Source organism: bacterium, from assembly GCA_008933615.1.
Classification (GTDB): Bacteria; CLD3; CLD3; order SB21; family SB21; genus SB21.
This window is the reverse complement of the sequence record WBUR01000005.1, coordinates 57672-115342: the sequence shown is the minus strand read 5'-3', so window position 1 is coordinate 115342 and position 57671 is coordinate 57672. Positions and strand designations below refer to the sequence as shown.

The 57671-nt window shown below is 43.2% G+C and carries 52 protein-coding genes (2 of these 52 cut by a window edge); 42 read left to right on the top strand and 10 right to left on the bottom strand.

The window, feature by feature from the left end; all coding sequences use genetic code 11:
* On the bottom strand, nucleotides 1-731 hold the 5' end (the start) of the coding sequence (locus F9K33_03290) for a hypothetical protein (GenBank protein KAB2880999.1). It extends 2740 nt beyond the left edge of the window; the window shows 731 of its 3471 coding nt (coding positions 1-731); its start codon is at nucleotides 729-731; its stop codon lies off the left edge, out of view.
* A gap of 140 nt (nucleotides 732-871) precedes the next feature.
* Between F9K33_03290 and F9K33_03285 the strand changes: the two genes are divergently transcribed.
* Complete coding sequence (locus F9K33_03285) at nucleotides 872-3985, top strand: CHAT domain-containing protein (GenBank protein KAB2880998.1); 3114 nt, start codon at nucleotides 872-874, stop codon at nucleotides 3983-3985.
* 132 nt (nucleotides 3986-4117) lie between these two features.
* Here F9K33_03285 and F9K33_03280 read toward each other — a convergent pair whose 3' ends face one another.
* The 8 genes from F9K33_03280 to F9K33_03245 all read right to left on the bottom strand — a co-directional run bounded on the left by F9K33_03280 (nucleotide 4118) and on the right by F9K33_03245 (nucleotide 11888).
* Complete coding sequence (locus F9K33_03280) at nucleotides 4118-4672, bottom strand: hypothetical protein (GenBank protein ID KAB2880997.1); 555 nt, start codon at nucleotides 4670-4672, stop codon at nucleotides 4118-4120.
* Between the two features lie 140 nt (nucleotides 4673-4812).
* Complete coding sequence (locus tag F9K33_03275) at nucleotides 4813-5820, bottom strand: hypothetical protein (protein KAB2880996.1); 1008 nt, start codon at nucleotides 5818-5820, stop codon at nucleotides 4813-4815.
* 190 nt (nucleotides 5821-6010) lie between these two features.
* Nucleotides 6011-7087 carry a hypothetical protein gene (locus F9K33_03270; protein ID KAB2880995.1) on the bottom strand — a complete coding sequence of 359 codons (1077 nt, stop codon included), beginning with the start codon at nucleotides 7085-7087 and terminating at the stop codon, nucleotides 6011-6013.
* A gap of 63 nt (nucleotides 7088-7150) precedes the next feature.
* Nucleotides 7151-7801 carry a hypothetical protein gene (locus F9K33_03265; protein ID KAB2880994.1) on the bottom strand — a complete coding sequence of 217 codons (651 nt, stop codon included), beginning with the start codon at nucleotides 7799-7801 and terminating at the stop codon, nucleotides 7151-7153.
* A gap of 17 nt (nucleotides 7802-7818) precedes the next feature.
* Entirely contained in the window at nucleotides 7819-8649 is an 831-nt protein-coding gene (locus F9K33_03260) for a hypothetical protein (protein ID KAB2880993.1), read from the bottom strand.
* Nucleotides 8630-9223, bottom strand: coding sequence for an NUDIX hydrolase (locus F9K33_03255; protein KAB2880992.1), 594 nt, complete (start codon nucleotides 9221-9223; stop codon nucleotides 8630-8632). Before F9K33_03255 ends, F9K33_03260 begins: the two co-directional genes overlap by 20 nt.
* Nucleotides 9224-9430: 207 nt before the next feature.
* Nucleotides 9431-10444, bottom strand: a complete 1014-nt coding sequence (gene aroF / locus F9K33_03250; protein ID KAB2881004.1) for a 3-deoxy-7-phosphoheptulonate synthase — start codon at nucleotides 10442-10444, stop codon at nucleotides 9431-9433.
* 223 nt (nucleotides 10445-10667) lie between these two features.
* On the bottom strand, nucleotides 10668-11888 hold the full coding sequence (locus F9K33_03245; GenBank protein KAB2880991.1) for an amidohydrolase family protein: 1221 nt from the start codon (nucleotides 11886-11888) through the stop codon (nucleotides 10668-10670).
* Nucleotides 11889-12089: 201 nt separating this feature from the next.
* Between F9K33_03245 and F9K33_03240 the strand changes: the two genes are divergently transcribed.
* A complete protein-coding gene (locus F9K33_03240; GenBank protein ID KAB2880990.1) occupies nucleotides 12090-12266 on the top strand; it encodes a nucleotidyltransferase family protein in 177 nt (58 codons plus the stop codon).
* 254 nt (nucleotides 12267-12520) lie between these two features.
* On the opposite strand, the gene guaB is transcribed toward F9K33_03240, so the two are convergent.
* Nucleotides 12521-14008 carry an IMP dehydrogenase gene (guaB, locus tag F9K33_03235; protein ID KAB2880989.1) on the bottom strand — a complete coding sequence of 496 codons (1488 nt, stop codon included), beginning with the start codon at nucleotides 14006-14008 and terminating at the stop codon, nucleotides 12521-12523.
* A 177-nt stretch (nucleotides 14009-14185) separates the two neighbouring features.
* Here guaB and F9K33_03230 point away from each other — a divergent pair, with 177 nt between their 5' ends.
* The 40 genes from F9K33_03230 to rocF all read left to right on the top strand — a co-directional run.
* On the top strand, nucleotides 14186-14692 hold the full coding sequence (locus F9K33_03230; protein KAB2880988.1) for a DUF177 domain-containing protein: 507 nt from the start codon (nucleotides 14186-14188) through the stop codon (nucleotides 14690-14692).
* 23 nt (nucleotides 14693-14715) lie between these two features.
* Nucleotides 14716-14898, top strand: a complete 183-nt coding sequence (locus F9K33_03225; GenBank protein ID KAB2880987.1) for a 50S ribosomal protein L32 — start codon at nucleotides 14716-14718, stop codon at nucleotides 14896-14898.
* A gap of 165 nt (nucleotides 14899-15063) precedes the next feature.
* The gene (plsX, locus tag F9K33_03220; GenBank protein KAB2880986.1) at nucleotides 15064-16080 is read left to right on the top strand and encodes a phosphate acyltransferase PlsX; all 1017 of its coding nucleotides are present in this window, start codon (nucleotides 15064-15066) and stop codon (nucleotides 16078-16080) included.
* Between the two features lie 55 nt (nucleotides 16081-16135).
* Entirely contained in the window at nucleotides 16136-17140 is a 1005-nt protein-coding gene (locus tag F9K33_03215) for a ketoacyl-ACP synthase III (protein ID KAB2880985.1), read from the top strand.
* Between the two features lie 12 nt (nucleotides 17141-17152).
* Entirely contained in the window at nucleotides 17153-18088 is a 936-nt protein-coding gene (fabD, locus tag F9K33_03210; protein ID KAB2880984.1) for an ACP S-malonyltransferase, read from the top strand.
* Between the two features lie 31 nt (nucleotides 18089-18119).
* The gene (locus F9K33_03205; GenBank protein KAB2880983.1) at nucleotides 18120-18872 is read left to right on the top strand and encodes a 3-oxoacyl-ACP reductase FabG; all 753 of its coding nucleotides are present in this window, start codon (nucleotides 18120-18122) and stop codon (nucleotides 18870-18872) included.
* Nucleotides 18873-18939: 67 nt separating this feature from the next.
* The gene (gene acpP, locus F9K33_03200; GenBank protein KAB2880982.1) at nucleotides 18940-19191 is read left to right on the top strand and encodes an acyl carrier protein; all 252 of its coding nucleotides are present in this window, start codon (nucleotides 18940-18942) and stop codon (nucleotides 19189-19191) included.
* A 130-nt stretch (nucleotides 19192-19321) separates the two neighbouring features.
* A complete protein-coding gene (fabF, locus tag F9K33_03195) occupies nucleotides 19322-20566 on the top strand; it encodes a beta-ketoacyl-ACP synthase II (GenBank protein ID KAB2880981.1) in 1245 nt (414 codons plus the stop codon).
* 18 nt (nucleotides 20567-20584) lie between these two features.
* On the top strand, nucleotides 20585-21385 hold the full coding sequence (rnc, locus tag F9K33_03190) for a ribonuclease III (protein KAB2880980.1): 801 nt from the start codon (nucleotides 20585-20587) through the stop codon (nucleotides 21383-21385).
* Between the two features lie 25 nt (nucleotides 21386-21410).
* Entirely contained in the window at nucleotides 21411-22721 is a 1311-nt protein-coding gene (locus F9K33_03185) for a UDP-glucose/GDP-mannose dehydrogenase family protein (protein KAB2880979.1), read from the top strand.
* A 37-nt stretch (nucleotides 22722-22758) separates the two neighbouring features.
* The gene (locus F9K33_03180) at nucleotides 22759-24084 is read left to right on the top strand and encodes a nucleotide sugar dehydrogenase (GenBank protein KAB2880978.1); all 1326 of its coding nucleotides are present in this window, start codon (nucleotides 22759-22761) and stop codon (nucleotides 24082-24084) included.
* 27 nt (nucleotides 24085-24111) lie between these two features.
* Complete coding sequence (locus F9K33_03175) at nucleotides 24112-25203, top strand: UDP-N-acetylglucosamine 2-epimerase (non-hydrolyzing) (GenBank protein KAB2880977.1); 1092 nt, start codon at nucleotides 24112-24114, stop codon at nucleotides 25201-25203.
* 5 nt (nucleotides 25204-25208) lie between these two features.
* Nucleotides 25209-26828, top strand: coding sequence for a hypothetical protein (locus tag F9K33_03170; GenBank protein KAB2880976.1), 1620 nt, complete (start codon nucleotides 25209-25211; stop codon nucleotides 26826-26828).
* 90 nt (nucleotides 26829-26918) lie between these two features.
* On the top strand, nucleotides 26919-27599 hold the full coding sequence (locus F9K33_03165) for an SDR family oxidoreductase (protein ID KAB2880975.1): 681 nt from the start codon (nucleotides 26919-26921) through the stop codon (nucleotides 27597-27599).
* A gap of 50 nt (nucleotides 27600-27649) precedes the next feature.
* Entirely contained in the window at nucleotides 27650-28645 is a 996-nt protein-coding gene (locus F9K33_03160; GenBank protein KAB2880974.1) for a kinase, read from the top strand.
* A 3-nt stretch (nucleotides 28646-28648) separates the two neighbouring features.
* Complete coding sequence (locus F9K33_03155; protein ID KAB2880973.1) at nucleotides 28649-29359, top strand: NTP transferase domain-containing protein; 711 nt, start codon at nucleotides 28649-28651, stop codon at nucleotides 29357-29359.
* Entirely contained in the window at nucleotides 29359-30300 is a 942-nt protein-coding gene (locus tag F9K33_03150) for an NAD-dependent epimerase/dehydratase family protein (GenBank protein ID KAB2880972.1), read from the top strand. Before F9K33_03155 ends, F9K33_03150 begins: the two co-directional genes overlap by 1 nt.
* A gap of 45 nt (nucleotides 30301-30345) precedes the next feature.
* Entirely contained in the window at nucleotides 30346-31302 is a 957-nt protein-coding gene (locus F9K33_03145) for an FkbM family methyltransferase (GenBank protein KAB2880971.1), read from the top strand.
* 81 nt (nucleotides 31303-31383) lie between these two features.
* Complete coding sequence (locus tag F9K33_03140; GenBank protein ID KAB2880970.1) at nucleotides 31384-32814, top strand: oligosaccharide flippase family protein; 1431 nt, start codon at nucleotides 31384-31386, stop codon at nucleotides 32812-32814.
* Nucleotides 32760-33641 carry a class I SAM-dependent methyltransferase gene (locus F9K33_03135; GenBank protein KAB2880969.1) on the top strand — a complete coding sequence of 294 codons (882 nt, stop codon included), beginning with the start codon at nucleotides 32760-32762 and terminating at the stop codon, nucleotides 33639-33641. Before F9K33_03140 ends, F9K33_03135 begins: the two co-directional genes overlap by 55 nt.
* A gap of 51 nt (nucleotides 33642-33692) precedes the next feature.
* The gene (locus F9K33_03130) at nucleotides 33693-34895 is read left to right on the top strand and encodes a class I SAM-dependent methyltransferase (GenBank protein KAB2880968.1); all 1203 of its coding nucleotides are present in this window, start codon (nucleotides 33693-33695) and stop codon (nucleotides 34893-34895) included.
* A 3-nt stretch (nucleotides 34896-34898) separates the two neighbouring features.
* The gene (locus tag F9K33_03125; protein KAB2880967.1) at nucleotides 34899-35825 is read left to right on the top strand and encodes an NAD-dependent epimerase/dehydratase family protein; all 927 of its coding nucleotides are present in this window, start codon (nucleotides 34899-34901) and stop codon (nucleotides 35823-35825) included.
* A gap of 69 nt (nucleotides 35826-35894) precedes the next feature.
* Nucleotides 35895-37181 carry a glycosyltransferase gene (locus F9K33_03120; protein KAB2880966.1) on the top strand — a complete coding sequence of 429 codons (1287 nt, stop codon included), beginning with the start codon at nucleotides 35895-35897 and terminating at the stop codon, nucleotides 37179-37181.
* Nucleotides 37178-38308 carry a UDP-N-acetylglucosamine 2-epimerase (non-hydrolyzing) gene (locus F9K33_03115; GenBank protein ID KAB2880965.1) on the top strand — a complete coding sequence of 377 codons (1131 nt, stop codon included), beginning with the start codon at nucleotides 37178-37180 and terminating at the stop codon, nucleotides 38306-38308. Before F9K33_03120 ends, F9K33_03115 begins: the two co-directional genes overlap by 4 nt.
* Nucleotides 38309-38358: 50 nt before the next feature.
* Entirely contained in the window at nucleotides 38359-39606 is a 1248-nt protein-coding gene (locus F9K33_03110; protein ID KAB2880964.1) for a hypothetical protein, read from the top strand.
* 51 nt (nucleotides 39607-39657) lie between these two features.
* The gene (locus tag F9K33_03105; protein KAB2880963.1) at nucleotides 39658-41196 is read left to right on the top strand and encodes a lipopolysaccharide biosynthesis protein; all 1539 of its coding nucleotides are present in this window, start codon (nucleotides 39658-39660) and stop codon (nucleotides 41194-41196) included.
* On the top strand, nucleotides 41196-42266 hold the full coding sequence (locus F9K33_03100; protein ID KAB2880962.1) for a glycosyltransferase: 1071 nt from the start codon (nucleotides 41196-41198) through the stop codon (nucleotides 42264-42266). The genes F9K33_03105 and F9K33_03100 overlap by 1 nt, the downstream gene beginning before the upstream one ends.
* 11 nt (nucleotides 42267-42277) lie before the next feature.
* Nucleotides 42278-43033 carry an FkbM family methyltransferase gene (locus F9K33_03095; GenBank protein KAB2880961.1) on the top strand — a complete coding sequence of 252 codons (756 nt, stop codon included), beginning with the start codon at nucleotides 42278-42280 and terminating at the stop codon, nucleotides 43031-43033.
* A 4-nt stretch (nucleotides 43034-43037) separates the two neighbouring features.
* Entirely contained in the window at nucleotides 43038-44342 is a 1305-nt protein-coding gene (locus tag F9K33_03090; protein KAB2880960.1) for an O-antigen ligase family protein, read from the top strand.
* Between the two features lies 1 nt (nucleotide 44343).
* A complete protein-coding gene (locus F9K33_03085; protein ID KAB2880959.1) occupies nucleotides 44344-45198 on the top strand; it encodes a glycosyltransferase family 2 protein in 855 nt (284 codons plus the stop codon).
* Nucleotides 45199-45213: 15 nt separating this feature from the next.
* Nucleotides 45214-45897 (top strand): class I SAM-dependent methyltransferase, encoded by a 684-nt coding sequence (locus F9K33_03080; protein ID KAB2880958.1) that lies wholly within the window; start codon nucleotides 45214-45216, stop codon nucleotides 45895-45897.
* Between the two features lie 2 nt (nucleotides 45898-45899).
* Nucleotides 45900-47036: a glycosyltransferase family 4 protein gene (locus F9K33_03075; GenBank protein KAB2880957.1), complete on the top strand. Its 1137-nt coding sequence runs from the start codon at nucleotides 45900-45902 to the stop codon at nucleotides 47034-47036.
* 16 nt (nucleotides 47037-47052) lie between these two features.
* Entirely contained in the window at nucleotides 47053-47970 is a 918-nt protein-coding gene (locus tag F9K33_03070; protein KAB2880956.1) for a glycosyltransferase, read from the top strand.
* Nucleotides 47930-50302 carry a T9SS type A sorting domain-containing protein gene (locus F9K33_03065; protein ID KAB2880955.1) on the top strand — a complete coding sequence of 791 codons (2373 nt, stop codon included), beginning with the start codon at nucleotides 47930-47932 and terminating at the stop codon, nucleotides 50300-50302. The genes F9K33_03070 and F9K33_03065 overlap by 41 nt, the downstream gene beginning before the upstream one ends.
* 231 nt (nucleotides 50303-50533) lie before the next feature.
* On the top strand, nucleotides 50534-51313 hold the full coding sequence (locus F9K33_03060; GenBank protein ID KAB2880954.1) for a WecB/TagA/CpsF family glycosyltransferase: 780 nt from the start codon (nucleotides 50534-50536) through the stop codon (nucleotides 51311-51313).
* Entirely contained in the window at nucleotides 51306-52313 is a 1008-nt protein-coding gene (gmd, locus tag F9K33_03055; GenBank protein ID KAB2880953.1) for a GDP-mannose 4,6-dehydratase, read from the top strand. Before F9K33_03060 ends, gmd begins: the two co-directional genes overlap by 8 nt.
* Nucleotide 52314: 1 nt before the next feature.
* Nucleotides 52315-53244, top strand: a complete 930-nt coding sequence (locus tag F9K33_03050) for a GDP-L-fucose synthase (protein KAB2880952.1) — start codon at nucleotides 52315-52317, stop codon at nucleotides 53242-53244.
* Between the two features lie 137 nt (nucleotides 53245-53381).
* Complete coding sequence (locus F9K33_03045; GenBank protein KAB2880951.1) at nucleotides 53382-54782, top strand: undecaprenyl-phosphate glucose phosphotransferase; 1401 nt, start codon at nucleotides 53382-53384, stop codon at nucleotides 54780-54782.
* Nucleotides 54783-54982: 200 nt separating this feature from the next.
* Complete coding sequence (locus tag F9K33_03040; GenBank protein KAB2880950.1) at nucleotides 54983-56680, top strand: capsule assembly Wzi family protein; 1698 nt, start codon at nucleotides 54983-54985, stop codon at nucleotides 56678-56680.
* Between the two features lie 415 nt (nucleotides 56681-57095).
* Nucleotides 57096-57671, top strand: partial view of an arginase gene (gene rocF, locus F9K33_03035; protein ID KAB2881003.1) — the 5' portion only. The gene runs 333 nt beyond the window's last position; 576 of the gene's 909 nt are visible here — the first part of the coding sequence; its start codon is at nucleotides 57096-57098; its stop codon lies off the right edge, out of view.

The following is a 57671-nucleotide window of genomic DNA, read 5'->3' as shown; positions in this document are numbered from 1 at the left end:
GCATCCATCCAGCTGGCGAAATACGACTGTGTGTAATCTGCAGTCGTCTTGTTGGCAAGAGTATATCGCAAGAACACCACATCGCCGATCTTCGGCGCGTTGAATGCATACGATTCCAAAACAACTTCTATACCTAATCCCGGATTGGGGCTTTCCTGCAGAGATTCTTGATTGAGTGAGGTATCAAGATCATTAAACACTGCCCAGGTCTGCGCATCGGCAATGAGAGCAGGGCTACCAAATTGATCGCGCAGGGCTTCTTCCGGCCAATCTTTAGTGTCATTACGATCGATGAGGTGAACTTTTAATGACGGAAGCAGAGGGTCTTCGGCTTTGAGTGATTCGAAGGAAACACCGTTATTGACGATCCTCCCGGGCTGAAATTCAGTGGAAAATTCCGTTTCGCTCACTACGGGGATACCGTCTTTGAGCGCACCGATATAGACTCCACCTGCATAGACAATAGTTACACCGGAGCTACGGGGGAATATCCCTCCGGCATTATTGCTGTTGTGATCGGCGTCGGGTGCGTCATACATGTAACTCCCGTTATTCCGCATGACATACGACCAGTTGTTGTAGTTGACAAAAACAAGATCGACGATGTCGGGCTTGCGTAAACGGAGCTTTCCGGACTTGTTTTTGTCTATGCCGGAAGATGAGATGCTGACAAAAAAAGCAATGCTGAGTAACAGCGTCGCAAGTGTTACTTGTAAGTATTTGTTTTTCATAGAACAGTTTCCTTAGAAGGATTGGGATTTGGCCTATAGAACAGATAGTGTATTTGAGTTGAAAAAAATTACAATTTTTATTCAAAAATTGTCAAAAATGGCTATATTCCAAAAGTTAATCTACACCGGCTTTTAAAACAATGAGGACGGTCATGTATTTGAAAATTTGTTATGGAATTGTCTTTTCCGGTTTTTTCCTGATTTACTCACTTCCGTGCGTTACTGCCCAGAAAAAAAATGCACAGGATTTGAAAAAAGACATCACACGGGATACGACGCTGGCGAATACGTATTTTGCCGCCGGTGATAAATTTTACAATGAATCTCAGTATGACAGTTCCATCGTCCGGTACCGGATGGCCGGTTCGTTATACCAAACGCACAAAGCCTGGAGACGCTACGTTGAATGTCTCGACCTTACCAACGTCTCCTACCGCATGATCGCCAAATACGATCTGGCGCTGTTGTATTGCGACAGTTTTGCCCGCGCCGCTACAGCTCTATGGGGGCAGGATGACCCGGAAGTTGCCAACGCATACTCATCCACGGCTGTGGTGTACCAGGTTATGGGGGAATACGATAAGTCACTGGAATTCCATTTAAAAGCGCTGAGGATCCGGTCTGAAAAATTCGGCGACAACGGAACGGCGACCGGCGCCACGTATACGAATCTTGGTATCGTGTATTACTATAAAGGGGATTACGAAAAGTCGATTAACTATCATAAAAAAGGGCTGGCAATTCGCATCGCCGCGCTGGGGGCGCGGAACAAGGGCATCGCTTCGAATTATATTAATCTCGGCGTGGTGTACCGTATTATGGCGGACTATGATAACGCGGAAGCAATGTACGCCAAAGCGCTGGATATTATCAAACAAACGCTCGGAGAAAACCATCCGCGCGTTGCCACGATCTACAGCAACCTCGGCATCGTCTACGACCTCAAAGGCGATGTAGAAAAATCGCTGACCTATTATAAAAAGGCGTTGTCCATTCGAATGGAGACCTTAGGCCCGGAACATCCCGACGTCGCCAATACGTACAACGATATGGGAATACTTTTCTCCAATCAGGAGGACTACGATCAGGCACTATATTATTATGACCGATCGTTTGTCATTCGGAAAAAAATATTTAAGGGAGACAATCCGTTTCTCGCGATGAGCTATAACAATCTTGGCCAGGTTTACAAAGAAAAAAAATCATTCGAACTTGCGCTCAGCCAATATGAGCAGGCACTAGCTATGAACCGCGCGATCTACGGTGAGCGCCATGTAGAAGTTGCAACAGGTTATTTGTCGATCGGCGACGTTTATTTTGAACAAGAAAAGTACGACAGCGCGGGCGTATCATTCCGGCGCGCATGGGAACTTTTTCAGGAAATTCACGGCGAAAACCATCCGTTGGTTGCGCAGTCCTATCGCAGATTGGCCAGGATCGAAGAGCGGCAAGGGCGCGTAGACGAAGCGCTTCGTTTGGCGCAGCATTCTCTGCGGTCGGTTGTTGGAATGAGTAAAAACAGTTCCGGTACATTCAACCCGGTTCTGTCCGATACGCTTTCCGAGACGGATGTTTTTGACGCGCTGAGCCTGAAGGCGGAATTATTTGAAAAACAATTTCTGCAATTGCAGAGCAGAGAATCGCTGGAGCAATCGCTGGAAACATTTGAACTCATATCCGAACTCATCGACCGCATGAGATACAGTTACCGCGCGGAGGGATCGAAACTTTTTCTCGGGAAAAAAGCGAAGAACGAGTACGAGAACGCAATACGCGTCTGCCACCGGCTGTATCAGCTGACGGGCGAACTGATCTACGCTGAAAAAGCGTTCGAATTCTCCGAAAAAAGCAAAGCGGGCGTGCTTCTCGAAGCGATGTTCGACGCAGATGCGCGTAAATTTGCCGGCATCCCGGACAGCCTGCTGGCAAAAGAAAAGGATCTCCGTCTGAAATTGTCGCTCTACGATACGCAGATCGAAAAGGAGGCAGGGAACAAAAGCAAAGACACCATAAAGATCAAGGAGTATGAGAACCGTGTGTTTGCATTACGGTCCGAGTACGATCGATTGATTCGTTCACTGGAATACGATTATCCCAATTACTTCCGCCTGAAGTATCGTCCGCATCCGGTAACTATGGCCGCGGTGCGCGAACGATTAGGCGATGCGACGCTGGTGGAATATTTTACCGGCGACAGCGCGCTGTTTATATTTACGCTCAATGCGTCGCAGTTCGCATTCCGATCCTTTCCGAAAGATACGGCCTTCGAATCCGTAGTGTCCGAAGTGCGCCGCTCCGTCACGGACCTTGATTTTAAACGATATCCTCCGGCGGCGTACCGCGCTTACCGCTGGCTGATCGCCCCGGTGACGCAGGAACTCAAGTCCGGCGGCAGGATCATCGTCATTCCCGACGGCATTTTGAATTACCTGCCCTTTGACATGCTGCTGACCAAAGAGGTGAATTTTCTCAAAGGCATTGATTTCACTCAATTGCCTTATCTTATCAGAAACTTTACGATCAGTTATTACTATTCCGCCGGCCTGATCGTTTCGCAGAATAAAAAAGAAGGCGGCGGATTTTTAGGATTTGCGCCGGTTTTTTCCGACAGCCTGACCGAAGGATACATTAAGAGTTCGGCGGCGGACACGACGACCCGTGACGTGACCATGTTGGGCACGCGCTTCGCGGAACTGCCGTACACGGAAAAAGAAGTGAACGAGATCCTGCAGTCATTTGAAAAAAACGGACGCAGGGGACAAATTTATGTCAAAGACCGGGCCGGGGAGGGGAGCTTCAAATCGGCCGCCGAAAATTTCCGTTTCATTCACGTGGCAAGTCATGGGTTCATCAACGAATCCAATCCGAAATTATCCGGGATCATTTTTTCGCAGAAAGATTCGGTATCACCGGATGACGGGATATTGTATGCGGGCGAGATCTACGGACTGAAACTGGATGCGGAACTGGTCGCGCTCAGCGCATGCAAGAGCGGCATAGGCAAGGTGGTCAAAGGCGAAGGTATCATGGGGCTCACGCGCGGATTCATTTACTCCGGCACAAAGAACGTGCTGGTTTCGCTGTGGCAGTTGGGGGACGAGTCGGCGTCTGAACTGATGATAAAATTTTATGAATACGTTCTCTCTGGTAACGATCTGTCAATGTCTTTACGCAAAGCCAAACTCGATTTCATCCGGCAAAAAAAATACGCGTATCCCGCGGACTGGAGCGCGTTTGTGCTGATAGGGAGGTGAGTTGTGTATTTTTTTTAAGCAACTCTGTATTTTCAGTATCGCGGATTTCAAATCCGCGATATAAAACTCCTGCTTAATAACCTCTTCTCGTTCCGTAATCTTTGAATGTCGTTTGCCGGTTCTCCTTATTAATTATCTGCTGTCAGAAAATCCTTCTAATTTTGAAATATTGGTGTCTATAGGCAGAACCTGAAATGAGTTCCATGTGACAGATAACGCGTACCTGTCGATGTAGGCCCCTTTGACAATAACGATCTTTGACGTCTGCGCTGAAACAGGATATTGCTTGAATAGTGTTGCTCGCCCAAAAGCTAGCGGGCACATAACTCCCGGCAAAGTACCATAGTCTTGAACGCCGCTCACTCTGAAATACAGGTTCTTTCCAATGGAATCACAAGCCGCCAGTTGATAACACAAATCCGGATAATACTTATACGTACGTAGCCATAATTGTAAACAGACTCCGTTGTAATAATCGCCGTCATTATCAGTTAAGATCAAATAGAGCAGCATTTTGTCTTCAATTGGCAGTAGAGACAGGGTATCGTGTTCGTAGCAATTCACGACATAGATCGAGGTATCAATTTCCACTGAATCGGCGAGTCCGAAATGAAAGTCTTCAGAACCTTTGGGGCCGTCATTCTTACTGCAGGAAAACATTAGAGCAACATTGAATAGGGCAATCAAATATCTTAAGATTATCCTACTATTTAGAACGATAGTAGACACAGTTAACGGTTTCCTAGAAAAACAACACAAGTTTCCATCTACCTCACATAAAACTTCCTTACACTCAAAATACCTCCTTTTTTTAAGAAACGCATCGATTAGAATTCCTCTCCTTCGCTGTCCGTTCTGATTAGAAAGCATTGGAGATCTGAGCCAAGACGTGTTCCTCCAATTAAAAATCCGTCGCCAAACGGTTTCAATCTTGATGCCCTCATATTATAACCCGCCGAATCAGTGAAGACACGTGACCAGATTAATTCACCGGATGAAGATAACTTAATAAAATAGCTTCGTTCATTACCATCTACCCAATTCGATCCCACAATAAATATATCATTTTCGCTATTCACGACAACAGCCCCACCAATACCTTGATTTGAGATGTCAAGTATTTGCTTTGACCATACCGTGTCGCCGTCAAAGGTTGTTTTGACCACATAAGGGTAGTCATCCTTGCTTCCAAATAATACACTACCGTCGCTGATGGCAAGATCATAAGAGTGTGTGCTGTGGCCTGATTCACCGTAGGTTCTGAATTCGAGCTGATTGCCGGCTCCATCGATTTTAAGGACATATATCTGGTTATATCCATTTCTGTTCGTCGTGCCGGTTATAGCGAAATGATTATCGGGAATTGTTCGCATCGAAAAAACGGTGTATTCGTTCGAAGATGCAAGTATTTTAGTCCAAAGAGTATCGCCCATTGAATTGGCTTTCGCTAAGTAAATACCCTTGGTTACTACTCTTCCCGCGATAAGAAATCCGCCATCTTGAGTGGGTACAACTGCCTGAACGCGCTCGTCCGCGGGTGTATAACAGGTTTTAGACCACAAGGTTTTTCCTTTTTTGTCGGTTTTGATAAGCATCATATTTGTCTCATCACTCGTGTCATCCGAAGAATAGGCTAGAACCACATACCCGTCTGATGTCTCAAGCAAGCTTTGGCCATATCCATAATAACCGATCGTCTCGTATTTGTTGCACCACACAAGTTCGCCGTCATCGGTAAGTTTTGTCAAAACGATATCATCGTCTACCAGTGAATCTCCAAGAGGTCTATTTTTGCTTCCGGTAATAAGAATTTCTCCATCCGTAGTTATTATCATATCATTTAAAGACTTTACATCACTAATAGCTCTGTCAAATGTTGCTTTGGCATTATTGTGTGAATCGCATCCAAATAATATTATGCATAGTATGGACAAAAGCGCAGTTGAAAGATTTGATGACTTTTTAAACATAACGCACCGTTCTTTCTTGAGAGTTTGACATCATTATTCGTACTGGAAGGCGCACCTACCTCACAAAAAACTTCCTTACGCTCAGAATATCCCCGTCCGTTTTAAGCATCCAGTAGTACAGGCCGGCGCCGAATTTCTGCCCGCAGGTCAGTTCGTATGACTCCGTCGAACCGCGCCACATTTCTTCGTTCTTATTATCCACGACCACCACGATAAAAGAATGGATCCCTTCCATTTCTTTCCACTCAAAACGGATCGGAGAGAACAGGGTATCGGCGTTATTGGGCGCAATGACTTCCGCCGCGCCGGCGCGGTACTTCCGGTGAACGAAGGTTTCCAGCACGTCATTCGGTTTATAATTATCTGCTAAAACCGGAGTGAGAACGATTTCAGGAATTTTCTTCAGTTCAGGCTCTTTTTTGTTTTCCGGAATATCCGTTTTCTTCTTATGATCGAGAGAATCAATCGTTGTTTCAGTTTTTGTTTCAACGGTCGTTAATTTCTCCCCACGCTGATTCATATTTTCGTATAGTACGGCTCCGGCTACGACGATAAGAACGGCTGCAGCTAAATACCGTGTGTAACGGATGAATAAAGGCCGCAGTTCTTTTTGAATTTCGCTCACCTTTTGCGGCACAACCGTGATCGCAAAAGAATGAAATTGCCCATTGGGTAATGAATTTTCCGCAAGCGGGATCGGTTTATTTTTTTCAACCGAAACAAGTCGAAGGAAAGTATTATTAATTACGATCCGCATCTTCTGCCGCTCGAATTCTTTTGGCAATGTAGTAAAGGACATGGAAAATGATCCCGCTTCTTTGCGAACCATCAGCGTAAATCCCTTCTCTGGATCGTTCAAGACGACTGCGCCGGGAGTTCCGTCAGGGGCTGCCGTTTCCAGCACGACATTAACATGGCCGATGTCGAGATCAATCTCGTCGTCAAAGACCTGTTCGTATAAACGGCTGCACTCCCGGCATTGCTGCAGATGATTTTCAACAAATGTTTTTTCCCGGCTGCTTAATCCGCTATAAAAATTGATATACAGCGAAAGGACCGGCTCATTGAGATGTCCTTTGCCCGATTTCAGCGCTTCTGAAAATCGTTGAATTATGTCGTTGGTAGTTTCCAAAGTTCCTCTTTTAAGTTTAGGTTCTTCCGGTCATGGTTAAGAGTGTTACCGGATTAAAAAAACTTACAAAATATTTTTATTTTTTTTTAAATAGCGTAGGGTCGTTCTATCCTGATATCCTAACTTTTTTAAAAACAGCGCGAGTTTTCCCCGCAAACGTTTTATTTTTACGCATAGCGCATTATACTCGAGTTGCAGCTCATTCGCGAGGGAGCCTAGTTCTTTCTGATCGATAAGCCCGTTAAGGATACGGATGTCGTCGTTTTTAAGTCTCGTCTTGAATGTTGTAATGAGTTCAAAAAGGTCTGCTGCTTCCGTAGATTCCAGCGGATCTGCTGTGTCTGATTTTTGAAGTGTGATGGGGGATTCACCCGGACTGTCTTCAGAAAAAACGGTACCTGCGCTTTCCAGTACCATTATCTTTCGTTCTCGCTTCAGGCGATAGATTATATTCCAGCATTGGTAATACATTGCCTTGATCACGTAGTGTTCTTGCGGCCCTTCAATATGGGCGAACACGATCTTGGTGAGATTGACAAAAATCTGATTTAGAAAAGCATCAAAATCTTCAAATTCCGTCCGGGATAATTCACGGATATATTTGGAATGAAAATTTCTGATGAATTGATAGCCGCGCGAATCCGGTACAAAGTATTCTTCATACAGCTTATGTGCAGGATTGCCTGGCGTGGGGTTCCGAAATTCTTGATGCATGATGAAAAACGTTTGGCTTACGAGGAGGTCTCGTCAAAAAATTGGTTTCTCAGATCTACAATTCGAATCGCAATTGCGCTGCGTGCCTCCGTCGCGATCTCCTGATAATAAAAGTATTTATCCTGATCCATCCAGTTTAGATGCTGGATCTCCGACAAGAGGTCGATCGCCCGGCTCATGCCTTTCAGCGCGCGTTTGCATTGGGCGATATTGCCGCCGATGGTATGCGGCTGATAACCCATGACGTGCGCGCCGGCCAGCTTCGTGCACGCCGCAGACGTCGTGTTCTGAAGTTCTTCCAGCAATTTGTGCGTTCGGATCTCCGGCAGAAGGGAGTGCACCCAGGCGCGGATCTGATTATAAAATTCACGCGAGAGGCGGTACGCCGAAATGCGGTAGAGCGAATTTTCTTTGGCGTCGAGAAATCCCTGAAAGCCTTCATCAAAGACGCCCATGTCGAGGAGTTCGCGCTCGATATAATATTTAAAATAATATTCTTTGGCATTTGCCGGTTTTTTTTGTTTGAAGGCTTCCCGTACGTAAAACATCGCCATCGCTTCTTCGACCATGCGGTCCCGGTCGGAATGGCTCCAGTATTTTTCGTAAAAAGCAATGACGCGCAGGCCTTCTTTGTCAAGGGATTGTATGAATTTCTCCCATGCGTTTTCATCCCAGGCATAGCGCAAGGAATCGGCAAAGGATTGGTCCGACGCGATCATGGAATCGGAAAGGGCTTCCTTTTCAATATTGGTTTTCCACTCCTCGTGCGCTTTTTTCCAGGGTTCTTCTTCGTCGCCTTCTTTTTCGTTTTCCCAATCACGGTCGTTATCATGAAAGGACCTTGCCATCACCGCCTCCTTTCTTCCGTTGTTGTAAAAAAGAATCAGCCAACAGTATAGCCGCAATTGTTTTCATATCGTCGATCTCGCCGCGCCGAACCATCGCTACCGCTTCGATAAAGGGAACGCGCATGAGTTCAAGAAATTCGTCATGATCCGTGATCGCGTCCGCTTCTTTCAGGCCTTCGGCGAGATACAGCCACATTTTTTCATTGCTGTAGCCGATGCACGGATAGAATTCCGCGATCAGCGTGAGTTTATCGCTTGTGAATCCGGCTTCTTCGGCAAGTTCTCTCTGCGCGGCCTCTTCCATCGGTTCTTTTCCGTCCAGTTTCCCCGCGGGCAATTCGATAAAAACTTTTCCCACCGGGTAACGGAATTGTTTGACGAGAATCGTGTCGCCGTTGGCAAAGAGCGGGATCATAATTGCCGCGCCGGGATGGCGAATGTATTCGCGCACGGCCGTTTTACCGTTGGGCAGGCGAACTTCATCACGCCAGGCTTTCATCAGGTGGCCATCGACAATCTGTTCGGACGTCAGGCCGGTCTCCCGTAAATTTTTTTCTGTTTTGATCTCGTTCATAATTCTACACAAAAATCACGCACAGAGTTTCACGGAGAATAACTTATCTGCCTATCATGTCGACTCACCCCGGCATTGTCATTCTGAAAGAATCTTTTTTCAAGTATAACAACTGTTCATTCAAAAAAGATTCTTACAAGAATGACATTTTTAACTCTGAGTAGTAGGTTACTTGCAAGCTTTTTTCTCTATGATCTCTGAGACTGATCACAAACTTCTTCCCACGACGGTACTCAGTTGTTTCAGATTCTGCATCAGCGCAACAAATTCCTCCGGTAGTATCGCCTGTGCGCCGTCGGAAAGCGCTTTTTCAGGGTGATTGTGAACTTCGATCATGAGTCCGTCGGCGCCTGCGGCCAGTGCGGCTTTTGCCACCGGCGGTACCAGAGAGCGTTTGCCCGTTGCGTGACTGGGATCGGCAAATACGGGCAAATGAGATAAACTCTTGATCATCGGTATCGCGGAAATATCCATGGTGTTGCGCGTTGAAGTTTCGAAGGTGCGAATACCGCGTTCGCATAAGATTACGTTATAATTACCGTTGGCCATAATATATTCCGCGCACATGAGATATTCTTCGAGATTGGACATCATACCGCGTTTAAGAAAAACGGGTTTATTACATTTGCCCGCCTCCTGAAGCAATGCAAAGTTTTGCGAATTGCGCGCGCCGATCTGCAGGATGTCTGCGTACTGCGCAACGAGTTCGACCTGATTGGGATTGACCACTTCCGTGATCACGGCCAGTCCGGTTTTTTCTCTCGCCTTGGCAAGTAGTTCCAATCCGCGTTCACCTAATCCCTGAAAACTGTACGGCGAGGTGCGCGGCTTAAATGCGCCTCCGCGTAAAATGTGCGCGCCTGCATCTCGGACGATCTGAGCGATTTCCAGAAGTTGGGTTTCGCTCTCCACGCCGCACGGCCCGGCAATGATCGTGATGCGGTTGCCGCCGATCTCAATACCATTGACCCGGATGATCGTGTTATCTTTTTTCCATTCCCGACTGGCGAGTTTGTAAGGTTTCTGCGTTGGAATGACTTTTTCTACGCCGGGCATGGTTTGAATTTTGTCCGATACGAGCCCGCGTTCATCACCGACGACTCCGATCACCGTGTTTTCGTCGCCTTTAGATACGTGCGGCGTACAGGCGCTGTCTTCGACAAACTGCAAGATATCCTGAATTTGTTTAATGGAGGCATTTTTCTCCATTATTACTATCATCATAGAACAGATTCCTTTGCTGAACAAAATTTCCGGCGTCTCATGAAATAAACTTAAATATAAAAACCATTGTAGTCAAGGCGCGATTGGGAAGGCGAAGTGCGGGGAAAAGAATAATATATTGTAACCGGTGAGTTCTTACTTAAGCTGAGAACATATAACATGAAATGAATGAATAATGAATAATGAATAATGAATAATGAATAAAAACAAGACAGAGGTGTTAAATGACTTTGCTAATGCTGGTAAATTTATCATATCCCGAAAGCAGAAATGATTCAGGATCGTTGATCGGTTTTCCGCTTTCAATGCATACTAGAGCATTATCTTTCCCGTTTTCAATACTGCCGATATGTTGATCAAAACCCAATGCACGAGCGCCGTTGATCGTAGCCATTTGAAGGATTATTGAATCCTGGATTTTTGGATGAATGGATTTGAAAAAAGTCATTTCATTCCACAGATTCAGATCGTCATTACTTGCAAGGCTGTCCGTTCCCAAACATACATTCAATCCGGCATCCAAATATTTTTCTATCGGCGCCGTGCCGCCAACATTGATCTGTACATTGCTTCGCGGACAAGAACAGATATGGACGCTATGAGACCGGAGTAATTCAATATCATCATCAGTCACATGTACCGCATGAACAATTAATAATTTAGAATTCAGAATTCCCAATTTCTTCAGATAGGAAACAGGAGTTGTTTTTGGCGCTTTCCAGTTGTCATCCCATCGGCCGATCTTTTGAATCATTTCTTTCATGCTGCCGGAACCCGATAACAAAAACTCGATTTCGTCATTTGATTCAGCCAAATGAACGGTTGATATTTTGGAATCGCCATTATATTCAGCTGTTAATTTAAAAAGTTCCGGCGATACGGAATAGGGCGCGTGCGGCGCCAATGCCTGCCTTATTTTATTATCGGGTGTTTCGGGGATTTTACTGACAAATTCTCGAAATCGATTCTGCGCGACCGCGCTTGAAAAGCCGGTGATCTCATTGAATACGGCGGCGTACAAGCTTGATTTTTCCAGTAAGGGCAGAGACGTTGCAGAATGATTGGCGATATCGCCGACCCCAACGGTGCCGCAGTCTTCCAGCGCTTTGATTTGTTTTTCACAGTCGGCGGAAATGGTTGCTTCATTGAACTGAAATCGTTTGGTGATCGCCTCAAATACCCAGTCGCTGAAATTCAATCCGCGCGGAATAACGCCTTTCATCATAGAGAGCTCCAAATGCGTATGCGCATTGACAAGGCCGGGCATGATAATGGAGTTTTTCGATTCGGCAACCTGAATATTCTTATCCGAATATTTTTTTAGAATGTCTTGCCGTGAGCCGAAGTCTAAAATACGGTCATAGTCGTCGATGACGACCGCGCCGTTTTTGATCTTTGAAGATGTGATGGGGAGAATCCAATCGGTAAGAAATATTTTCATATCAACAAAAGATTGATTTGGAATTGGGCGTTCAGACGTCGTATATTAATTAGTAAATTAAAAATTCATTCTCAACTGATTAGATGAAAAACGAAAATATCAGAAAAACCGTCGGGAAAAGTTCCAAGCGACCAACCGAAATCATTTCCGAATTGAATGAGTTTCTGGAAAAAAACGGCCTTCAAAAAACAGAACAAAAGCATGAACGTATACGAAGAACTGTTGGTCCTTCTGGTAAAAAATGAAATTAAGTTCATTACTGTCGGTGGGTTTGCGTGTGCATTCAATGGATATATACGGCCCACCCAGGACGTGGATATTCTGGTTGAGCATAATGAAGAGAATATTTCGAAGATTGGCAGTTCTCTCTCAGTATAATGAGGGTTTCGCGCGCTAGCTGAAAAATTCAGATTTTACTGATGAAGAAGGTCATTGCGGATTATTGAAAAGTTTCCGATCGATATATTTGTTCGAATGTCAGGCAAACGATTTGAAGATTACAGAAAAAATATCCGGTTTTTCAAAATTGAAGATTGGGAAATCCCTTATCTGGACAAGCTGAAGTTAATTGAGCTGAAATCAAACTCTCTAAGAGACCAGGATCGTTTAGACGTTATTAAATTAAAAGAACTCTAGCTGCCCACCTGATAATTCGGTGCTTCCTGTGTAATTAGGACATCATGCGGATGGCTTTCTTTAAGCCCGGCGCCGGTCATTTTGATCAATTTGGTTTTGGTTTTCATTTCTCCGATAGTTTTTGCTCCGCAATAACCCATCGCCGAGCGTAATCCTCCGACCATTTGATACACGACGTCGCTGAGTTTGCCTTTGAATGGTACGCGCCCTTCAATGCCTTCGGGCACGAGTTTATTCGTGTCCATTTCATCTTCCTGAAAATAGCGGTCGCGTGAACCATGACGCATCGCCGAAATAGAACCCATTCCGCGGTAGACTTTATATTTACGCCCTTCGTACAAAACCGACTCGCCCGGACTTTCCTCCGTTCCTGCAAATAAACCGCCGATCATCACGGTGTCCGCCCCGGCCACGATGGCTTTGGCAACGTCGCCGGTTTGTTTGATCCCGCCGTCGGCAATGATGGGAACGTTCTCCATATGTGCGACCTTGGCGCATTCCATGATGGCGGTGATCTGCGGCACGCCAACGCCTGCAACCACGCGCGTTGTGCAGATGCTACCCGGCCCTATTCCTACTTTGATGGCGTCCGCGCCTGCTTTGATAAGTTCCATCGCTGCATCGGCGGAAGCGATATTTCCTGCGATCAGTTCGATTTGCGGAAATTTCTGTTTGACCTGGCGAACGGTTGCAATCACGCCTTTGGAATGGCCGTGCGCAGTATCCACCGCAAGCACGTCCACCCCGGCTTCGACCAATGCCGCTGCGCGATCCATGGCGTCTCTCGTTACGCCGAGCGCCGCGCCCACGCGCAATCGCCCATGTGAATCTTTGCATGCATTGGGATACATTTTCTTTTTCTGAATATCTTTGACCGTGATGAGGCCCTGCAAAATATACTGATCGTCCACCACGAGTAATTTTTCGATTCGGTGTTTATGCAGCAGTTTCTCTGCGTCTTCTAGGGTCGTCCCGATCTTGGCGGTGATCAGGTTGTTCTTGGTCATAACCGAATCGACTTTTTCATCGTAATTCGTGGCAAAACGAAGATCGCGATTGGTCAGAATGCCTGCCAGTTTCCCGTCCGCATACGTGATCGGGATTCCGCTGATCTTGTACTTTTTCATTAATTCCAGCGCGTCGTACAATTTATGGTCGGGCGTCATAGTGATCGGCTTCATGATCATGCCGCTTTCGGATCGTTTCACGCGGTCTATCTCAGAGGCCTGATATTCAATCGGGCAGTTTTTATGAACCATGCCTATACCGCCTTCCCTTGCGATCGCGATGGCCAATTCCGATTCCGTTACCGTATCCATGGCGGCGCTCACCAGAGGCATGTTCAAAGAAATATTCCTCGTGAGGCGTGTTTGGAGTTCCACTGTATTGGGCAAAACTTCGGAATACAGAGGCATGATGAGAACATCGTCGAAGGTCAGGCCTTCACCGATCACTTTGTCTTCTTTGCGGGCTTCTGGGTTCATGTCGATCAACTCCTTTGGGGCGTTTTCTTGGGGCACGAATGTATTCAAACAGCCTTAAAAACGCAAGTGAAATGAGCGTTTTTGTGAAGGAATTTTGCTTGACAATAAGACTAAAAAAAACTATCTTCTGCCCCTAATTTTGATAAGTCGTTTATCAAGTTGAATTTACGGGATTTAATGAAGATCAAATTAGAGAAAATTCTGCATCTGGAAGACGGCGAATACCGATTTCATTTCGAAACCGCCGCAAAAGATATAGGACTCGGACTCACGGATTATGAAGGACATGAGGTATTTGATCGGCCGGTTGTAACGGATGTAGTGCTGAACAAAACCAGTCATTTATATTATGTAAAGTTACATGCCGCATCGGACGCGCGGTTTTTATGCGACCGTTGCCTCGAGGATGCGCGCCACATGATCACCGGTGCGTTTCAGGTAGCCTATACGGATTTGAAATCAAACCGTGAAAAATATGACACCGAATCGGAAGTAAGGTTGATCGAAATACATAAGGCGAACGAGATTGCGTTGGACAAAGATGTCTGTGACACGCTGTTATTGGAAATTCCGATAAAGATTTTATGTAAGGACGATTGTAAAGGATTATGTGTGGAATGTGGAGCTAATCTAAATGAAGCTTTATGCGAACACGCAGTTATGCAAATGAATGCAAACAATTGAAAAAAACATAGCAGGAGAACAAAATGCCAAATCCTAAACGCAGACATTCGAAACAACGCAGAGACAAACGCCGGACGCATTGGAAAATTGACGGCCCGTCTGTCGGGAAATGTTCCAACTGCGCTCAGCCAAAAATGCACCATCGTATGTGCCCGAACTGCGGGTATTATGACGGCCGTCAGGTTGTCGTGGCTAAAGAAGCCTAACGCGAGATTACCGACGATTTTTTTAGATTGCCTGATTTTGTTATCAATGTAACACGTCAGGCAAATTTTTTATACACGCAAGTTGTAATTGATAAATGTTGAAAAGTTTTCTATATTGGCGGCGGCCAATTTGCAAACATATCAAGAATCAGACCGCAAGAAACCATGAAAATCATAGTTGACGGAATGGGAGGCGACGAGGCCCCCTTACATATTGTTGACGGTGCTGTCTTGGCGGCGAAAGAATTTCAAGATAAGAATGAGCCGCATCAGATCGTTCTTACGGGTCCAAAAGAAAAGATATTGAGACGAGTTCATCATTGTCATGGCGATGCGCTGCTTGGAAAATATTTAGAGATTGTTCATACCGACGAGTGGATCGAGATGCACGAATCACCGGTATCGGCCTTGACGAAAAAAACAAAATCGTCCATGCATCTTGGGATGGAGATGGTTAAACGCGGCGAAGCGGATGCGTTTGTCAGTATGGGCAATACGGGCGCTGTAATGGCAGTGGCACTGATGAGATTAGGACGAATTGAAGGAGTGGCGCGCCCGACCATTGGCGCTTTTTTTCCATCGATGAACGGCAGAACGCTGATTCTGGATATCGGTACGAACGTGGACTGCAAACCCAACCATCTGCTTCAGTTCGCGCTTATGGGCAGCGTGTACGTCCACGCCATGTACAATATAGAAAACCCAAAAGTGGGGTTGCTCAGCATCGGCGAAGAAGAAAATAAAGGAGATGATCTTACCGTTAAGTCCAACGAATTATTCCGCGAAAAAAAATTGTTTGACTTTGCCGGCAATGTGGAAGGCCGCGATATTTTAAATGGCACAGCCGATGTGGTGATATGCGACGGGTTTGTCGGAAATGTAGTACTCAAATTCGGAGAAAGCGTTGCGGGTTTTCTAAAATCCCGTTTTCGCTCGGTCGCGCAAAAAAATTTCAAATATAAACTTATGATGTTATTAGCAAAACCTGCACTGGTTGGCGTATTTAAGGATATGGATTATCAGGAATACGGCGGGGTGCCGCTTTTGGGCGTCAACGGCGTCGTGATCATCGGCCACGGCAGTTCTTCACCCAAAGCATTGAACAAAGCCATTCACGTCGCTAAAGAAATGGTTGAAAAAAAAATCAACGAAGTTATTCGAGAAAAAATCATATTATCATAATAGAATTATCCTCCCTTGACGACCAGCGTAGATCACGGCGGAGATAAGGTAAAAAATGTCATTAGGTAAAAAAAACAGAGCAAAAATTTCCGGTGTTGCGCACTGGGTTCCTGAAAAAATTCTTTCCAATAAGGAACTTGAAAAGATGGTAGATACCACCGACGAGTGGATTACATCGCGCACCGGTATTAAAGAGCGTCATATACTGGAAGCAGGAAAAGCCTCATCGGATATGGCAGCGGAGGCCTGCAAAATACTTTTTGAAAAAACGGGAACCGATCCGGACGACATCGATGTGATCGTATTCGGCACGGTAACGCCCGATATGTTGTTCCCAGCATCGGCATGTTTACTGCAGGCAAAGCTGGGTATGTCCAAAGCATGGGGTTTTGATGTATCGGCGGCGTGCTGCGGTTTTGCATATTCATTAGTTATCGGCGCGCAATTTATCGAGTCGGGGTCGGCGAAAAAAGTATTGGTTGTCGGTTCTGATAAAATGAGTTCGATTGTTGATTATACGGACCGCAACACATGTATTCTTTTCGGAGATGCCGCGGGCGTTGTTCTATTGGAAAAATCGGAAGATGAGAAATTGGGCATTCTGGATTATTATAATACCGTTGACGGCAATGGGGCGCAATATCTAAATATGCCGGGCGGAGGCAGTTTGAATCCTCCGACGCATGAAACTGTTGATAAAAAAATGCATACCATCTACCAGGATGGAAAAAACGTGTACCAGTACGCCGTCAAAGGCATGTCGGAAGCATCCGCGTTGATTGTGGAGCGCAACGGTTTGTCGGGAAAAGATGTCGGCTTATTTGTTCCGCATCAGGCGAATAAGCGCATTATCGATTCCGCAGCGCAGCGCATGGGACTAAAGGACGATCAGGTTATTATCAATATTGAAAAATACGGCAACACGACTGCGGCAACGATTCCCATGGCCTTATCGGAAGCGGTGACTGCCGGTCGGATAAAGAAAGGCGATTACGTCGTGATAGCTGCATTTGGCGGTGGATTTACCTGCAGCAGTATTTTAGTGAAATGGGCATATTAAGATTAAGAGTATATGAGTAAAGTTGCATTTGTATTTCCGGGACAAGGTTCACAATACGTTGGCATGGGGAAAGATCTGTGCGATCAATTTCCGATAGCCAGAGTAATGTATGAGAAGGCTAATGATATTCTGGGATTAGATTTAGCGAAAATTTCGTTTGAAGGCCCGGAAGATTCGCTGCGACAAACGCAGATAACTCAGCCGGCGATATTCGTACACAGTCTTGTAGTATTGGAAATTCTCAGAGAAAAGTATGGGGAGGACAAAGTTATTTTTAATATGACGGCCGGACATAGTTTGGGCGAATATTCGGCGTTGGTTGCGGCCGGCGTAATGCAATTTGAAGATGCGTTGAAGGTTGTGCGTGTTCGCGCAGAGGCGATGCAACGCGCAGGAGAGCAGAACAAAGGCACGATGGCCGCCGTGATCGGGATGGATGCGGAACCGCTTGGCAAGATCTGCTGCGAAGCCTACACAACAGGTATTGTGCAGTGCGCTAATTTTAATTCACCCGGCCAGATCGTGATTTCAGGATCGGTCGCCGGAGTTCAGAAGGCAATGGTTATGGCCAAAGAGCAAGGCGCCAGAATGGTTAAAGAACTCGTTGTAAGCGGGGCGTTTCATTCTCCGCTTATGGAAAGCGCACGAACGGAAGTCGATGCAAAATTAAACACCGTATCGCTTAAAGACGCCCGTGTTCCTGTCTATGCCAATGTTACCGCAAAGGCAACTACCTCAAAAGACGAAGTTAAGAAATTACTCGTGGAGCAAATCACGGCGCCAGTCAAGTGGCACGAAACGATTGTAAATATGATTTCGGACGGCGCTACGTCTTTTTTCGAAATCGGCCCCGGAAATGTTTTGCAAGGCTTGATCAAAAGAATTGATAAAAGCATAGCATGTGAATGTATCGGAAAAGTTACCGACTTGGATAAAGTTACTAGTTAGGTATATGTTCATTGTTAAATGATATAATGTAATGTGTTCTTTGGAAAATAAAATTGCGATTGTGACCGGTTCTTCACGCGGTATAGGGAAAGCCATTGTCGAATGTTTTTTAAAAAGCGGGGCAGGCATTGTACTAAACGGCAAGACGAAAGAGAATCTTGAAATTGCCGAAAAAGAATTGATTGACGCAGGGTTTTCGGAAAAGATGATCTCTATACAGGCGGATGTATCTAAACCTGAAGAAGCGAAGAAATTATTTGACGCGGCCGTAGATAGATTTGGCCGGGTGGACATACTGGTTAATAACGCCGGCGTTTTTAGGAACAGTTTGCTTGCGCGTATGGATGAAAGTGAATGGGACTGGGTCATTGAAAACAATCTGAAAAGCGCTTACCATTGCACAAAGTTAGCCGCGAAGATTATGATGAAGCAGCGTTCAGGCCGGATCATTAATATGTCTTCGGTAGTTGCTCTCGGCGGCAATCCGTTTCAGGCCAACTACGTCGCTTCCAAATCCGGTATGGACGGGCTCATGATGGCAACAGCGAAGGAACTTGCGCCATTCGGGATTACGGTTAACTCGATCGCTCCGGGATATATCAAAACGGATATGACGAAAGATTTTACAGAGCAAATGGTAGCGGACATTTTGAAATTTATTCCATTAAACCGGGCGGGAACGGCAGTGGAAGTTGCTTATGCGGTAAAATTTCTGGCATCAGACGAATCGAGTTATATTACCGGTCAGGTCATTCAGGTTGACGGCGGCAGAGTAATCCGATGACAACAAAAAAATTAATTTCGTAATTAAAATAAACCAGATCCTTTAAACAACCACAAGGAGACAGGAAATGACAAAAGAAGAAATTACCAAAAAGGTCACCGAGATCATAGTTAAGAAATTAGGCGTGACCGAAGGCGAAGTGACCCCGGCAGCCTCATACGTCGAAGATTTGGGAGCAGATTCGCTTGACCAAGTAGAACTCGTGATGGAATTTGAAGATTCTTTCAGCCTTGGAGAAAAGATCCCGGAAGAAGAAGCAGCCAAATTGACGACGGTCGGTTCGACGATCGAGTATTTGGTTGGTAAACTCGGAAAGTAATGATTGATTTGAATGGCTAAGTGCGTTGAGAGTTGTCTTTTCAACCGATTAGCCATTTTTTTTGATCAGGTTACGGGTTTTATGTATAAAGAAATTTTAGTCACATGCGATTGCAGCAAAGGAGTGTCCTATGAAACAACGTAGAGTTGTCATTACGGGTTTAGGCGCGGTAACGCCGATCGGCAACAGCCTGCAGGAATTCTGGCAGGGATTGAAAGAAGGGCGTAACGGCGTTGGACCTATCACTCTTTTTGACACGAAAGATCACGTAACCAAATTTGCTGCGGAGGTCAAAGGATTTGAACCGACTAATTACATTGACAAAAAAGAAGCGCGCCGAATGGATCGCTTTTGCCAGTTTGCCGTTGCGGCTTCCAAAATGGCCATTGACGACGCCAAGCTGGATGTGAAATCGCTGGATGCTAACCGCATCGGATGTATCATCGGAAGCGGAATTGGCGGATTCAGCACATTTGAAGATCAATTCGAAACCTATCTGCAAAAAGGAGCTCAGCGCGTCAGCCCGTTTTTTATTCCCATGATGATCATTGATATCGCCGCAGGGCATGTGGCGATCATTCACGGACTGAAAGGGCCGAATTACGCCACAGTCTCTGCCTGCGCAACGGGGAGCCATGCGATCGGCGATGCGTTCATCCTGATCGAACGCGGCGATGCGGATGCAATGGTCTGCGGCGGTGCGGAGGCGGGTATTTGCCGGATGGGCGTTGCCGGTTTCAATTCGCTCAAGGCATTATCCACGCGTAATGATGAGCCGCTGCGTGCGAGCCGTCCGTTTGATAAAGAACGTGACGGATTTGTTATGGGCGAAGGCGCGGGCGTCGTAGTGCTTGAAGAGCTTAACCATGCGTTGAATAGGGGGGCGACGATTTATGGAGAGATGGCGGGGATCGGGTATACCGACGATGCTTTTCATATCACGGCTCCTGCCGAAGGCGGCGAAGGCGCGGCGCGTGCGATGACTTTGGCATTGAAAGATGCGGAACTTAAACCGGAAGATATAGGATATATCAATGCGCACGGAACGTCAACGGAATACAATGACAAGAATGAAAGCGCAGCGGTAAAGGTTGTTTTCGGCGATCATGCATACAAGATGCTGGTTAGTTCGACAAAATCGATGACCGGGCATCTCTTGGGTGCAGCCGGCGGCGTCGAGTTCATTGCGACTACGCTTGCGGTCAAAGAGGGCGTGATACCGCCCACGATCAATTATGAATTTCCGGATGAGAATTGTGACCTGAACTATGTTCCGAATAAAGCGGTTGAGCGGAAGATCAAGGCGGCGATCAGCAATACATTTGGATTTGGCGGGCACAACACCTGTCTTGCAGTAAAAGGATACGAGCCATAGCGGTCACGTATAGGTTTCATGCCTGATAAGTTTAACATACTCGCGGCTTTGTTGAGATCAAACAGGATGGTTTATTTCAGACGCCTGTGGTGGCATTTGGGTTTTGAAAAAGATATTAAGAAACACGAAAAATTATTAAAGTCGTTTGAAAAAACGATCGAATCCCCCATATACAATCCTCATATTTTTATCCAGGCGCTCAAACATCGTTCCTATCTCAGTATCATGAATGAAGAACGGGTGCGTTCGTATGAAAGACTGGAGTTTCTGGGCGATTTAATATTGAATTTGATTACCGGTGAATTTTTGTATAATTTATACCCTCATCAGGACGAAGGCGATCTGACCAAGAGCAAATCGCTTCTGGTGAATAAAAAAGTATTGGCTCAACAAGCCGAAGCGCTCGGGTTGGGGCAATTTATTCTGATGAGCGAAGGCGAGGAAAAATCGGGCGGTCGTTTACGCGCCTCAATTTTGTCGGATGTGCTTGAGTCCGTTATCGGTGCTGTTTATATCGACAGTGGATACGAGGCATCCAGAAAATTTATTTTACGGCACGTTTTGCATAACGTGGACCGGATATTAAGCGATGATCTGCATTTTAATTATAAGGGCGAGCTATTAGAGTGGTCTCAGGCACAGGACCGGGGAATTCCGGCGTATACGGTTGTCAATCAGGAAGGGCCGGAGCACAATAAAGAATTTACAGTAGAAGTTCTCATAAAACAGATTGTATACGGAAGCGGTAAAGGGTTAACAAAAAAAGATGCTGAGCAGCAAGCTGCGCGGCAGGCTTTGAAAAAAATCAAACGGAATTAGTTATCAAATCGAATGAGGTGTTACGTTGAAAAAGATATGTGTGGTTGGAACGGGGTACGTCGGTCTGGTATCCGGCGCATGTTTAGCCGATTTCGGCAATCATGTGATTTGCGCTGACATTGATAACGATAAAATTGAAAAATTAAAGAAAGGCGTCATACCGATCTATGAACCGGGACTGAAAGAAGTCGTAGACCGAAACGTAGAAAAAGGGCGGCTGTTTTTCTCGAACGATGTCGATGCGGCGATACGAGATACGGAAGTAGTATTTATAGCCGTCGGAACGCCTCCAGGCGAGGGCGGAGAGGCCGATCTCAGGATCGTATTTAGCGTTACGGAAAGTATCGCAAGGAACCTGAATTCCTATAAAGTAGTTGTAACAAAAAGTACGGTTCCCGCCGGTACCGGCAAAAAAGTGTACGATATTCTTTCAAAGAAAACTCCCAAGGGCTCTGAGTTCGACGTAGTGTCCAATCCGGAGTTTTTGCGTGAAGGATCTGCCGTCAACGATTTTTTAAGGCCGGATCGAGTCGTGATCGGGAGTAACAGCGAACGCGCAACGGATATCATGAAGCAGGTGTACCGCGCATTATATATTAATGAAACGCCCATGGTAATCACCAATGTCGAAACATCCGAGACGATCAAGTACGCGTCGAATGCGTTTCTCGCGGTAAAAATTTCCTTCATCAATGAAATTGCTAATATCTGCGATCAGATCGGAGCCGATGTGAAGGTGGTTGCCAAAGCCATGGGTCTTGACGGCCGCATCAGTCCTAAGTTCCTGCATGCCGGAGGAGGATACGGCGGTTCCTGTTTTCCAAAAGATACACTTGCGCTCGTTAAAACGGCCGATGAAGTTGGCGTGCAAAATCTGGTGGTCAATGCCGCTATCAAAGCGAACGATCATCAGAAACACCTGATGGTAGAAAAAATAAGAAAACTGGTCGGCGATATCAAGGGCAAGACTATTGCGCTGCTTGGACTCTCTTTCAAGCCGAATACCGATGACATCCGCGACGCTACCTCGCTCGTCATTATCGAGGAAGTTCTAAAGGCGGGCGGCAAGATCAAAGCGTACGACCCGGTCGCGCAGGAAATTATGCAGAAAACATTTCCAAAAATTCAGTATTGCAAAGACGCTTACGATACGGCTGAAGGCGCAGATTGCCTGGTCGTCGTGACGGAGTGGAATGAGTTCAGGGAACTGGACCTGACGCTGACGAAAAAGAAATTAAAATCACCCAAAGTGGTCGACTGTCGTAATGTTTACGATCCTAAGGAAATGAGAGAATTAGGATTTGAGTATATCGGTGTTGGGCGCGGCTCTTATTGACCAAATTATTTTGTATAATTCATAAGGAAAAACACACGTGAGTCTGGAAAACAAGATTAAAGAAAAAAAAGCTACGATCGGCGTTATAGGACTGGGATACGTAGGGTTGCCTTTAGCAGTGGAATTTGCGGCAAACGGTTATTCTACGTTTGGGATCGATGTGGACGAACAGAAAGTAAAAAACGTCAATAACGGACACAACTATATCGAAGATATTCCGAATGATCGTTTTGAAAAATGCTGGAAGGCCGGTAAAATCAAGGCTTCCACCAATTATGAAGGCATTAAAGAACTTGATGTTATTTATATCTGCGTGCCGACGCCGTTTACGGAAAACAAAGAGCCGGACGTAACTTACATTGTCAATGCCGCCGATGGTATCGCCAAAGGATTACGAAAGGGCCAGTTGATCATTTTGAAAAGTACGACATTTCCCGATACGACGGAAGGCATCGTAATGCCTATATTGGAAAAAACCGGGCTCCGCGTAGGGCTAGATTATTATTTGGCGTTTTCGCCGGAGCGTATCGATCCGGGTAATAAGAAATTTAGTACCGCTAATACGCCGGTTGTTGTCGGCGGTGTATCAAAAAAGTGTACCGAACTGGCTTGTTTGATTAATGCACAGATTATTGAAAAAGTCGTGCCGGTTTCCAATCCGCGCATTGCTGAAATGTCCAAATTACTTGAAAATATTTTTCGCAGCGTCAATATTGCGCTGGTTAATGAATTGGCGCAATTGTGTGATCGTATGGGCGGCATTGATATGTGGGAGGTCATTCATGCCGCATCCACAAAACCATTCGGGTTTATGCCGTTCTACCCGGGCCCTGGAATCGGCGGACATTGTATTCTGATCGATCCCTATTACCTCTCTTGGAAAGCCCGTGGTTATGACTTCCATACTAACTTTATCGAACTCGCCGCCGAGGTTAATGAAAACATGCCGCACTATGTTTATTCGATGATCGTCGAAGCATTGGCGCATAAAGGCACTCCGCTAAAAAAAGCAAAAATTTTGATTTTGGGCGCTTCCTTCAAAAAAGACGTGGACGACATCCGCCACTCGCCTTCTCTGATGGTGATGCAGATCATGCTTCAAAAAGGATTTGAACATCTGATGTACAACGACCCTCATGTGCCGGAGGTGGAAGTGTTGAATAAGAAATTTACATCACAGCTCTTAACGAAGGAACTCTTAAAGAAAGTTGACTGTGTATTTATTGGAACCGATCACAGCCGGTACGATATGAATATGATCGTTGAAAATGCGCCGCTAATTGTTGATACACGTAATGCTACAAAACATGTGACGGCCGGGCGCGAAAAAATATTTGTACTGGGTTCCGGAAAAAGTTTGTAGGCGTTTGAAACACAGGAGACATGTTATTTGAAAATAATCAGCGTAGTAGGCGCTCGCCCGAATTTCATGAAAGTAGCCCCGATTCTAAGAGAACTGAAAAAATTTCCTACACAGCAATCGGTACTCGTGCACACGGGACAGCATTACGATGCAAAGATGTCGGACGTTTTTTTTAGTGATCTTCAAATTCCGGAGCCTGATGTTTTTCTTAACGTTGGATCCGGATCGCACGCAAAACAAACGGCCGAGGTCATGAGCCGCTTTGAAGCGGTAGTTGAAAAAGAAAAACCGGATCTTGTTATCGTAGTTGGCGATGTGAACTCAACTCTGGCCTGTTCTGTTACTGCATCGAAAATGAATGTGAGAGTGGCGCATGTGGAGGCGGGATTAAGAAGCTTTGACAAAACGATGCCGGAGGAAATCAACCGCATCGTAACCGACGCGGTATCCGATTATCTGTTTACGACGGAGCAAAGTGGGAATGATCATTTACTGGCGGAAGGGAAAAAACCGGAACAGATTTATTTTACAGGCAATGTAATGATCGACTCGCTCGTGTTTTCGCAAAAGCGCATGCGGGAATCGACGGTTTTGTCTCAATTACAGTTGGTTCCATATGAGTACATAGTCGTTACTTTACACCGTCCGTCGAATGTAGATAATCCTGAGTCACTTGAAAAAATTCTTCGCATACTTGATATCATTCAACAAAAAATACAAGTAGTTTTTCCGATTCACCCGCGAAGTATGAAGATGATTGAAAAATTTGGCTATCAAAGCAGAATGGAGTCCATGCGCCACTTGAAACTAATTGATCCTATCGGTTACATTGATTTTTTGAGCCTGATGAGCCAGGCAAAAGCGGTAGTCAGCGATTCCGGCGGACTGCAGGAGGAGTCGACCTATTTGGGTATTCCCTGTCTTACGATGCGGGACAATACGGAACGACCGGTTACCATTGATGTAGGGACCAATACCTTGGTCGGACTTGATGAAGAAAAAATATATGCGTGTATAGACCATATCATGATCGGTACTTACAAAACCGGCACGGTGCCGCAGTTATGGGACGGGAAGGCCGCAGAGAGAATAGTTTCAATACTAAATAAAATAGGGTAAGTCTTATGTTTAATCGTTGTTTTTTGACTCTTTCGATTATGCTGTTTTTGATCCAGCCTTGTTTTGGCCAATCCCATTCACGGCAATCAGACAGAAATGCAGAGAATAAGAAGTCCGAGCGAGATGCTATATTTGACCAGGCAAACCAACGTACCTATCTTGAAACACCTATTGATCCCAAAAAATACAAAATTGGCCCGGGAGACGAATTACTCATTTCTATCTTAGGTCAGGTTAATGAATTCTTCAAGACACCCATTTCGCCTGAGGGAAAAGTCATAGTGCCTTCTGTCAGTGTCATCGATGTGAAAAATCTATTTCTGAATGACGCTAAAGAAAGAATCATTACCGAAATTCGAAAGGTATATCCAACAGTGGATGTGTCGGTTGATTTAATTACCGTGCGACATTTTCGCCTGCAGGTGACCGGTTTAGTAAAGGAGGGCGGAGCTGTTGAAGTGACCGGAGTAGACAGAGTTTCTGACGCCATCGATAAAGCCGAAGGGTCTATGGGATCCATGCGTAATATTCTACTTCGCAATCAGAACGGGTTTTCCAAACGGGTTGATCTTATCAAGAAAAAAAACACCGGCGAACTGGAAACGGATCCTTTTTTGTCTGAAGGAGATGTCGTTTACGTTCCGGAAATCTATGCAAACATTCATGTGTTTGGGTCTGTTTCTATCCCGGGAGAATACGAATATGTGGCCGGTGAAAAGATATCGGATATTATTCAGTTGTGCGGAGGGTTGAAATTCGGGGTAGATTCTCTCGAAGCTTATCTTGTGCGATTTAAGAGAGATACGGGGCGGTCTGTCGAAAAAATTGTAATTGATCTGGAACGCTTGTTTCGTAATCCGTCGGATACCCTATCCAATCCTCAGATTTATCCTGACGATAGAATATTTTTTCGTCAAAAATATTTGTTTCATCCTAACGCTAATGTTGTCATTAAGGGCGAAGTCATGTATCCGGGAAAATATGCAATTGAGGAAGGTGTCACCAGATTAACGGATGCGATTGCACTGGCCGGCGGTTTTACGCCGGATGTGGCCGTTGAGAGAATCACCATTTACCGTGATAAAGGCGTCGAGGGCGCAGATGCTGAATATGAACGGCTTAAGAAAGTTCCTTATGCCGATATGAATGATCTTGAAAAATCCTATTTCAAATCTAAATCAAGACAGGAACAGCCGCCCGTTCAAACAGACTTTGCAAAACTATTTGAGGGCAGCAAAATCAATGAAAAATATAATATAAAATTAAAACCTGAAGATTCGGTTTATGTAACTCGCGCCAAAAAAACAATCACATTGGTTGGCGGAGTCATTCATGCGGGCATTGTAGACTATGTGGACGGGCAGAACTATAAGTATTATATTGAAAAAGCCGGTGGCTACAAATCCATAGCGAAACGTGGAGACGTTGTTGTTATAAAAGCTTTTGGACAGCAATGGGACGATGCTGAAGAAGGTACAAAAATCGAAGACGGGGATGTGATCTTTGTGCCGGAAAAGGAGCCAATTGACGGATGGCAGTTATTCAAAGACGTTTTGGCAATTACGGGTCAGCTGGCAGCGATCACTTCAACCATAATACTAATCTATTATGCTGTCAAAAATTAATGATAAAAACTGACTAATAGGAAATTTTTTTACTCAATGATAATCGAATTCAATGTTGAATTGCTTAAACGAATTTAGAGGCTTTAATTTATGATAATCATATCAGGCGCTTCTCGTGGCATCGGTAAATATCTTCTTGAGAAGTATATTGCTGAGGGTCAATCCGTCATAGGAATTTATAACAAGACCAAACCAAGTATGCATTCAGACCGGTATGTTCGGGTGGATGTGAGCAATGAACAACAGGTTACCGATTTTGTGTCAAAACATAAGGAACAGTTGAAAGATATCCGGTTTGTTCACTGCGCCGGAGTTAATCTCAACGGATTTACGCACAAATTGTCGCTGGACGACTGGCGGTTTGTTATGCAAGGAAATTTGGACAGTGCATTTTTGATGTCGAAACATCTCCTTCCATTAATGCGGGAACAAAACTACGGCCGATTGATATTCGTTGCATCGGTCGTTCCACAAATCGGCGTTCCTGGCACATCCGCTTATGCAAGCTCCAAAGCAGCACTGTGGGGTCTGATGAAAGTGATATCAAAGGAAAATGCTTTGAAAAACGTCACTGCGAACTGCCTGAATCTCGGCTATTACAACATCGGAATGATTTCAGAAGTACCGGAGGATATGATGAAAGTCGTACTTAGTACCATCCCAATGAAAAAGTTGGGTGATCCAATCAATATTTACAACGCAACGCAATTTATTTTCGAATCCGATTATATTACCGGCACGGAAATCAATATTAACGGAGGGCTGGTTTAATATTTGGTTTTGAGTTGGTTTTCGTTCGGATTTCATAATGGAGTTATACAGTGATCATTTCAAAAACACCGGTGCGGTTTAGTTTTTTTGGCGGCGGGACGGATTATAAAGAGTACTTCGAAAGAAACGGCGGCGCGGTTCTCGGAACCACGATCAATAAGTATACTTATGTCAGCGTCAATAAATTAAGTGACTTTTTTGAATACAAGATTAGAGTTGGATATTCAAAATCAGAATTAGTCAATGAAGTAAAAGACATTATTCATCCCAGCGTTAGAGAAACCCTCAACTTCAAAAAATTACGCGGAAACCTGGATATTCATATTTTTGCCGACCTTCCCGCGAGAACCGGCCTAGGATCCTCTTCTTCTTTTACTGTTGGCTTCTTAAATGCGCTATATGCTTTGGAGGGAAATATTGTTTCAAAACAAAAACTTGCCGAAGAAGCGATATATATTGAACAACAACTTATTAAAGAAAATGTCGGGTGTCAGGATCAGGTTCATGCAGCTTATGGGGGATTGAATCTTATTGAATTTAATAACCTAGGTTTTTCTGTTAGGCCGATTGTAATTTCAAATGAAAAATACGATATGCTTAACGCGTCGATCATGGCATTTTATACCGGCTTGACGCGTTATGCAACTGAAATTGCCGTTGAACAAATAGAGAACATGAAAAATCAAAGCAAAGACACTTATCTTCAAAAAATGTATGCTATGGTCTTTAAGGCGCAAAAAATAATCTCGGAAGAGCGCGGCGAAGACATGGTTAAGAATCTCGGCAACCTTCTTGATGAAAGCTGGGCTCTGAAGAAAAAATTGTCAAGTCAGATTTCAAACCGTCATATTGATGATGCGTACCGTAAAGCCATTGCCGCGGGCGCTTATGGCGGTAAACTCGCAGGGGCCGGCGGCGGCGGTTTTTTGTTTTTTTTGGTTCCCACGGAAAAACAGCAGGCTGTAAAAGATGCATTAAAAGGTTTGTTACAAGTGGACATTAGTTTTGAGAACGAAGGCTCTAAAATAATTTATTTAACGCATTAGGGCATGAAAAATATCGATGCCGTGATATTGGCGGGCGGGTTGGGAACACGTTTAAATGATTCAGCCGGAGACTTGCCGAAGGCTCTTGTTCCGGTCAATGGTAAGCCTTTTCTGGAGTACGTTTTTAAATTGTTATGTCGAACCAAGTTCATTACCCGAGTCGTAATCGCCGTTGGCTACAAAGCAGATAAAATCATATCGAAATATCAGAATAATTCGGACTATGGCTTTGAGATATTATTTTCTGTGGAAAAAGACCTCCTCGGCACCGGAGGCGCAATAAAAAAAGCCTTACAGTATACGAATTCAGATAATGTTCTCGTTCTGAATGGAGATAGTTATGTTGATATAGATATTCAAAGTTTTATTTCAGCGCACGACACAAAGGACGCCTCGATTTCCGTAGCTCTTACTCATGTTGAAAATGCCAACAGATTCGGTAAGGTAAACATATTGACTAACAACAAAATTGTTTCTTTTGAAGAAAAAGCGCCAAACTCATCCGGCGGCTATATTAATTGCGGTGTTTATCTATTTAGGAAAACTGTATTTGATCACATTCCGGAAAACACCGTATTATCCCTTGAGAAAGATCTGCTTCCCAATATGACAAAATTTAACGCATTCGGGTTTATTTGTACGGGCAAATTCATCGATATTGGGATACCTGAAACGTATAACATTGCATCCGATTACTTAAAGGAAGAAAACTAATGGCAAAAGAGAAAATTCTGGTTACGGGCGGGGCAGGGTATATCGGCTCTATTCTTGTACCAACTTTACTGGCAAAGGGATATAAGGTTACAGTTTTGGATTCGCTGGCATTTAATCAGTCGTCGCTGTTGGAATGTTGTTCCAACCCGGATTTTGACATAGTCAATGAGGATGTCCGTAATGAGAACGTGGTTAAAACCGTGCTGCGCGACAAAGATATCATTATTCCGCTTGCCGCAATTGTTGGCGCCCCCTTGTCCAAAAAGAATGCATATAATACGGTGTCCATCAACCGAGACGCCATTATATCAATAAATAAAATGCGGTCAAAGGATCAACGAATTATTTATCCAACGACCAACAGCGGATACGGTATTGGGCAGGACGGTATTTATTGCACCGAAGAAACGCCGTTGAATCCGATATCATTATATGGTACAACTAAAGTCGAAGCGGAACGCGCGTTATTAGATTCCGAAAATGCGATTACGCTGCGGCTGGCAACGGTATTTGGGTTCAGCCCAAGGATGCGCCTTGATCTGTTGGTAAATGATTTTACCTACAAAGCGTATACAGAAAAGTACATCGTACTTTTTGAAGCGAATTTTAAACGCAATTTCATACATATTCGCGATGTGGCATCTGCTTTTTGTTTTGCAATGGATCACTTTGAAGTAATGAAAAACCAGCCATACAATGTCGGATTAAGTTCTGCAAACCTCTCAAAAATGGAACTGTGTATGAAGATCAAAGAGCAGATACCCGATTTTTTCATTACAACGTCTGAAATAAATAAGGATCCTGATCAAAGGAATTACATCGTAAGTAATGAGAAAATTGAAAAACTCGGTTACATGCCTATGCACACCGTCGAAGCAGGAATTTGCGAACTCATTAAAGGTTTCAGAATAATAAAGAATAACAAATTTTCTAATGTGTAATAATCTGCAAACTTGCTATCCAAATACCGGGAAGCCTTAAATTTCATGCCTGTAAATTTATACGAAGCGCTCACAGGATCGTTCGTGGTTGTAAATTTGGGTTCAGGCGGTGATGCTGACTACGATCTGCCGTCGTCTCTTCTGAAAACTATCACGCTGATTGAAATTGACGCAGGCGGAAACAAAAGCGTAACAAGTCAACGCTATTACAGAAAACACCTCATTGACAGCGTTGTTGCCGGAGATAAATCTCCGGGAGAATTTAAGATTCGAAATTATAGCGCCTGCTCTGGACTGTGCGAACCACAGCAAGAAATTATCGAACAGTACGGGCTTCAGAAATTCTACGAAACCAGATCTTCTCAGCATGTGATCCCGACTACGCTGCCGGAAATACTGGATCCGTTGGGTTTAGATACCGTTGATTTGCTGAAAACGGATTTGGAAGGGTTGGATTTTGAAGTAATAAAGAGTTGCGATCATCTCCTTTCCAATGTACTCGCGATTAAATGCGAACTTCGTTTTCAGCCGTTTTATCAAGGAGAGCCGCACTTTCATGAAGTGGCCCAATATCTTCATGAGCGGCATTTTGAACTGATCGGATTAAAGCCGGAATATTGGAAACCTCTCACAGAAAACAGAAAAACACATCGGGACGGTAGAGTCGTTTTTGCAGATGTATTTTTTTTAAAGAGAACCGAGGTTATTCGCGGGTTTTCTGATGACAAAAGGAAAATTAGCGCCGCTAAGCAAATCATCGCATCGTCGATGTCAGGTCAAATAAGCCAGGCGGAATGGCTCTTAGGTCAATACGGTGATTTGCTGCCACCTGAATGGATTACGGAGCTCAAACCCATCGTAATGCCGAAAATAGAACACGGACCGGTGATAAGAAGGGTTTTTTCATGGCCAGCAATGATAATTAAGAGGCTGGCATGGTCAAGAAACCCAAAGAATTCCGGATCAGTTTTTGATTTCTCTCACGTTGTCTCCGCGGATTAATCCTCAGAAATTAAAACTATTTCGGAGCTCTTTATAGCTTCTTGAATGTGTTGTGCCAACTTAAATCAGGGATAGTCTAGATTGAAAAAAGCTTTTGAATGGGCGCTAAGAAAATTGCGTGCGATATTCACTAAATTGGGTTCATTCATTTTCGGCAGTTACCAGAGTGAACACACAGATCGAAATAGAGGCCAAGACAGGCTTAATCGCGCCGCTATTACTGGTTCGTCCGGAATTATCGCAAACGGCATTACCATCGGTGTGTCACTCATTTCAATTCCTATTGCAGTAAATTATTTGGGCGCAAATCAGTATGGGGTATGGCTGACCATCAGCAGTCTTTTAAGCTGGCTGGCCATTAGTGATATGGGTTTTGGCGGGATGGCGTTGGTCAACACGTTATCGGAGGCCAGAGGATGCGACGACTACCGGATGGCCCGTGAACTTATCTCAACGTCCTTTGCCGGCTTATGCGCGATAAGCGCCATTTTGTTTCTTATGTTTGTATTATCCTTTCCGTTTGTGCCATGGTCATCTGTTTTCAACGCGTCCGAATTTATCACACAGCGCGAATTGCACCAAGCCATAGTCATAGCGTTTATTTTGTTCGTCCTCATGTTTCCTACCAGTATTCTCAACGCTGTATATCTCGGATTCCAGGAAGGATATTATGCCAACGGCTGGTCGATAGCGGGTAGTTTTGTTTCATTACTCGCTATCATAATGGCCGTCGTCGCAGATGGCGGATTATCTTTATTGATAGTTGCCATTTCCGGGTCACGGCTCGCGGTATTCGGTATTGCTCTGCTTCATCTTTTCTATGTGAAGCATCCCTCCATTCGACCTGATTTTCGTATGGTAACCGGCAAGGCATTTTATCGTCTTTTTCCTTTGGGTTGGAAATACTTGTTTCAACAACTTGCCGGCGTTGTCATGTTCCAAAGTCAACCCATGCTCATTACACATTATTTGGGTCCGGCATACGTGAGCATTTACATTATTGGTCAGAAAATACTCAGCCTTCCTCTTCAGTTAGTCCAATTCTATACCTTTCCGCTTATTCCGGGATATGGCGAGGCTAAGATTTGCGGGGATTGGCGCTGGATCTGGTCTACGCTTCGAAAGTCATCTTTATTCAGCGGTATATTTGTGTTGGCAACCATTATTCCCATTGCGTTATTATGTCCGATCATCATAGAATATTGGGTCGGGGCATCTCTGGTTCCATCCCGCTTTTTCATTGCGTTTTTTTCATGTTATGTATTTATTAATGCACTTGTGACCCCAACGGCGGTTTTCTTCACGGGCATAGAGTGGGTCGGCTCTCAGGCAATTATGGCTTTGCTCAACGGTGGCGTGACTATTGTCTTAGCAGTTATTCTCCTGCCGATTCTCGGATTGAGCGGCATGGCATTGTCTATGGGTATTGGCTTATTGGCCATTAACGGATCAGGGCAATGGCTATTGTTTCGTTTTGCAAAAAGAAAATTTGTCAGAATGCAGTCGAATTAATTTCAATCAACAAAAAAATGACAAGCGAACATCCAAAAAATTACAGACACCGAGTTGTCGTGAAGGCAGAGCGGGAGATCGCTTATGAATCGCCGGACCACCTCTACCCATGGGGCACAAAACGCGATAATAGCCGGAACAGAAGATTCAACAGGAAGCTGTATGCACTCTACCCAGGGTTTAAGGATCCGATGAAAGTGCTGGATCTCGGATGTTCCGGCGGCGGATTTGTGAAAGATTGTATTGATGACGGCTACCTTGCGGTGGGGCTCGAAGGAAGTGACTATTCTAAAATACACAGAAGAGCAGAATGGGCGCTGATTCCTGATTTTCTTTTCACATGTGACATAACCTGTAAATTCGAAATATTTTTGGATGCCGGCACCCTTCAAAGCCCCATTGAATTCGACGTGGTAACGATGTGGGAAGTGTTTGAACATATAGCGGATACCGATATTGAAAAAGTTGCGCTGAATGTAAGAAAACACCTGAAAGATACTGGAATTTGGGTTGTCAGCATTTCACCTAATGACGAAGATTTTGAAGGAATAAAATTACATTTATCCGTACATCCGAAGGAATGGTGGATCGAAAAGTTGAAAAAGTTTGGATTTATACATATGGAATCATATGTGCAATATTTTAATACACAGTTTATCCGTGGTCCGAAATATGGCGCCGAAGGAACCTTTCATCTTGTGCTGAGCCACAGCCCTGACAAAGCGCCGAAGATACCTAAGGAATCCTTTTTTAAGAGAATCATGGATCGCTGGATTGCTTCCAAAGCTCAAAAATTTCTTAAGTTACTTGTTACCGGCGAAAAGTAGCTGAGGCACGCCGGTTCCGATCAATAAGATCAATATTATAAAAGGTGTTTAATGATTTGCCGCGTTTGTGATTCGACGAATTTAAAGTTAGCAATAGACCTCGGAAACCAGCCATGGTGTAATCATTTTTTGGCACTTGATGAGGTTGGGAAAGAACCCTACTATCCACTTCGGGTGGTATATTGTCATCAATGTTCCACTGCACAACTGGACTACACTGTCAAAAAAGAAATCATGTTTGGAGACCATACCTATTTGTCTGGGATCACTAAATCCTTAAGCGACCACTTCAAGGCCGTAGCAGAACACGTAGATTCCGCTTTTTTTAAAGAAAACAAATCAAAATCAGTGCTTGATATCGGTTCAAACGACGGCACGCAGTTAAAACATTTTAGAGAACTGGGTTATGATATTCTGGGTGTGGAATCGTCCGCCACAACGGCGAGAATTGCAAACGATGCCGGGATTGAGACGTTGAATGAGTTTTTTAACCTTGAAGTTGTGAATAAACTCAATAGAAAGTTTGACATTATAAATGCAGCCGGCGTGTTTTTTCATCTTGAGGAACTTCATTCCGTTACGGAAGGTATACGTGAAGCTTTAAAAAGCGAGGGCGTTTTTGTAGTCCAGTTTCTTTACATGAAGCGTATTATAGAAAATACGGCTTTTGATCAAATCTATCACGAACATCTTTTGTATTATAATCTCCAAACGATCGAAGTTTTGCTCAATCGCCACGGACTGTCTATGTTTGACGCTTATCTTTCACCCATACACGGCGGTTCCATGATCGGATATGTCGGACACAAGGGAAAACGCTTAAAGACAGAACGGCTGCAGTTGCTAAAAAAAGCCGAGTCAGATAGTCAATCCAATCAGTTCAAAGCGTATATCGATTTTGGTGAACGAATTAAACAAATGAAAGACGAAAATATTTCCTACTTGCAAAAAGCTAAACAGGCCGGTAAAACGATATTCGGTATGGGTGCGCCGGTTAAGGGTAATACGCTGTTGAATTATTTCGGGATCGGAACGCAATACATTGATATGTTGGTTGAAAAAAACGAATTACGGCGTAATCTTTTTTCACCGGGTATGCACATACCCATCGTTATTGAAAAAGAGCTTCGGAAGTTACCGGATATTTATTATGTTCTTGCCTGGAACTTCAAGAAAGAGATTCTTGCGAATAATCAGGCGCTATTGCAAAAGGGGATTGAGTTCTACTTTCCGGTTAACCCTTCGGAGATATAAAGCATGAATATTCTTGTTACCGGTGCAAGCGGTTTTCTAGGAACGGCATTGTGCGCGCAATTAGATGCGGCGGGACATCATACCGTTAAGTTAAATTCAAAAAACTGTGATCTGACAAAACAAGATTCATTGCTGCATTTTGGGGATCAGGTCTATGATCTTGTATTTCATTTGGCGGCATGGACTCAGGCCGGCGACTTTGCGATCCGTCATCCCGGAGAACAATGGGTAATTAATCAGCAGATCAACACCAACGTTCTCACATGGTGGCAGCAATATCAGCCTCAAGCCAAAATTATTTGCATGGGCACCAGTTGTTCCTATGCGCCGGATATGCGGTTAACCGAAGAAAATTATCTTGTCGGAACTCCGATTGAGAGTCTTTATACGTATGCCATGACCAAACGCATGCTGCAGGTGGGATTATTATCGTTGAACAAACAATTTGGCCTGAAGTATCTGAACTTTGTTCCGTCAACTTTATACGGTCCAGGGTACCACACGGACGGCAGGCAGATGCATTTTATTTTTGATCTTATCCGTAAGATACTTCGCGGAAAAAAATACCAGGAACCGGTCATTCTGTGGGGGGACGGTTATCAGCGCAGAGAATTGGTTTTTGTAGACGATTTTGTAAGGATTATGATGGAGCTGACCGGAAGCAATGAAAACAAAATCGTAAATATTGGAGCCGGGGAGGAATTTTCCATCAGGCATTTTGCGGAAATAATTTGTAGGAAAGTTGGGTACGATTTCAAAAGTATCGAATTTGATACTTCCCGATACGTTGGCGCTAAATCGAAATGCCTGGATATAACCCGGCTGAAAGAACTATTGCCGAAGACGAAACTCACAACATTAGATGAAGGACTTGATAAAACCATTTCATGGTTTGAAAAAACCGTGGAACTCGGACCTGGAAAGGAATAGATCCGCCCAAATTTCAGAATAAGGGCAGAGAGGAGTCTCCGTACAAATGAACTTCAATATCTGAAAAACATGAACGAAAAAATAACTCAGGAAATTCACTACATTTATGTAATTGACCCTCTCATTCGAAGTTTTCTCGGCCACTACTTCAATTATGCGAACAGCATATTCCACGCGGCGGTGAAAGCAGGATTGGATTTTAGGTTATTAGCGAATGCGGAATGCGATCCCGGCATTTCAGAAGAATTGCCTACGCGTTTTATTTTCAGCAAAGATGAAGCTCCAAGGCTGTTGGGAATTCGACCGCCTAAACTGGCCGGTCTTCATCGTCCGATTAAGAGGCTGAATGAATGGATAAAGGCCTGCCGGGAATTGGACCGGCCGGATGGGATGGTGTTTGTAGATAACTGCGTTGCAATCGAACTTCTGTTATTTGCCATCGCTCTTTTTTTTGAAAAAAAAGTTCTTTTGCCTGTTTTCATAGTGATGATGCGTATTTACTATTATAACCCGTCTACCAACCGGTGGAAAAAAGAAACGATCATTTTGAAACTGGCGTTGTATCTGTTAAGAAAGACTTCGAATTCAAAGCGAATACATTTAGTGTCGGATAGCGAACTATTGGCTTCCCGATTTGGGCGATTGACTAAAATGCCCATTCATACAGTTCCGATCCCTCACACGCACATCGGGCTTAATGAGAGTAATAAAAAGTACTCAACCCGATTAAGATTTGCATATCTTGGACATGGAGATTATTACAAAGGAATTACTTTCCTTGCCGATGCAATCCATGAGTTGAATGCTGCAGGATATTTGAATCGTATGGAATTCTTTATTCAGTGTTACCAATCACGGACACATGACGCCAGGATAGACAAGGCTTTGATAGGACTACGGCAACTAAACGCAAAAAGTATTGAAGTGGTTGAAGAACCGCTTGACGTAAATAATTATAATCTTCAAATGATTCGTGCTGACGTGCTTTTATTTCCGTATCTTATCGACCGCGGCGAAAGCACATCGGGTCCTTTTACCGAGGCGCTGGCATTATCAAAACCGGTTATCGTTTCTGCGCAGACCTGGGCAAGCCAACAACTGGAAAAATTTGACGGCGGGGGCGTTATCTGTCAAAGCGGCAGCAGTACGAGTCTGGTTCAAGCAATGATGGAAATGAGTAACAATTATGCGGCCATAGTAAAGAAGGCTGAGAAAGCCAGATTGAACTGGGCCGCATTTCACAATGCAGATAATTTTATAAACACATTAACATCTGTCAGCGTATCGGAGAACGACGGATCAATTCAGAAACGGGAAATGGAATTCGAAGAACCGGGAAGAAAAGGCCGACCATGAAACAAAAAATATTATTCATATTCGGTACGCGTCCGGAAGCGATCAAGATGGCGCCTCTTATTAAAGAGTTTCAAAAACATCCGGATGAGTTAGAAACCAAAATCTGTGTAACCGCGCAGCATCGCCAAATGCTGGATCAGGTTTTGGATGTATTTGACATCAAACCGGATTTTGACCTGGATGTCATGCAGGAAGGTCAGTCACTGCTACAGTTGACGTCACGGGTATTTTCAGGCCTGGAGAAAATTTTTTTGGAAACCAAACCGGATTGGGTATTGGTTCAAGGGGATACGTCCACGGTCATGGCGGCCGGCGTGGCGGCTTTTTATGCCGGGATCAAGGTCGGCCATGTGGAGGCAGGGTTGCGATCGCATAACCGATATACGCCATTTCCTGAAGAGATCAACCGCCGCATCGCTTCGGTTGTTGCCGATGTGCATTTTGCGCCAACGGAAAAAGCACGGCAAGCACTTTTGGCCGAAGGCATAGCCGATAATAGCATCCATGTTACCGGTAATACTGTCATTGATGCGCTGATGTGGGTTCTTGACAAAGTAAAACGAACTCCGCCTGAAATAGTAAATAGTCTAAAAGGAAAAATTCTTAACAAGAAAATCGTTTTGGTCACAGGCCATCGTCGTGAGAGTTTTGGCGAGGGATTTGACCAGATCTGCCTTGCGCTGAGGGATATTGCTGAACAGAATAAAGATGTTGTCGTGATCTATCCTGTTCATTTTAATCCCAATGTTCGCGAACCTGTTAACCGTATTCTTAACGGAAACGAAAATATTCTTCTCATCGAGCCGCTCACTTATACCGATTTTGTATGGCTTATGGACAAATCGTATCTCATCCTTACGGATTCCGGCGGCGTGCAGGAAGAAGCGCCGTCACTCGGCAAGCCGATCCTGGTCATGCGCGATGTGACGGAGCGTATGGAGGGTATAGAGGCAGGTACTGCTAAGTTGGTCGGTACAAATCGGGAAAAAATCGCGTCGGAAACACTAAGGCTTTTGACCGACAAACTCGGATATGAGAGAATGTCAAAAGCGATCAATCCATATGGGGATGGAAAAGCGAGCGAGTTTATCACAGACATTATTTTGAATTATGACATTCAGTTATAATATTGATATTGACCCAGTAATTTGATATTTTTTATCTTATTTATGTTATAATGTTGACCAAGAATAGAACCATGGCCGCACAAGTACATACAGTTCCCGAAGCTGAGAATAAATTAGATTCCATTGATACCAATCAAAGATTGGTCGATGTCTTATTTATTCTATTGAAATGGAAGAACACGATCCTTGTAGCTGTTTTGTCCATCATGATTGTAAGTTTTAGCATTACTTTTATGATGAGCAAGTGGTACAGATCAACCGCCGTTCTCGTCATACCGGATAAATCAACAAACCCTTTAGATATTCTTACCGGAGGCCTTGGAAGCTTAGGATCTACCGTTTTAGGTGTGGGGAAAACAGGGAATGAGCGCTATTTGGCTATTTTGGCCAGCCGCCGAATACAAGAGGAACTTATTAAGAAATATGATCTCATGACCGTTTTTGAAAAAGATAATATGGATGAAACGGTCAGGTACGTAGATAACTTATTATCTGCGGAAATAGACAAAAAACTCGGCACTATTTTGGTCTCCTGGGAATTTAAGGATGATCCTGAGAAGACGGCGGAAATGACGAATTATATAGTTCAAAAATTAGATGAGATAAACCGCGAATTATCTACGGAACAAGCTCGTTCATCGCGTGTGTTCATTGAAAAAAGATTCTTTCAGGCCAAAGATGAACTGAAAAATTCTGAAGATTCTTTAAATGCGTTTCAAAATAAGTTCGGCATCATCGAAATTTCACAGCAAACGGAAGCTTCAATCAAAGCAGCGGCGGAATTGTATGGTGAGATCGTTTCTACAGAAACCGAATATCTTGTCATGAAGAAGACGCTGGGTGAAAACCATCCGGATATATTGCGTACGCAGTCCAAACTCCAGGAACTGCGAAAACTCCAAAGTAAGATGGTAAAAGGTGGGAATGGTTTTGATATATTTATTCCTTTTAAAGAGACTCCGGATCTTGCTTTAAAATATTATCGTTTATACCGAGATGTGCAGATCAATGGAAAAATATTGGAATTTTTGGTGCCGCAGTATGAACAATCTAAAATTCAGGAGGCCAAGGATACGCCCACCCTGCTGGTATTAGATGAAGCAATGCCGCCGGAGCGACACACGCGTCCTAAGAAGCTAACCATTTCCATAATCGTAGGCATGGTAACGTTTGTCTTAATGTCACTGCTGATCGTAGCTTATGAAAATCTCAAAGCAAGGAAAGACCTTTTGCGGAATCCAAAGTTCGATTTTGTTCTGCAAACACTGAAGTTAAAATGGATTTTCAACGAACGATGATCGGTCCATTGAATTTTACATTTACCTATATGTTTTCATCCTGCCTTTGTTATGAATGAAACACTTACCGCAAAAGCTTTTCACGGACTGAAATGGAGTTATTTTGGCACCGTTATCAATACGGTTACTCAAATTGCTTTTACCGCAATCATGGCACGTCTGCTTGATCCGCCGTCTTTCGGATTAATGGCGATGGCTAATGTCGTAATTCGTTTTGGAAGTTATTTTGCGCAAATGGGTATTAGCCCGGCAATCATCCAAAAAAAAGAGATAGAAGAAAAAGATATACAGGCGGCATTTACATTGAGTTTTATTCTGGGGTTGATTTTTTTTTTACTGATTTTTCTGCTCGCGCCCTTCTCGGTCTATGTTTTTGACAATGTCGAAGTTATTCCGATACTCAGATATATGGCCATTTCATTTATTGCGATTGGTTTTTTTAATACTTCCTTAGGTCTTCTTAGAAGAAACCTACAGTTCAAACTGGTTTCTCTGTTTGAAGTACTTTCATTTGTTCTGGGTTACGGATTGATTAGCGTAGTAGCGGCATATATGGGGATGGGCGTGTGGAGTCTGGTAATAGGAGCCCTTACTCAACAGCTCGTGATGGCGCTTTTGTGTTATATTTCAGTTCGGCACCCTCTTCGTTTCGTTTGGAAATGGAGCGGGTATTTTTGGTTGTACTCATTTGGAGGGCGAGTATCGGTGATTAATTTCATTGAGTTTTTAAGCGCAAACCTTGACACTTTTGTTATAGGCAGATATCTTGGGCCAAATTCTCTTGGAGTGTATAACCGGGCATATATGCTCATCAATTTGCCGGCATACCAACTGGCAAATAGCTTAAATAAAGTTATATTTCCATCTTTCAGTAAGATTCAATCTGACATACCAAAATTGAAAAGAGCCTACGCATCCTCAATCACTCTGCTCAGCGTTATACTTTTTCCCGTTTGTTTTGGTGTGATCCCGGCCGCGAAGGAAGTTGTTTTAGTTATTTTGGGCGATCAATGGAGTGGAGCCGTCCCCGTACTACAAATATTGGCTGTTGCGACCTCGTTTAACCTCTTGGCGCATATCGGTGGACTGACCTGCGAGGCTACGGCGAATTTAAGGATCAAGCTCATTATACAGTCTTTTTGTCTTGCTTTATTGGCCATCCTCTTTTTTTTGCTCTCCTATTTAGGATTATTAGGTTTTGCAATTGCTGTCGTAACTATGGAATGTGTTCGCTTTTTTAGCTATATCCTTATTATGCGACGAATTTTAGATTGGCCATTGATAGAAGCTTGGAATACGTATAAAGCAGCAGTAATTTCTACGATTTGTGTATCGGTAGGCATCCTATTAATTTCCATATTTTTGAGATCGTATGATATCTCAACTTACATTATATTTATTTTCCAACTGATCACGGGCTTTATGATATTAAGCGTGATCCTATTGTATTTTCCACCTAATTATTTTAAAAAGGAATTACGATCGCGTATTTTGAATCAGGATCTCTCAATCAAACAAGGTAGCTTATTGAACACGGTATTCGTTTGTCTCAAAAAATCACCACTTCTTCGGTTAAAGGAAATTAATTAATGAGGATTTTATATTTAGTAAATGAGCCAACGGACGGTTATCAGGTCGGTTACAGATCTGCTATGGAAGGATTGGTAAAATCGGGACAACTGGAGTCATATTGTCCATTCTCATTTTACGTTGAGGAAAAAAAACTCGGGTCATGGAATAAAACCTTAGAAAGCCTGTACGATATTGTCATTGAGTTTCAGCCACACGTCCTGCTTGTTGCCCATCTTGGAAAGTACCATGTCATACCGCAAGCTTTTGTTGAAAAGATAAAGTCCTTGTATGATATTCCCCCCGTCTTGGCGTACGACGAAAGAGATGTATACGGATATGTAAGAAAACCGCTTCCCGAATCAGTATTGCAGTTCAGTAAATTTTGTGATGTCGTTTTTCTTGTAGCTGCGGGAAGTTTCGCCAATCGATTTCGAAATGCGGGGTGCAGAAACGTTCAGTTTTTACCTGAAGCGGCGGACACGGTTCAATTTGGGAAGCCATGGACGCCGGATTTAGAAAGAAAATTTGATGTTATCATGTTAGCAAATCGCCATCCGTCTCGCATCCCGTTCCGGTCTATGCCCGGTATCAGGGAGCGTGAGATTCTGGCTCGAAATCTCTATGATGTTTTCGGAAAAAAATTTGGATTATTTGGGCGCGGGTGGGAAAATTATCTTGGTAACCAGGGTGTGGTACCTTTTGGCGAACAGGAGAATATCTTACGTTCCAGTTGGCTCAGTGTTGGTCAGGGTCACTTTCCAAATTATGAAAATTATTTTTCCGACCGGCTTCCTATCGCTCTATTGTCAAAAGTTGCTCATGTGTGCAGCGCTCAGCCCGGTCTGGAAAATCTTTTTTCCCATGGAGAACATTGTATGCTTTTCAAGACACCGGATGAAGCTGTTTCGCTTTGCAGGCTGTTGTTAAGTTGGCCGAAAAAAGAATTGATTGCTTTAGGTGAGCGCGGAGCGGAATGGGTACGAAACAATTATACTGAAACTATTCGGATGGAAAAACTGGTCAATACATTGAAAAGTCTATACCAACAACGTCTGTATCTAAAAGAAAAAGGAATTAAACTCAGATAAAAAAGCTCAAGATGAAGGATAAACTAAAAAACAGATTACTCGACCGAATCCGAAAAATCGAAATCCTCTTAGATACACCGGGGTCTTATCATGCGCGAAAAGCCGGTTGCTATTTTGGTACGTATCAAATGTTATATCATGTCAAAAAAGTCGGAATAAACCCTCAATCCATCCTGGATATTGGAGCCAATACAGGAATGTTTTCAAAAACAGCTCATTTCTTATTTCCGGATGCATTAATTCTTGCATTCGAGCCGTTGAAAAGTTGTTTTCTTAAACTTATAGAGTTAGAAAAAAATATAAAGGAGCTGGAATGCTTCAATGTAGCCGTGGGCGCTAAAAATGAAAAAACGGTCATTCATCGCAGCGAATACCATTATTCAAGTTCTCTTCTGGAGATGGAAAATCTTCATAAAGAAGCTTTCCCTTATACCGCCGGGGAGTCTTTGGAAGAAATTCAAACAGTTTGTCTTGACGACGTTCTCGCTGAACGGGTATTGAAACGACCTCTGTTGATAAAAATAGACGTACAAGGATACGAAAAATATGTCTTGGAAGGGGCAGAAAAAACCCTGCTGATTTCAGATCATATCCTATGCGAAATGTCCTTTAGATCTTTGTATAAAGGGCAAGCGCTTTTCGATGACATAAATGATTATTTGCGCGACAAAGGTTTTATTTTTCGTGGCCCATATGACTCGCTGAAACATCCGGAAACGGGAGAAGTATTGCAGATCGACGGACTGTTTTCTAAAATAAAAGGATGAGATCTTGGACCCGTTTATTTTGATATCGCTTCCATTGGCGCTGATCAGCGCTATTCTAGTCAGTTATTATTTTCCAAAACTAACGGTAATAGGATATATTGTATTTGGGGTTTTTCCAAGAGCCTTTTCCGAGAGGTTTGACTATGAATTTTATGATACCGCTATTGGAGGTGGCTTCAATGCCGTCGACGTTTTTATTATTGGTATGGCATGTGTCATTGCAATAAAGATCCTTCGAACGAAGGGCCTACGCAGATTTCTTAGAATAATAGCCTTCCCTTCACTTGCTTTTCTTTTATGGTTGCTTATAGAAATTGCGCGCAACGTGACTACATACGGTCTTTCGTCTCCGGGTGAATTTCGTGGACGTTATTTCATGTTGATCTCCCTTTTTTACGTTTTGGTGAACTTTGATACAGAAAAAAAGCGCAGGGACTTGTTGCCCATTCTAAGCCTGTTTGTTATTTATTCCGTACTCGCGATGACCATTTTTACTGGGATTATGACTGGTTGGGATTACGGACCGGAAAATAGGTTTATGCATTCAAGCGTGTCCCTAGCTATGTCCGAGGCTTTCTTGGCCTATATAATTTTTCAGAAATACGGATTAATGTCAAAGAATTTACTGCAGACGTTCGCATTATCGTTTCCGGTATTTCTTTTAGTTATCGTGGACAGTCATCGCTCCGTTTGGTTGTGCCTGGTTGTTTTCGTCGCATTTTTATTTTTTATTAAAGAGTTAAGAGTTTCAAAAATATTTAAACTAGCGATTCCATTGGTCGTTACACTAGTTTTAGTATCAATGATACTTGAAAAAAATAGAATGGATCTTGTCGGATACATATCAGAAAGAAGTATTGCTTACGTTGATTATGAGGAAGATCCCACGTCGGCATGGCGTGTAGCCATATGGATCAATGCGTTTGAAGTGATCCTACAATATCCTCTTGCAGGGATTGGCTTCGGCGGACATTGGGAGGCCATAACGATGCCCGGAACCACAGAAGGAATGAATCTTTTTCCGCATAGCATTTATATCATGACGCTCGTGAAGCTCGGCGTTATAGGATTAATTCTATACTTGTGGTACGTGCTTCGCATTGGGAAAATTCTTTATCGCGCCGTTGAAACCTGCGGGGATTTTCTACATATTGAAAAAGGATATGTAGTTTTGGCTTTGGGTTATCTATTAGTCATCAATGTCTATGGATTAGTATATGGATTTGAGCATCTTTCATGGCTGTTTGTGGGACTGGGATTAGCGGCAATTAAGGGCAAAACGATGACCGGGGTTACCGATGCAAGGTAAGATGATTTATATTATTATTGCCGTTCACAACCGCAAGCAGTTTACACATAGTTGCCTGGAATCGCTATTCGCACAATCATACAAGGATTTTAAAGTCATCATTATTGACGACGGTTCTACGGACGGCACAGGCGAGATGATCCGAAAAGACTTTCCGTCTGTGATCGTACTGCAGGGTGACGGTAACCTTTGGTGGTCACGCGCGACCAATCTCGGTGTGGAATATGCGCTTCGCGAGAATGCTGATTATATTCTAACTCTTAATGATGATACCATTGCATCTGAAGACTTCTTACAAAAAATGATGTTTTGGGCTGAAAAATATCCTACGGCTTTGTTAGGGGCATTTGCGGTAGATGCAGATAATAAGCAACCATTTTTCGGTGGCGAAATAATCAATTGGAAAACGGCAAGTTCCACTTATTTAATAGATGTGCTTAAACCCGAGGACTATAGAGGCCTTCATGAGGTGTTTCATTTTCCGGGTAGAGGATTGCTCATTCCATCAGAAGTATTCAGAAAAACCGGAATGTATTCTTCTGAATCTTTTCCTCAATTAGCGGCCGATTATGATTTTACGCATCGTGCTTATAGATCTGGCTATAAGATATATTGTAATTATGATGCCATAATATTTGTATTTCCACGTGCAAGCGGAGACGCGCAAAACCGTAAAAATAAAAGTTGGAAAAGTTACTATAACCACTTATTTGGTATCAAAGGCGGAGGTAACCTAAGAATATTCTGGTTGTATGCGCGGCGTAATTGCCCCAAAAGGTATTTACTCTTCTTTTTAGTAACCGGGTCAATTAGGAGAATATTTGGATACTTAATAGACTGGATATCTGTTAATTAGAATAAGGATAAAGAAATGATTCCATGGGGAGAACGTTATAATCAATCCCGCCGACTTATTATGCGATCGATGCTTCACCATTTAGTCAGTGGGAGGCACGGTTTAGTTATTGCTGATTTTGGGGCGCAATCCATTAATAAACTCAAGGAGAACATCATAGGAAGACAAGCAAATTATGCGATATCCGAAGGCGTGGATACAAGCGCTAACCGAGTACTGAATGTAGATGTTAATCCAGAGAATATGCCGGACATACTGATGAATCTTGAAGAACCATTCAACATGGAAAGTAATTATCTCGATATCTGTATCGCAGGTGATATTATTGAACATCTGTACACGAGCCGGCAATTTACTTCTGAAATCTTTCGAGTTCTAAAATCAGGCGGCAGTTTGTTAATCAGCACGCCCAATATGGTTTCTGCATTGAGACGCATTAAGTGGTTTTTCGGAGGTATCCCGGCATTGGCATCCCATGCCGATTTGATGTATGGTATCGACGAAGTAGCGCCTCAAGGTCATGGACACATTCACGATTTTAATTTTAGAGTTTTATCATCCTTGCTCAAACGTGCTGGTTTCGACATTGTTCTTGAGCGTACAGATGGTATCCACATCAAAAATAAATTGTGGATTCCTGCCCTGGTCATACCTATGACTTTGGGAGACAGTATAATTATTCATGCGAGGAAGCCTTAGGCATGACATCGAAAATAGCTTACATTACGAACGTTTGCAGTCATTATCGTGTCGGGTTATATGAAAAAATAGCGTCTCAGCACAATGCAGACTTTTATTTTTTTTCAGAAGGGAACGAATGGTATGCTGAAAAAAAACACGATCGGGGATTCGGCCGTTTTAATGCAATACAATTAAGGGGATTTAATATGCTCAGAGGACTTCTCATTACTTCAGGCCTCCCGTCAAGGCTGTTTCTCGGGGGCTATTCCGTTTTTATCAAATGCATCAATGGTAAATTTGTTTTGCCTGTTACGTACCTCATTGCTCGGTTGCTGGGGAGACCTTTTATTTTAGTGACAGGGCTATGGATGCATCCCGGCAGTTTGGTGCATCGCCTTACCTTTCCTCTAGTCCGGTATATCTATACGCATTCAGACGCAGTGATCGTTTACGGTGAGCATGTCAAAAAATATCTTATCGAGCTCGGCGTAAAACCGAATAAGATATTCGTAGGTTTTTTGGCTGTCAATAATGCTTTGTTCAATAAACCCGTCGATTCTGAAGAAAAAAAATTGATAAGAAAAAGATTGGGAATAGGGGACAAGAAAGTGATCTTATACGTGGGCCGTATTTCTCCTGAGAAAGGGCTTGAATATTTGGTGGAGGCGTATGTTAAATTGAAGCAAAGTGTAGACGCAGCTTTGCTAATTGTTGGAGACGGCACTTACAAAGTACAAATTGTAAAGGAGATCCGTGAACAAGGCATACAGGATGTTTTTCTTGTCGACTATGTGTTAAATTCTGAACTGTATCGCTACTATGCAATCGGCGACGTATTTGTATTGCCGTCTGTTACCACTAAAATGGTAAAGGAAACGTGGGGTTTGGTCATTAACGAAGCAATGAATCAGGGTTGCCCAGTAGTGGCAACGGACGCCGTAGGTGCCGCTGTTGGGGGTCTTTTGGAGGACGGTAAAACCGGATTTATTGTCCCGGAAAAAAATTCTGAAAAGCTGGCAGAAGGGATACGTTGCATCTTAACCGATGAAAGCTTACATTTAAAGATGGAGACTTATATTAAAGAGCGAATAAGCCGCTGGGATTATGACCAAATGGCCAAAGGGTATACAGATGCTATCCGTTCGGTATTGATTTAGAATTGAAGTTGTTGAAATGGGAACCCCGCTACTTACGGTAATTTTACCTTCCTACAATGCCTGGCCTTATGTCAAGGAGGCCGTTGATTCTATACTTGCACAAACATTCAAAGATCTTTCGATCATAATCATTAATGACGGATCGACAGATGCTTCAGCAGACTATTTTCGTACTTTGTCCGATCCCCGTATTCGCCTGATCGAACAAGATAACCTCGGAGTTGTCGTCTCGTTCAATAAAGCATTGCAGTCTGTCGACACGGAATTTGTTGCACGTATGGATGCCGATGACCGGTGTCACCCGGAGAAATACGAGCTTCAGGTTAGATATCTAAAAGATCATCCGAAATGTGTTTTGGTAGGGACATCCGCTATGCATTTGTCTGCGGATGGACAACGCGAAGGCTGGCCCGTACATATGCCAACAAAAAACAATTTGATAATTCAGGCAATGTTACGCCGTCGCAGCGCTTTGATCAATCCTACTTTTTTGGCTCGAACGGCAGCCATAAAAGAGGTAGGAGGATATCATACTTGGCCCGCGGAAGATTACGAATTATTTTTTAATATGGGATTGAAGGGGGAGTTGGCCAACTTACCGGATATTTTGTATTCCATAAGGCTCCATACAAATAGTGTGACTGCAAAAAATCTGATTAAACCACAATCTCAATATGAGGTCATCCGAAGAAAATACGCATCTATTTACAAAGAAAAATATCCACAAAATAAATATCAAGAGAAATTCTTTTCAAGAATATTATTATCCTTCGATATAGCAGCGGTTGTTTTATACCGAGCCGGCATTACAAAACTACTGAATCAGCAATTTATTTCAGGGTACCTAAGTCTTTTCGGAGCAATGCTCTTAAGTCCGGCGCGAACGTGGTTGTATGTGCATAGGAAATGGAAAGCCTTGCAAACACAATCCTAATCTTTTACTTGATTTTTTTATGAAAAAACTTATAGCAGTGCTGTTATTAACCTTCAGTTCGCTTGCCGCTCAAAACAGTTTCATCGATAAACTGGGCGGGTACACGGATAAGGTCAGTTATTATCCTGGGGATACCGTATATGTATCTATTTCGATTGATATACCGCTTTTTGAATTGAAATTGTATTACCCTCAGGTAGATCTAAATCCAATTCAGGTTATTGCAAATGTAGTCGGAAAAATTCAGGCAGTCCCAGACAGCGCATACTGGTATGGATGTGGCTGGGATACGACGCTGTCTCTTGTAATTCCTCCATCATGGAAAAGCGGCGTGTACATCGGAGAATTTTCCACATTAACTAATATTAAGAAGCGTGTAATCTTTATTGTAAAAAACCCTGCAATGCAAAATGACATTTTGTTTGTTATATCTACCAACACCTATCAGCTCTACAACAATTTTGGCGGGAAAAGTGGTTACGATTATAATTCCACTTCCGGCAAAAGGTGTTATAAAATGTCATTTCAAAGGCCCTACGGCGGTTTGGGCGACGGATTTTTTACCGATGTTCCGTATAATCGTGATCCGAACCGGTACGCACCAAAAAGTGGCTGGGAAGCAATTGCCGGAAGCTGGTTAGAAAAAAATAAATATAAAGTGGATTACTGTTCGGATACGGACTTGGATTCGACACAGAATATTTTAGATCGTTACAAAGTTGTTTTGATCGTCGGGCACAGTGAATACTGGTCTATAGGAATGCGAAACAAGGCCGAGTATTTCTTATCGCAAGGGGGTAAAATCGTTATACTCAGCGGGAACACATGCTGGACGCAGGTGCGATATGAAAATGATTTTCATACGATAGTTTGTTATAAAGATCCGGTTTTGGATCCTCTCTATCACGTACAGGACAGCCTTGTGACAGGCCGATGGCCTTATCCTCCGCTCAATCGATACTCCAATAAGCTGACCGGCGTCAATTGGGAAGAAGGCGGTGTTGTGAATTACGTAGATAATAATATTCGAATTTTGCCTGCCGACAGCGGGTACGGTGGTTACGTTATATTTAATGCGGGTCATTGGATATTTGAAGACACAAAACTACTATCGCTCGACACGTTAGGTCGCGATAACGCGATTGTTGGATATGAAACTGATGGGTATAAAAAAATTTATTGGAACGATGGTTTCCCATCAGGGTTTATCGGACCCTACCGTTTTAGAATACTGGGTATTCATCCTGCAATGAATTTTGACGGCACGCGCCGGGGTTATGCAACTATGGGTATTTTTTTTAATGATAATGGCGGCGCTACATTCAATGGAGCTACTACAAATTGGGCACATGGATTAGTTAAAGACAGAAATGTTCAATCAATCACCAAAACGGTCCTAAATCATTTTATTGACAATAGATTTCCTCCTGATATTGTAGCATTTTATCCAAACAAACCAAAACAGACTTATGTATATAAGGACACCTTAATTTCAAGGCAGCTCGATTATGAAGTGCATCCTGGTGATTCACTTATGTTTGAAATTAGGTCAGAAGATTATAACAAAAAGCGAATGTTGACTTATTGGACAGAGGATGGAACTGTTGTATCCAATCGCTATTTTTATACTTTCAAACCTAAAGAGATGCGTCACGGGCAACTTAAAAAAGTTCGTGTGTACGTTCGCAATGACTTAGACACTACTTCGATGGAGGTTCGTGTCAGATTTGTTGTTACCAAGATCATTTCTCAGCCTGACACGGTCTTGTCAACCTATAAAACGTGGGCTTATCCGGTATCGGCCGTAAATTACTATGGTCATAGTCTTCAGTTTCGTTTTATAGAGAAACCAGATTGGATATCGTATGATTCAACCAATCGATTGCTAAAAGGTCGGCCATCGCGTGATGATATTGGAAAATTCAAGGTCTCATTCCAAGTATCGGATTCCTTGGGTAATGCGGATACCCAATCCGTATTTCTAAAAGTTAATTTTACGGGATTTGATTCGACGAAAGAGACTGACTACAGTTTATTAGACAAATTTGTTCTTAATGAGAGTTATCCGAATCCGTTTAATGGGTCCACGTCATTATTTTTCTTTCTGAAAGAGCCAGCAACAATCCGTGCGGAGGTTTATAACATTCTTGGACAAAAGATTTTGAATTTGCATTCGGGAAAATTCAATGAGGGAATCCACTCATTAAGATGGAACGGCCGCGATGGTTCTGGGAATGAAATTAGTAGCGGAATTTATTTTTGCCGGGTAATGGCTACCTTCAACGATCAATCACGAAGCATTCGAATGCGGAAATTTATTTTCGTAAAATGAGATCCAGTAGAGTAAAAGAATAAAGCTGAAAACGAGATCGTAGTTTTCGGGAACCAAAGCGCGATTTGTTCACCGAACCACGCCAGGGAAAACGACCTTCGTGCGTGGTATCCGCCAATCTCAAATAGTTGTTAAAATTTAAACCGGAATATATTTCGGATGTCATTTTGAAATCCACAGCGTGCTACTTTTAGCAGTTACAGAGTAAAGCATCAAAACCCAAGGGGCCTTATGGATCATGAGTTATATCGCTCTATACTTGGTATGCGTGTTGACTTTACTACGTATCGGCAAGCGGTTGACACTATTTTTCGTCTTATCTTAAATGAAAAGAAAACGTACGTGTGTGTAGCCAATGTACACATGGTGATGGAGGCGTACGATAATTCTGAATTTCAGCAAATCATTAATCATGCTGGGCTAGTGACGCCGGATGGTGTGCCGCTTGTTTGGGTATTAAAATTGTTAGGTATCAAAAATGCTGAGCGCGTTTATGGGCCCCGACTAACAATGGAATTGTGTAACGAAGCTGCGCGCCGGAGAATTCCTGTGGGTTTTTATGGAGGAACTCACGAAGTTCTTCAATCGATGACAGACCAACTAAAAAAATCATTGCCTTCATTAAAGGTCGTATATAAATTTAGTCCGCCATTCAGACCTCTGACGCATGATGAAGAGACCCTGGTGGCTCAGGATGTAACTGAATCCGGGGTAAAGCTTTTATTTGTAGGGCTTGGTTGCCCCAAACAGGAAAAATGGATGGCAGTACATACGGAATCATTTCCTGCCGTATTAATTGGAGTAGGTGCCGCTTTTGATTTTATTGCAAAGAAGAAGCCTCAAGCTCCCGAATGGCTACAGCTAATCGGAATGGAATGGATGTTTCGGCTTATCAGTGAACCGCGGCGATTGTGGAAGCGTTACCTATATCATAATCCTCGATTTGTTCTCTTTTTTTTGTTACAGTTAATCTTAACACTAATAAATAAGAGGAAAAAAAAAGTTGACTAAAAAAGCCATCATAACTGGGATCACAGGGCAGGACGGGTCCTATTTAGCAGAATTATTGCTTGGAAAAGGGTATGAAGTGCATGGTATTATTCGCCGTGCCTCAACATTTAATACCGACCGAATCGACCACCTGTATAAGGATCCACACGTCAACGGCGTAAGCATGTTCCTTCATTACGGGGATATAGCTGATTCCGCAAACCTAATCAAACTGATCCATCAGATCGAACCAGAGGAGATCTATCATTTAGCGGCGCAATCGCATGTGCGTGTTTCATTTGATATTCCGGAATATACAGGTGATGTGTCCGGACTTGGAACCGCACGTATTCTGGAGGCGGCTCGTATGATCAATCCAAAGACCAAGTTTTATCAGGCCTCCAGTTCCGAGATGTACGGTCTGGTTCAGGAAATTCCTCAGAAAGAAACAACACCGTTTTATCCACGCAGCCCTTACGGTGCCGCCAAAGTCTATGCGTACTGGCTAACGGTCAACTACCGTGAATCATACAACATGTTTGCTGCAAACGGGATTTTGTTCAATCATGAATCTCCGCGCAGAGGGGAAACCTTTGTGACCAGAAAGATAACCCGAGCGCTCGCTCATATTCTGGCAGGAATGCAGGATAGTATATATCTTGGAAATTTGGATGCTAAGCGCGACTGGGGATATGCAAAAGAATATGTGGAAGCTATGTGGCTCATTCTGCAGCAGGAAAAAGCTGATGATTTCGTAATTGCAACAGGTGAGACTCATACGGTACGAGAATTTTTAGATGAAGCATTTCATTATGTTGGTCGGGATTACCGGGAATTTGTCAAAATCGACCCGATTTATTTTCGACCAAGTGAAGTCGACGTGTTAGTAGGGGATGCCTCCAAGGCAGAAAGCAAACTACCTTGGAAGTTTAAGACATCATTCAAAGAATTGGTCCACTTAATGGTGGAGGCTGACATAGAACTACTTGAACGCATTCACAAAATCAAAATTAAGAGATAGCTTGGAAAAAAACTCAAAGATATTTGTTGCCGGGCATCGCGGTTTAGTCGGATCAGCTTTAGTGCGTCGACTTGAAGCGGACGGTTACATAAACCTGGTTACGCGTTCCCATGCAGAATTGGACCTGGAAAAACAAGACGCGGTCAGTAAGTTCTTTGAAGATGAACATCCCGAATTTGTTTTTATGGCCGCGGCGAAGGTCGGCGGAATCCACGCCAACAACACGTATCGCGCCGATTTTTTGATCAAGAATCTTAAGATCCAGAACAATATAATCGAGTCATCCTATATCACATCAGTCAAAAAACTAATGTTTCTGGGGAGCTCTTGTATTTACCCGAGATTAGCGCCTCAACCTCTTAAAGAGTCCTACTTACTTACCGGTACCTTGGAGCCGACAAACGAGCCTTATGCGATTGCTAAGATAGCCGGTATCAAATTATGTGAGTCATACAATCGTCAATACGGGACTAACTACATATCCGTGATGCCGACAAATTTATACGGCGAGAATGATAATTTTGATTTGCAGAATGCACACGTATTACCGGCTCTTATTCGTAAATTCATAGAAGCTAAAACCAAAGATGAGCCTTCTGTGATTATATGGGGTTCCGGTGTGCCTTTGCGGGAGTTTCTCTATGTTGATGACATGGCTGACGCTTGTGTTTTTCTGATGAACAGTTACTCTGGGAATGAATTTATCAATATAGGCGTCGGAGAAGAAATTTCAATCAAAAATCTGGCTGAATTAATTAAGAAGTTGATAGGATACGGAGGAAAATTGATTTTTGATACCACCAAGCTGGATGGTACGCCAAGAAAATTGATGGATGTTTCAAAATTAAATTCATTGGGATGGAAGGCAAAAACTACTTTGGAAGAGGGATTACGAAAGACAATAAGTTGGTATATGAATCATATCCAATAAAATAGATTCCATTTCATATTTTTTTTTTCTACATTACCATTGCAATAGCTGTATAATCTTTTTCAGATTCTACAAAGACATGGCATTGAGTTTTGAGTCTCGATGATTTAGCTTAAATTGAATTCTGTAGTTTTCTTATGCATATTCATCGCAAGTCTCTCTATGTATTTCGATTCACTGCAGATATAGCGGCCATCCTCATAGCCTTTATATCAGCTGCAAACTATTTTGCAACCCGCAATGCCATTGAACTTACCACTCGCGACTATTTTCTTTCCTTTTCATTGATACTTATCTGGTTTTTTTCAGCGCGTATAACGAATTTGTATGATGAATTCCGCTCCCGTTCTTTTGGAATTGAATTTATCGGTTTGATCAAGAACGTACTAATACAAGTAATTGCGGCGATTCTGATCTTGTTTTTAATGAAAAACCATCCGTTATCTCGCTCATTTGTTTTAATGTACGCCATCGGGTCGCTCAGTCTTGTGACATTTGAAAGATTTCTTTTAAGAGGATTTTTGTATCTGCTTCGAAAGCGCGGAAGAAATTTAAGAAATATTCTTATTATTGGCGCAGGAGAAGTTGGACAAAGTTTTCATGAATCCATTCTTACGAATCCGCATTTTGGTTACAGACTTGTCGGGTTTTTGGATGATCACAGCAAAACATCGCTCAATGGCCAATATCTTGGAACCATAGATCAACTGGAAAAAATGCTTACCGATCACCCGGTCGATGATGTGATTATTGCGTTGCCGGCTTATGCGGTTGAAAAAATTGACGAGGTTATAAAAACGTGTACCAGTCATACCACACGTGTCAAGATCATTCCGGATTATTTCAGATTTATTTCCGACAAGTTTGAGATCACCATGTTTGACCGGTTTCCGGTTATTTCAGTTCGGAAAGATAAGTTAGACGAGATGCATTGGTATGTCTTAAAGCGTGCGTTCGACGCCCTATTCTCGCTTGTTATGATCGTATTCTTTCTTTCATGGCTTGTTCCGTTAATTGCAATAGTTATTAAGTTGTTTTCGAAGGGGCCGGTATTTTTTAAACAAGAGCGATGGGGGCGAAATAACAAAAAAATTACTTGTTACAAATTCCGCTCCATGGTTTCAGACAGTCGGGATACCAACAGCGAAGGAAAATACCAACAGGCTACTAAGAACGACCCGCGTATCACATCGCTTGGAAAATTTCTACGTAAGACCAATTTGGACGAACTTCCGCAATTCTGGAATGTTTTAAAAGGGCAAATGTCCGTTGTCGGTCCGCGTCCGCATCCGACGCCGCTTAATATGGAATCGAAAAACATTATAGATAATTATATGCTGCGCCATCTTGTGAAACCGGGAATTACCGGATGGGCGCAAGTGAATGGGTTTCGCGGAGAAACTAAAGATCCGGATTTGATGCAAAAACGCGTTAATCATGATATTTGGTATATAGAAAACTGGTCTTTTTCCCTTGATGTTGAAATCATATTCATGACAGTCTGGCAAATGCTCAAGTGGGACACGAAGGGATATTAGGTGATGTCGGCAGCTTAATTGTAAGCTCCCGTGATTCTTTAAAATCTATTTTTTTTCCATAGGAAAACATATTGGGCTCCAGGAGCGGTGATAGATACGCCACAGGATTCTTTATGGTTTAGTTGCGCTTAATTCCAAAAAGATTCTCAAAGAATAACGCAAAGCGTTAAAACGGATAGTAATTCTTAGGAGTTAATTACTTGTTCAAAATTAAACGGTCTGTATCCGGATTCTTGATGTTTCTTTGCACACTTTCTCTGTTAGGCCAAGGTCAGGAAAACATCATTTCAGAAAGCGGTAAAACCACTCCGTCAGTCAATCTTCCACTATATCATTTTGTATATGATTTCATAGAAAAACTCGAGGCGAAGAATGTCATTGCTCCGTCCATCGAATTACGCAATAAACCGTATACCCGTAATACCGTTCTAAAAATCATCATTGAATTAGACGAAAAGTTAACCAATAACCCGCTGTTACTTTCCCGATCGGAAATGGGGCTCTTTCAAAAACTCAAAGGCGAATTTCATTTTGAATTGAAACAGACGAGCAATGATGTCTCGGTTGACGAAATTGAAAAACACATTATCGATTTTGAACCGGATATTTCTGGCGGCATGAGTTATGTTCTCGGAGATGCTATTCTTGAACAGGCGGTGGATATCAACCGGTATGGAGGGCAGGAAGACACAATAAATGAAGCAGTTAGCTTTACTCGTGCTTCCGGGCGTGTGCGCGGCGTATTAAAAAATACCATTGCATTTTATTCAGATTTTTCCAGCACGCTAATCAAAGGATCGGACAAGGCTTATCGTTTTGGCGAAAGCAGCCAGGGTGGCGTAATAAATTATAATCCATCAAGTGACAACGTATATTCCCTAAACGCAAACGCCTATCTTGTCATTGAGCCAAAATGGTTTCGACTTCAATTTGGGAAAGATCCTATTATTATTGGCCCCGGAAAACACTCCAATTTATTTCTATCCGAAAATGCAGGCGCTTTTGATAATTTAAGGTTGGACGTCACGTTTGATCGACTTAAGTTCACTTATTTGCACGGTTGGCTCCGGAGTAAACCACTTGTCTATAACGGCGCAGGAGATGCCAGCGATAGGAAGTATATCGTGGCGCACCGGCTGGAATGGAAAGCTTTGCCCTGGTTCTTTCTGGCAGGTAATGAAAGCGTGATATACGGTGGACGGGACGTTGAAATTCAGTATTTGAACCCTATCATTCCGTATCATATTTCAGAACAATATCTCGGAGATAAAGACAATAATACGATGAGTTTTGACGCGACTGCTTTTATGGTTCCAAACGTCAAGGCCTACGCTGCATTATACCTTGACGATTTTACTACTGTCCGAAATCCATTTACTTATTGGAAGCAAACTTGGGCCGTAATGGCCGGCGTTTATTGGGTTGAGCCGTTTAATGTGCAGGATACCGATTTCCGGTTTGAATATTCCAGAATCGAACCGTACGTTTATTCTCACAAATACGGCCTTCTTAACTATGCCCATTTTCGTTCCAGTATTGGGTCGTCCCTTCCGCCCAATTCCGATGACTATTTTTTCGAAATCAGATATCGTCCGATGCGAAAACTATTTTTTGGATTAAATTATGAATTATTGCGTCACGGCAATGGTAATATAGAAGTATTTGGCTATGAGGACGGGTTCGTGGATGCAGGTACACCCGGAAAACAAAACAAAACGTTTCTGCAGGGCATTAATGAAACCAAAAATATTATTTCCACCCAATTCCAATGGGAAACGTTTCGCCAACAATATTTGTACTTGATCTATCAGTGGACACACATTCAGGGTTTTGAACATATTCGAAATCGCACTGCTATACAAAACCGCTTTCTTATGGGCTATAAGCTTGATTATTAGACTCTGTTAGAATATATTACACACTCCAAAAAGTAAATCAATTCAGAGGTTATTTATCGAGGGAAGTTCTTTGTGGACATGAAAGTATTTAGGCTTTTAAAGACATTGTCATTTACGTAAAAATTAAAAGTCAAAAATCAAAATGACAAATTAAATATCAAAAAACCCAATGTCTTAACTTCATTCCGTGAAGTTTTTGTGGGAGTTATCTAAATAAAATATTAAAATATTAGTTCTTTGTATGAAATTTAAATGGCTATCAATTCATGAAAAAATATTGCGGATTCTATTTTTTAACTTTTTGATTTGTATTTTTACATTCTAATATTTCATTCTTAATTTCTACATCCTAAACAATTTCTCGAATAATTTCTAATAAACCGTTTAAGAGAACATAAACCCATAGAGGTTCATGATGCGTACAATACGGTTAATCGGTGTTCCTTTGGATTTGGGGGCAGGAAGACGCGGAACCGATATGGGTCCTTCGGCCATGCGTATCGCTGGCCTAAGGGAACGTCTAAATGAATTAGGTTATACCGTCAAGGATAGCGGGGATATCGTATCGAAAACCCCGGAAATTCTAAGAATAGGCCATGAACGTCTCAAATATCTCAATGAGATCGTCAGGGCCGTAACCACGCTGTCGGATGCGGTTGAAAAAAGTTTTCACGATCACGAATTTCCTCTGATCCTGGGCGGCGATCATTCGATTGCCATTGGAACCTTAGCCGGGGTGTCTTCTCATTTCAGAAAACAACATAAGAAAATCGGGGTTATCTGGGTAGATGCGCATGGGGACATGAATACACCGGAAACGTCGCCATCAGGAAATATTCACGGGATGCCGCTCGCTATTTCCATGGGCGTAGGCCACCCTAAATTAACTTCGGTTGGAGGAAGTTTTATTAAGGTTGATCCGTCCAACACGGTATTGGTGGGTATCCGGACGCTGGATCAGGGTGAGATCAACCATATCCGTGAAATGGGC

Coding starts and splice junctions, on each gene's coding strand:
- guaB (KAB2880989.1), bottom strand. CDS start 14,008: ATGAACCCAGAAGCCCGCAAAGAAGACAAAGTGATCGGTGAAGGCCTG.
- F9K33_03130 (KAB2880968.1), top strand. CDS start 33,693: ATGATTTGCCGCGTTTGTGATTCGACGAATTTAAAGTTAGCAATAGAC.
- F9K33_03215 (KAB2880985.1), top strand. CDS start 16,136: ATGTCATTAGGTAAAAAAAACAGAGCAAAAATTTCCGGTGTTGCGCAC.
- F9K33_03125 (KAB2880967.1), top strand. CDS start 34,899: ATGAATATTCTTGTTACCGGTGCAAGCGGTTTTCTAGGAACGGCATTG.
- F9K33_03230 (KAB2880988.1), top strand. CDS start 14,186: ATGAAGATCAAATTAGAGAAAATTCTGCATCTGGAAGACGGCGAATAC.
- F9K33_03070 (KAB2880956.1), top strand. CDS start 47,053: ATGGGAACCCCGCTACTTACGGTAATTTTACCTTCCTACAATGCCTGG.
- F9K33_03255 (KAB2880992.1), bottom strand. CDS start 9,223: ATGAACGAGATCAAAACAGAAAAAAATTTACGGGAGACCGGCCTGACG.
- F9K33_03085 (KAB2880959.1), top strand. CDS start 44,344: ATGATTTATATTATTATTGCCGTTCACAACCGCAAGCAGTTTACACAT.
- F9K33_03065 (KAB2880955.1), top strand. CDS start 47,930: ATGTGCATAGGAAATGGAAAGCCTTGCAAACACAATCCTAATCTTTTA.
- F9K33_03075 (KAB2880957.1), top strand. CDS start 45,900: ATGACATCGAAAATAGCTTACATTACGAACGTTTGCAGTCATTATCGT.
- F9K33_03205 (KAB2880983.1), top strand. CDS start 18,120: ATGTGTTCTTTGGAAAATAAAATTGCGATTGTGACCGGTTCTTCACGC.
- F9K33_03225 (KAB2880987.1), top strand. CDS start 14,716: ATGCCAAATCCTAAACGCAGACATTCGAAACAACGCAGAGACAAACGC.
- F9K33_03275 (KAB2880996.1), bottom strand. CDS start 5,820: ATGATAATAACTACGGATGGAGAAATTCTTATTACCGGAAGCAAAAAT.
- F9K33_03105 (KAB2880963.1), top strand. CDS start 39,658: ATGAATGAAACACTTACCGCAAAAGCTTTTCACGGACTGAAATGGAGT.
- fabF (KAB2880981.1), top strand. CDS start 19,322: ATGAAACAACGTAGAGTTGTCATTACGGGTTTAGGCGCGGTAACGCCG.
- acpP (KAB2880982.1), top strand. CDS start 18,940: ATGACAAAAGAAGAAATTACCAAAAAGGTCACCGAGATCATAGTTAAG.
- F9K33_03135 (KAB2880969.1), top strand. CDS start 32,760: ATGGCTATTGTTTCGTTTTGCAAAAAGAAAATTTGTCAGAATGCAGTC.
- F9K33_03260 (KAB2880993.1), bottom strand. CDS start 8,649: ATGGCAAGGTCCTTTCATGATAACGACCGTGATTGGGAAAACGAAAAA.
- F9K33_03285 (KAB2880998.1), top strand. CDS start 872: ATGAGGACGGTCATGTATTTGAAAATTTGTTATGGAATTGTCTTTTCC.
- F9K33_03115 (KAB2880965.1), top strand. CDS start 37,178: ATGAAACAAAAAATATTATTCATATTCGGTACGCGTCCGGAAGCGATC.
- F9K33_03165 (KAB2880975.1), top strand. CDS start 26,919: ATGATAATCATATCAGGCGCTTCTCGTGGCATCGGTAAATATCTTCTT.
- aroF (KAB2881004.1), bottom strand. CDS start 10,444: ATGATAGTAATAATGGAGAAAAATGCCTCCATTAAACAAATTCAGGAT.
- F9K33_03095 (KAB2880961.1), top strand. CDS start 42,278: ATGAAGGATAAACTAAAAAACAGATTACTCGACCGAATCCGAAAAATC.
- plsX (KAB2880986.1), top strand. CDS start 15,064: ATGAAAATCATAGTTGACGGAATGGGAGGCGACGAGGCCCCCTTACAT.
- fabD (KAB2880984.1), top strand. CDS start 17,153: ATGAGTAAAGTTGCATTTGTATTTCCGGGACAAGGTTCACAATACGTT.
- F9K33_03245 (KAB2880991.1), bottom strand. CDS start 11,888: ATGAAAATATTTCTTACCGATTGGATTCTCCCCATCACATCTTCAAAG.
- F9K33_03155 (KAB2880973.1), top strand. CDS start 28,649: ATGAAAAATATCGATGCCGTGATATTGGCGGGCGGGTTGGGAACACGT.
- F9K33_03110 (KAB2880964.1), top strand. CDS start 38,359: ATGTTGACCAAGAATAGAACCATGGCCGCACAAGTACATACAGTTCCC.
- F9K33_03120 (KAB2880966.1), top strand. CDS start 35,895: ATGAACGAAAAAATAACTCAGGAAATTCACTACATTTATGTAATTGAC.
- F9K33_03080 (KAB2880958.1), top strand. CDS start 45,214: ATGATTCCATGGGGAGAACGTTATAATCAATCCCGCCGACTTATTATG.
- F9K33_03060 (KAB2880954.1), top strand. CDS start 50,534: ATGGATCATGAGTTATATCGCTCTATACTTGGTATGCGTGTTGACTTT.
- F9K33_03170 (KAB2880976.1), top strand. CDS start 25,209: ATGTTTAATCGTTGTTTTTTGACTCTTTCGATTATGCTGTTTTTGATC.
- rnc (KAB2880980.1), top strand. CDS start 20,585: ATGCCTGATAAGTTTAACATACTCGCGGCTTTGTTGAGATCAAACAGG.
- F9K33_03265 (KAB2880994.1), bottom strand. CDS start 7,801: ATGCATCAAGAATTTCGGAACCCCACGCCAGGCAATCCTGCACATAAG.
- F9K33_03150 (KAB2880972.1), top strand. CDS start 29,359: ATGGCAAAAGAGAAAATTCTGGTTACGGGCGGGGCAGGGTATATCGGC.
- F9K33_03045 (KAB2880951.1), top strand. CDS start 53,382: ATGCATATTCATCGCAAGTCTCTCTATGTATTTCGATTCACTGCAGAT.
- F9K33_03145 (KAB2880971.1), top strand. CDS start 30,346: ATGCCTGTAAATTTATACGAAGCGCTCACAGGATCGTTCGTGGTTGTA.
- F9K33_03100 (KAB2880962.1), top strand. CDS start 41,196: ATGAGGATTTTATATTTAGTAAATGAGCCAACGGACGGTTATCAGGTC.
- F9K33_03240 (KAB2880990.1), top strand. CDS start 12,090: ATGAACGTATACGAAGAACTGTTGGTCCTTCTGGTAAAAAATGAAATT.